Below are 57,671 nucleotides of genomic sequence, written 5' to 3'. Positions count from 1 at the left end.
GAGCCTGCGATAGTTCTTTCCCAGTAAATAACCTGCATATTTACAGGCGCATTGCATATAAAAATGGGGCAATCCGGCAGACATATGGTTGCTGCGCAAATATACCGTCACATCTTTCACCATTCGTTTTCCCTCGGACTCCGAAGGATATGCTGCAAAAATCTCGGGATGCTCTGCCTGCGATACTCCCAGGTCAAAGTTTCTGTGGAACTGCTGCCCGTTGGTATAATTATGAGAATGCACCACCTGCGCATCCGCCGCATAAGCCACAGAGTATCCTGCTTCCACCGCCTTTGCCGCATAGATCATATCTTCATTAAATATCGTATGTCTGACGAACCCGCCCAGTTCCTCATAGATCTCCCGGCGATAGGCCGCACAGACATTGGAGCAGAAAAAGGTCTTGATCCCCAGGCTGTCCAGGTCTGCTGCCGATTTGATCCGGGACTTTGCCGGATAGTTAAATTCTCTGGTATAGCTCTCCACCGGTGTCGAATCCTCTCTGGGCAGCTGTCTCGCATAGGCCACCGCCACTTCCCCCTGCAGGGGTTCCACCAGTTTTTCGATCAGCCTGTCATCTTTCGGCATGGCATCCTGTGTCATCATCACGAAGACATCCGCAGAAGACTTTTTTACTCCCATCCGTCTCGTACCGCCATGATCGAACTCTCTTTTGGATACATGGTATACCTTGATATTCTGATAGGTTTCCAGAAATCTGATTCCGTAGATCAGCTGATCAAAATATTTTTCTTCCGTATTCAGAAGAATCACCTGATGTACCGGTACGCTCTGACTGCCCAGTTTATCCAATAATGTAAATAATTCTTTTCCCGGCTTATACAGGGGAATGATCACATCTATCTCCATGTCAGAGCGCTCCTCACTTTTCCAATCTCTGGTTCATTATACTTTAACTCTTATTGCGGCACAAGCCTTTTCCTACTGTCCAAAAGGCTTATAACCTTCTGGGTAATGCACAAGGGAGCCCCGGCAGATTCCGGAAGACTCCCTTGTATTCCTGTTGCTTTACTCTATACACTGTTTCTTACTTATTCAGATAAGGTGATGTGTCAGATTCAATCTTATTGCTGTATTCCTTCACGTTGCTGGTTACGGAATAGCTGGCATCATCAAACAGGAACTGATGCAGCCATACTACATTGCTTTCGAGATTTACCGGAATAACACAGCTTCCCTTTGCACCGATATTGCCGGTGTCACGCATGGTCTCTTCGGGGAAACCTCCTTCGTCCACTATGCGATAATTTGAAATATTGCTCAGCAGATCCAGGATGTCCTTGGAATCCAGACTGGTGTAAATATCGTCGATGACACTGTTGAATACCTTGGACAATGTTGCATAATCTGCTTTCTTTGCCTGATCTTCGATTGCCTGAATGACTTCACGCTGACGGGCAGCACGCTTAAAGTCGTTACCAGCGGTATAACGGATACGGCAGTAAGCAGTAGCCTGCAGACCATTCAACAGCTGCATACCGGTCTCAGTTACCGGTGTATAATCGCATTTCAAAACTTCTGCAATACCGATCTGATAGTTGTTGATATGCTTGATCTCCTCAGAGTCCACATCAATATAGACACCGCCCAGACCGTCGATCACTTCGCTCAGTCCTTTATAGCCTACGGTCACAAAGTTCGTAATATCCATATCCAGATTCATGTTCAGCATCTTAACCGCCTGCTCTGCTCCGCCATAGGAATAAGCGGAATTACATTTCTGGTAGGAATCCGTACCGATATTCAGGTACGTATCACGATATACGCTGACCAGTTTGATATCACCGGTATCCATGTTGATGCTGGCGATCATGATACTATCGCTTCGGCTGCCCTTGTACAGCTGGCTTTCCTTGGTGGCATCCACACCGAACAGGGCAATGTTCATATAGCCCTTCATAGTTTCATCCTGCTGCACCTCTTCGGGAATCTGAAGTTCTTCTGTCTCCAGAACGGTTACCTTGGGGCCCTCATTGCTGGTATGAGTCATTACCAGATACAATACTGCTACCATGAACAGGATCACTACGATCTCTACGCCAAAGATGATAACCTTTCTTCTCTTCCTGGCTGCACGCTGTTTGGCAGACATTCTCTTCTGTCCGTTCGCAGCTCCGGTTCTCTGTCCACTGCCGGCAGGTCTCTGTCCTGTAGGTCTCTGTGCGCTTCCGGAAGGTTTTCTTCCGCTTCCGGCAGGTCTCTGACTATTGCCGCCATTGTTGTTAGAATTTGTTGCCATCTTGTCTTCTCCTTGTACTAATAAGCATTTTTATTGATAAATCCTGTAAAGAACGTCATAAGAATGATCTTGATATCAAATCCAATGGTCCAGTTCTCAATATAGTAAATATCATATTCGATTCTCTTCTTGATGGAGGAATCACCGCGCAAGCCATTCACCTGTGCCCATCCGGTCAGTCCCGGCCGTACCTGATGTTTTACCATGTAACGGGGAATCTCTTCCTTGAACTTTTCCACAAACTGCGGTCTTTCCGGTCTGGGACCGACCAGACTCATATCTCCTTTTAAGATATTGAACAGCTGGGGAAGTTCATCGATACTGGTACGTCTGAGAACCTTACCGATACCGGTGACTCTGGGGTCATTGCGTACCGTCCATCCCTTTTTCTCTTCCGCCGCCGTCTGCATTGCCATGCTGCGGAATTTGTACATATAAAACGGCTTATTATGAAGTCCTACCCGTTCCTGCTTAAAGATCACCGGTCCCGGGCTTGACAGCTTTACCAGAATTGCTGATATGAGCATGATCGGTGAGGTAATAATGATACCGAAAATGGAACCAACGATATCCATTGCCCGCTTGATCACCATATTGCCTGTGTTCGTCAGCGGTACATACCGGATATTGATCACCGGTAATCCCATCAGATCCTCCGTATATGGTCTGCTGGGGATCAGACTGCTGTAATCCGGAATGAATTTGGTGTGCACCCCGGATTTCTCACAGATATCCACCACACCTTCCAGATAATCATAATCCTTCAGGGAAAGTGTGATCGCGATTTCATCCAGCTTGTTCTCCGGAAGGATGTATTCCAGATTACCAAGCGTTCCCAGTACTTTCACTCCCTTATAGGTCGTGCCGCCCGGGATGTGCTCATCCAGAATACCACACACTACATATCCCCATTGGGGATTGCTGAGGATTCTGTCAATATATTCCTCCGCCGCCCGGGAATAACCTACCAGCAAAATGTGCTTCAGGTTGTACCCCTTTTTCCGTATGGAACGCAATGCCTTGCGCATGATGATACGGAATACGGAAGTCAGAAAAACATTCAGGACATAAAAAATTGCCATGACGGATCGTGAAAAATTGATCTCACGGATGATCATATACAAAATAATGATCAAAGCCGCCAGGCCAATGGTATTCGCCTGCAGGATACTGTATATCTCATGTCTGCGGCGAACCGTACGCTTAGGGGAATACACACTGCACCGGTAATACAGGAACATATAACCGGGTACAATAAAGGGAAGCAGCATATAATAATCCTGCACCGGCAGGACACCGATCCCCGGACCGTCATTTAAGATATAAAATTTGATATAATAGGCAAGGACAAAAGATACTGCTGTGATCAGCGCATCTATTATCACAAGAAGCCTGTTAAAGACTTTCTGGTTGTCTTTTATCATACGGGTCACCCAATCTTTAAGTCCGAAAAGCTTCTTTTCAACGATTTCATTCTACAATAACGGTGGTTTTTTCTCAACTTAAGAATTTATGAAGCAATTTCTTAAGATTTCATAAGAATTCGAAAAACATTCAGGTATAATTGCCACTGAATCTTCACATAATTCCATAGATGGCTCCATTGAAAGTGCACCTTTGCCTGCTTTCCCACAGGACCCACGGTACGTTTCCACCCTTCGGCCAATCCCTTTAAATATAGTTTTCCCATTCTCTTCTTACAAAAAAACAGAAATTTTATGCCAAATCCAAGCAAAAAGAACGGCAGATTCAGGATCCACTGTAGTAGCGGCATATTTTTGCCGATGACATAGATATTATTGGAAGAAGAAAGTTCCGTTTTCCGGGAATTGTAGCGGGATCCCGTAGAAGCACTGCCGTAATGCAGAACGGATGCCGTCGGCTCGTACCGGTTCTCATAGCCGTAGATCCGGGCACGGTAACCGATATCAAGATCTTCCAGATAAGCAAAATGCGCCTCGTCAAAATAGCCGATCTCCTCAAATACCTGACGTCTGTAAATTGCCGCTCCGCCACAGGCTGAGAATATGCTGACATTCTTGTCATAATCCACAGCAGGCCGGCCTTTTCCCCGGGAATATGCCCATCCCAGAACGCAGTAGCGGTCTCCCGCATCATCCAGCAGCTCTGGCTTATCCCACATAAGCATTTTGGCGCTGACGGAAAATATCTTTTCATCCTTCCGAATGGCATCATACAGTCCTTTCACAAATCCAGCTTCTACTCTGGTATCGTTGTTCAACAGGATCACATAGGAGCTTCGTGCCTCCCGGATTCCCAGATTCACCGCATGACAGAAGCCGGTGTTCTCCGGCAGGGCGATCAGACGCACCTGCGGTTTTCCCCCCTCTTCTGCCGGTGCCTCTTTTTTGCGACACCATTCGCTGTCCAGATATTCCACGCTCCCGTCAGCAGAACCATTGTCTATGATCAGCACTTCATATTCCGGTGCATTTTCCTGTCCCTGACACAGGGAGGCCATGCATTCCGGTAAATATTTCATTCCGTTGTAATTGGGTATAACGACGGTTACTTCCTTCATAGTCTCTCCCATTTCTCCGGATACTCCGGCAGATACAGCAGTCTTCCCCGTTTTCGTAATGCGTCCGATAATTGCAGACTTAAAAGCCGGATATCTGCCCCGGCAGGCAGTGTGGAGCTGTCAAATACCGGCTGTTGTTCCGGACCTCTTACTACTTCCGTATAAGGCACTCCCACGATTTTTTCAAACAATTCCCTGTCAGCTGACCGGATCCTGATGCACCGAAGGTCTAACGCTTCTGCATCCTGGGACAGCTCCGCCCGGTGAAGATAACCGCCAAAGTCCTTCGGCAGTCCCTCGTAGAACACCTTTCCGTCCGCAGTCATTCTGCCGCCGGCGATCCTGCCGCGGTTTTTCCCAGACAGCACTCTGCCACCTACGGCAGCCACATCCGGTCTCTCCTGTAATACCTCTGTATATTGTAACCGATAAAATCCTACATGTCTGGTCTCCTCTGCCTTTGCCGGGATCCCACGTTCTGCCGCATGATCCTGCAGTGCACGCAGCCCCGCTTCGTAAGCATATTTCTTGCTGTGGGGATTGGCTGCTGTAGATGCTTCATGGCATCTCCAGTGATACAGCACTCTGGGAATATGAAGAATTCTCTCCTCCCCGGAGCGGCCATCTGCAGCCAGCACCTCTGACACTGCCCGCAGCACCAGATCATAGTCCTGGGCACCGTCGCATTCTGGCCGGAAGGCAAGTTTCTTCATCAGATCTGCATCCATCACCAGAAAATGGCAGATATAGTTATTACTCAGGATTAAATCGTAATTAAAGTCTTCTTTATGGTTGGGATCGTAATATTTTGTCTCATCCCCGTTGCATTTGTCTTCATCCGAATAAGCGAATGCGACTCTGACACCTCTGTCATTTGCTTTGGTAATAGCATCTGCCATCTCATACAGAGCATCCGGTGTCAATACATCATCATGATCCAGCAGGCCGATATATTCTCCCCTTGCATAGGGTAATGCCTGATTGGTATTCGCCGCAATTCCGGCATTTTCCGTAAGGTGTATATAGTGGATCCTTGCATCCGCTGCAATAGTTTCCGCATTTTCCAGGAGCCGTTCTGTCAGGAATCCCTGATTTGTCAACGTCTCCTCCACACTGTGATCCTCTGTGGCATCCGCCAGAATCAGTTCCCAGTGAGGATAGCTCTGTTGCATAACGCTTGTTATCATTCTGTTCAGATAGATTTCCGGGGTGCGGTACAACGGCACCACAATGCTGAGTGTAACCGGATTATCCCATTTTCTGCAACTTTGCCTTTCCAGTTCCTCTTCCGGACAGGGCACATAAAAATAGCGGTCTGTCTCTGTCAGGCGTTCCCTTACAGAGATCCAGGTTTCCCTCAGGCCGTTGCGTTGCAAATAATATAGAGTTTTCTTAAGGTTTGCTATGTTCAGCTTTGCCACGGATACCTCCACTTTTATAAAAGAGCAAATCGCCCTTCCCGGGCGATTCGCTCTTAAAAATAACATTAACTATTCAGAACCCCATTCGCAAAATCGCTCTTCCAGAGCTTTCCTGAATAACATACTTGCATGCTATTTGCTCATGGTGGTTACAGTACAGCCTTTACATCCTCGGTCAGCTTCTCTACCTTGGCCTGTGCATCCTCTATGCTGTTACCTTTAACACCCATGTAGAACTTGATCTTGGGCTCGGTTCCGGAAGGACGGGCGCAGCACCATGCATTGTCGGGAAGTTCAAAATACAGGACATTAGACTTGGGAAGTCCGGTAGTAGTCTTCTCGCCGCTCTCCATGTCGATGACTACATCGTTCAGATAGTCACGGAATTTCTCCACTTTCAGGTCACCGAATGCCTTGGGCGGATTCTTACGAAGCTTATCCATGATCTCGGCGATCTGTCTTGCACCGTCGATACCCTTCATGGTAATGGTGTACTGGGTCTCCTTGAAGTAACCGTATTTCTCATACATGGATACCATCATATCCCACAGAGTCATGTTGTGCTTCTTGCAGTAAGCCGCCACTTCACACAGACACATAACTGCTACAACTGCATCCTTATCTCTTGCATGAGTACCTGCCAGACAGCCGTAGCTCTCTTCCAGACCGAATACATAATTGTTGCTGCCGGTCTGCTCGAAGAACTTGATCTGCTCACCGATGAACTTGAAGCCGGTCAGTACTTCGATCAGCTTTACACCATAAGCTTCGGTGATGGGCTTGGTCATATTGGTGGTAACGATGGTGGTTACCAGTGCTGGATTCTCGGGCATAGCGCCGGTAGCAGTCTTCTCTCTCAGGATATATTCTGCGATCAGCATACCGGACATGTTACCGGTAAATGCCACATACTCGCCGGTCTTGGTATCCTTGGCATACACACCCAGACGGTCTGCATCGGGATCGGTTGCCAGAACGATGTCCGCATCCTTCTCCTTGGCCAGACGCAGTGCGTATGTAAATGCCTTGGGATCCTCAGGGTTCGGGTAATCCAGTGTGGTGAAGTTTGGATCCGGATTCTCCTGTTCGGGAACTACATAGACGTGCTTAAATCCCAGCTCGGACAGGATACGTCTTACCGGCTTGTTACCGGTACCGCATAACGGAGTATATACGATCTTGATGTCATCAGCCATTTCCTGAATAACATCGGGATGAATGATCTGCTTCTTCAGCTCAGCCATGTACTTGTCATCGATCTCTTTACCGATCACCTGATAGAGGCCTGCTTTTTCCGCATCTTCTCTGCTCATGGTCTTCACGGTATGATAATCCTTGATGGCCTGTACTTCGGTGATGATGTCCTTATCAATAGGAGCGGTTACCTGTGCGCCGTCCTCCCAGTATACTTTGTAGCCGTTGTACTCAGGAGGGTTGTGGCTTGCGGTCACTACGATACCTGCGGTACATCCCAGCGTACGAAGGGCAAAGGACAGTTCCGGGGTAGGTCTTAAAGATTCAAAAATGTATGCCTTGATGCCATTGGCTGCCAGACATCTTGCTGCCTCATCGGAAAACTCGGGAGACATGCGGCGGGAGTCAAATGCGATAGCCACACCCTTGCTCTGGGTGCCGCGCTTAATGATATAATTAGCAAGACCCTGAGTTGCCTTACGAACGGTATATACGTTCATGCGGTTGGTTCCTGCACCGATCACGCCACGTAAACCGCCGGTACCGAATTCCAGTTCCTTGTAAAAACGATCTTCCACTTCTGCCTCGTTGTTGCGGATTGCCAGAAGTTCATCCTTGGTCTTCTGGTCAAAATAATCATCATTCAACCAGAAATTCAGTTCGTCCATATAACTCATTTTCCTATCCTCCTGTTTTATCGCTATCTTTATCTTTCTTCAGTAAACGCTCTCCGCCATTATTCTACCATAGATTACCTTTACTGAAAAGAGCAATTTAACGTCCGCTAACCGGATCTCTCAGCGCATAGTCACTGCGATCCAGAGAGAAATTCGGGTTGTAATAGGGGTCTCCTGCTTCCAGCTCTGCCTTCCATTTTTCACGGAAATGCTCGGATTCTTTGTTGTAACGCTCCGCCTTCTCTCCCTGATCATCCAGACCTCTGGAAATAGATTCATAATGATACAGTTCCGCAAAAGGGGTCCATACATTCAGCAGTCCCAGTTTGCGCAGTTTCAGGCAGAAATCCACGTCATTCAGAGAGATCACAAAGCTCTCGTCCAGTCCTCCCACCTGCTCATACAGACTCTTTTTCACCAACAGACATGCTCCGGTCACTGCCGTGGCATCCTGGGTATAACACAGGCGTCCCATGTAGCCGAGGTTCTGTACCGGAATACGATAATGGGTATGTCCTGCGGTGCGATGTGCCCCCAGTCCGATGACTACACCGGCATGCTGGATCGTCTTGTCCGCATAATACAGCTTTGCACCTACGGCACCCACATCTTCCCGCTGTGCATACATCAGCATCTCTTCCATCCAGTTGGCAGTGATCACTTCCGTATCATTGTTCAGCAAAAGGATATAATCTCCGGTGGCATAGGATACTCCCAGATTATTTACAGCAGAATAATTAAAGTCACCATGATAGGTCACCACAGAGATCCGGCCGTCCTCGCTGTGCAGAATCCCGCCGTCATGACCGCAGACGGTATGCAGCTTGCATCTCTCTGCGTAGGAATCATTGCCGGACAATCCCAGCAGCTGGGAATAGTAATCCCGGATTTCCGGTGTGGTGCTGTTGTTCTCCACCACGATGATCTCGTAGTTGCTCCAGGCGCTGTTCTTCTGAATAGAAGTAATACATCTCTTCAGATCTTCCACGTGATCCTTGTTGGCGATCACGATGGAGATCTTCGGATCTCCCAGAATCTGATAGCGGATCCGGAAAATTGTGGCACAGGCTCTGGTACTGGTGATCTGAAAATGTTTGAATCCATGCTTTTTCAGATGATCCGCCACGGCACCCTTTGCCGCCTCGATGGCATAGGGCTTTGCGTCAATACTGGCGGCGGTACTGCCCGCATGGCTTCTCCAGTAATACATCAGTCTGGGCACATGTACGATCTTTTGTGCTCTGTCCGTCAGACGCAGGATCATATCGTGGTCCTGCGCACCGTCAAAAGCCGTACGGAACAGTTCCTCGCCTTCCAGAAGTTTTCTGGAAAAGACGCTGAAATGACAGATATAATTGTTGGCCCGCAGATTATCCGGTGCATAATCCGGCTTAAAATGCATGGTCAGCATTTTATTAATATTGTCCTCCTGGAAGGTGGTCTCATCACAGTACAGATAATCCGCACCCTGTTCATTGATTTCCTTGACATAGGCATACAATACGGAAGGATGCAGAATGTCATCCTGATCGAACAGTCCGATATAGTCTCCGGTGGCCAGCTTGTAACACTCATTGGTGTTGTAGGAAATACCTCCGTTATGGTCCAGGTGCTTATATACAATACGGCCATCTGATTTCGCCGCGTACTCCTTGCAGAGTTCTTCGATGTAAGCATGTTCCGCATCGGAACCGTCCGCCAGACACAGTTCCCAGTTCTGATAGGTCTGGTTCATGACGCAGTCCAGCATCTGTATCTGGAACTCTCTCTTGTTATTCCACAACGGCACGAGAATACTGATCTTCGGCATATAGGGGAATACCGTTTCTTCCTCTTTCTTCCTCTGTTCCGCGTCGGGAAAGCTTCCGGTACCGTAGGATTCCATCAGGCTCTTCTGGTGACTCTTGTTACGGATCTTCCGCAGAATATCTTTGGGACCACCGCAATGAGACAGCCGTTCCTTCTGTCTCTGGGCAAAATGGATCACACTCCTGGCAGGTCCTGTAGCCTTCCAGAATTTATTTTTCTTGATTCGGTCCAGTTTGAACTGCAGATCTTCCTTCTCCGATTCCAGTACTACGATCTTGTCCGCCAGATCCGCACATTTTTCATGCTCTCTCTCGTAGGCTTCCTTATAATTGATCTCGGTGTTGCTCTCTGACATATGTCTCCTCCGTGATGCTTTCACCGCATTTTAGCAGATCATGCATCTGTTTTATTCTTTTGCTGCCGGAAGCTCTACGGTCAGATATTTTCCCGTAGTATTCCAAAGTTTCAGCTTGCTGACACGATTCACCACAAGAACAGCGATCGTATAGTTTCCAGCCGGCAGTTGTTCTCCTTCTCTGAGGACACAAAAGCCGCCCAATGCCACATTTTTCTGATCCGGAAGATTTTCCTCCAGTTCCTGTCGGTAGGCAGGCATCAACTGCATGGACCACACACCCTGTCCTTCTGTTTCCCCACAGGGAATCAGCAACAGATGTTTTTCATAGCAGGCATTATCGTCCCCCAGAATCACACTATATCCCTGGATCCGCTCCGGTCCCGCTGTCTCTACTCTGGCCATCAGGCAGTTATCCCTGCGGATCTTCTGTAATTCCTCTCCGCCAGGAAGTCCCCTTTTCCAGAAAGGCTCCTGTAAAACATTCCGATCTGTCAGATATGCCGGAACCACACGGCTGTCCAGTCCCTCCCGGTTCAGCCCCTTCGGGTAAAAAGGATCCTCTCCCCGGAACTGTGGATGCATCTGGTAGAGCAGTTCTCTCTCCTGTACCAGACGCTGCATTTTCTCAGGACTTTCATCGCTTCCCCGGCTGAGAGATTCATGGTGATATGCAAAGCGGTCGTTCCACACCACATTGTAGTATCCCATTTCCAGAAGCCGGAAGCCCAGTTCCACATCATTATAGGCTACCCGCAACACTTCCCGGAATCCTCCGGCCTCCCGGAACACCTCTGTCCGGATCAGGAGACAGGCTCCCGTCACGGCCACACAATCCTGTGTAAAACGGTTCCGTCCAAAATAGTAGCTTCTGTCATCCTCCATAAACTGTAGCTTATGCACCGGTCCCACCGGCAGATTGACAATGCCGTCATGCTGGATCTTCACGGAATCCGGATAATAAAGTTTCAGTCCCACACTGCCCACATAAGGCTGCAAGGCTCTGGACACCATTTTATCCAGCCAGTCATTCTCACATAATTCAATATCATCATTTAAGAACAGCAGCAGCTTGCCATCTGCCAGTTCTGCGCCACGATTACACATGGTGGAAAAATTGAACTCCGCAGGCTCATATACATACCGGATCGGTGTTCCGGCTGTCCGGATTTCTTCCACCAGCTGTTCTGTTTTTTTCCTGTTTTCCTCGTTACTTCCGTTATCTATCAGCAGGATTTCCACCGGAACACTGCCCTCCGGGCGTTGCGTCAGCGACCGCAGACATTTTCCCAGTACGGAAGGATTATCTTTGGAAGGAATGATCACAGAGACCCTAAGTTCTCCGGCGAACAGTTCTCTGGCTTCCTCTGCCGCTTTGGCCGCCAGTTCCACGGACAGTTTTGCGGATTCCGCTGCCGTCCGGTACTCTTCCCAGGGGTTCTGCTCATCTTCCGCTTTCTCCCGGCTGGTTTCTGCCGGTCCCTGCAGTCCGATTCCCGCAGTACCAAAAGTGCCGTGAAACAGCACTTCTTCCAGATGTCCAATGGTATGACAGCCTCTCTCAAATCCACCGGCCACCAGAAACAGCCGGTCCATCAGGGGACGGATCTCTTCCGCTTTCGAAAATACTATTTCCCTGCCGGTGCTCTCTCCTTCTGTCACAGCCCCGGGCTCCCCCAGTTTCTGCAACAGTCTGCTCCGCACTGCCACGACGCTTCCCACATAGAAGAAAGCCCGGTAGGTATCCGGAGCCCAGCAAGGCTTGAACCATGGGATCATACGCTCTCCGTTCTCTGACAGCAGATCTTCATCTCCATAGACGATCTCTGCCTCCGGATGCTTCACAAAATACGCATTGATCCGCTCCACAGCATTTTCCGCCAGCTCTCCTTTCTGCTGCCTGTAGATCACGAATTCCGCAAGACCGGCTCTTTCCCCGATCTCTGTGACCACTGTTTCCGCAATCTTTTTTTCCTGCTCCACAGCCCATTGCGCGTAGGTCACCCGCAGCTTTGCCAGTTCTGCTTCATACTTTTTATCCTGTTGTCTGACAAGCATCTGCTTTACTGACGTCCGAATGCTCAAGTTTCCTGTCTCCTTAGAAAAATTTTTTCACCGCTCCCGCCATGTCACTTGCCACAGCAAGGGGAATCTGCACGATCTCCATTTTCACAGTCAGGATGTTCTCTGCCTTTCTGTTCAATGCATCCACCCGGATCGTCAGATTCGGATCCTCCGTGGGAAATACCACGCTGGGATGCTCCGCACCGTCTGCGGACTTTAAGATTTTTCCATTGGTGGTAACGATCTTTTTGTCCTGCACAGGAACCGGCTGTCCGTTCATGGTAAGCTCCCGGATTTTACACACGCAGGCGCACATGGCCGGATCCAGCCGTAAATAATGGACATTTCCATCGAAATTCACCGTAAATTCCGCCTGTTTTTCCTCTGCATAGACGTTCTCCGGGAAATAAGAATTTTCTTCGGAAAATCCCTGTCCCTTGTCCTCATAGATCTGTACCCTGAGTTCTCCCTCCGTCTGACGGAACCGTCCGATCCATTCCGTGGGCTTATAAATTTCGCCGCCTAAGAGATTGCGGATCTCACCCATGGACAATTTCTGTCCGGTCACATATTTCTGAAATTCCATCTCCTGCTCTCTGTACTGTCTGGCTTCGTTTTCCGTGATGCCCAGACGATCCAGAATACGATCCAGTTCCAGTGCATTACGTCTTTCATCTTCCAGTACATAACAGTATACAGCCCGGAAGGCCAGAGCTCTGGTCTCTATGGGACGGTCAAAAGTCCATTCATAATCAATCAGTGTCCAGTGGTCACCATCCACCAGAATATTGGCAAAGATCAGATCAAAGTCTGCCACCGGCACATCCTCCCCGTAGCCCACTCTCTCCAGATATTCTGCGAACAGGTTGTGAAATCCCTCCACATCCTGTCTGTCCAGGCATTCGTCCATCAGTTCCGACAGCGGTCTGCCCGGCACGAACTCAAATTCCGCATAAGGTATGCCGTTCTCTTCTCCCAGATGGCAGACATTGACATCCAGACTGCTTCCCGCATACCGTTCCTTCAATTTTTCATAAGCCTCCGGCATATGACGCACATGGGCTTCCGCTTCTTTTGTCAGCGGATATTTTCGGACCGTCTTACAGCCTTCCTTGTCCCGCAGGATCTCGGTGCGGATCCGGAAGCTTTCCGCACGGTCATTGGAATATCTGGCATATTTCAGATCCAGAGGTGCTCCGATCACCGCCATATAGGAATTGGAAAAAACGGAAAACAATCCTTCCTCCACAATTCCGTCAAAAGCACTCTTCTCATCGAACAACAGCATTCTGTCCCGGTCAAAATTCCGCAGATTGTTGGACAGCTCTCCACGTCCTGGAAGATAAGCATCGGAATAGACTGTGGTCATAAATTTATAATCGGGATACGGATAATAAAAACTGCGCTCTCTCACACCGCAGGCATCGAAAATGCGCTCTAGCTTTTTCCGGGAAAACGTGCGTACCACACCGCCCTCCGGATAATTTTCAATGCCGGAAAACCAGCTGCCCAGATGATCTTCCTTGCATCCGGCAAAATATTTCAATCCGTATTTGTTCTCAATGGCAATCACGATCCTGCCGTCCGGTGCCAGATGCTTCTGCAGGATCTTAAGGAAATCCTCGTAAGGCGTCTTGCCGCCTATGTAAGCCTGTCCGTACTCAAAAACACCGATCAGACAGATATAGTCATAGTCTGCGGGAAGTTCCGGTTCCACATCCGTGAAATTGCCCACATGGATCGTCACATTTTCACATTCGCTGTGGCGGTAGGCGTTGATCAGGCTGCGCTTCTTCGAGAGATCCACACAGGTCACTTCCTCGGCTTTTCTTGCCAGTGCACCCGTGATGGCTCCGCATCCACTGCCCACTTCCAGCACTTTCTCTGTTTTCTGTATGGGAAGGAAATCCACGATATTTTCCCGGAGAGCAGACAAATGATACAGGATCGGCCAGCTCTTTCGCTCCGCAATGATCCTGTCATATTCCACCGTACTGTATTTTTTTACAATGTCTAAGATCTCGTCCTCCACACTGCCGTCGCAATAATAATCCTCGCCGGGATATTTATCCAGATTCAGTGTGATCTTCCCGATGGTCTCTGTCATTCCTTACTTCTCCTCCGCATCCCATACTTTTGTTTCGGAATCCATATCATAATATCCTACGGTGTTCTTGTCCGATACCACCGTAATATTCAAGGCATCATACAGTCTGTGATATACCTCGAAGGTATCCTGATTGTAGCCGGTCACTCCCAGAGACAGCAGATACTCACCACCCTGTAAGTTCATCTTCTGGGTAAAAGTCACATTTTTCACCTCTCCCGGCTCCACGCTGTCCAGAAAAGCCTTTTCAATCATGGTATTTGTACCGGTGATCTCCACACCGATGACGTTTTTTACAGAAAATGCAAAAATGGGGGCCGGAATATGATCCATAAAACGAACCCGCATATGGATGGTAAACATACTGCCCTTCAGTATCGCATTGGTGGGAACCCCTCTGTCATCCGTAATGTAAAATTCCTCAATCTGTGCCTGCTTCGTACCGTATTCCAGGGCATTGGGATTCTGCCCCTTGGCCTCCATGGAAGCCTGGGAAGCATCGGTCCCCTTCTCATCTGCTTTTTGGGCAGCTGCTCTCTGCAGGTCTTCATCATCCAGCAGACTGGCAGTCTCTTCTCCCACACTCTCCGGGCCGTCATACTGTCCCACCAATACCCTCTTGTAGGTGTCGATCATAGCCTTGGGACTGCCTTCGCCCAGGATATTTCCCTGATTCAGCAGATATACACGGTCACAATATTTGCTGATGCTGCTCAGATCATGACTGACGAACACAATGGTCTTGCCCATCTTCTTGAATTCTTCGAATTTATGATAACATTTTGCCTGGAAAAATACGTCACCGACACTCAGAGCCTCATCCACGATCAGGATCTCCGGCTCGATATTGATGGCCACCGCAAAGGCCAGCCGGACGAACATACCGCTGGAATAAGTCTTCACCGGCTGATAGACGTAATCTCCGATATCCGCAAAACTTAAGATCTCCGGAAGCTTTGCCTCGATCTCCTTCTCGGAAAATCCCATCATCGTCCCGTTCAGATACACATTTTCAATGCCGTTATATTCCATATTGAATCCGGCACCCAGCTCCAGCAGAGCGGAAATACGGCCATTTACCAGCACTCTTCCCGAAGTGGGATTCAATACACCGGTGATGATCTTCAGGATCGTGGATTTACCGGAACCGTTGGTACCGATAATACCCACCGTTTCTCCCTGATAGATCTTCATGTCCACACCCTTCAGGGCATAGTGAAGCTTATGCTTCGTCTTTTTTCCGAAGCCGAAAGCCTCCTTCATCCGATCTGAGGGCTTATCATATAGTTTATAGATCTTCTGGACATTATCGACTTCAATGGCTAGCTTTTTCTTTTCCTGCATCAATTTTAATCCTCGCTTATCAGCGTTACACTGTCTTTGTCATACCATATGGCCAGAGAACGGTTGGCCTCGTTATTTTCATCCTCCGAGAGGTCTCCCATGCACAAAAACCAGGGCTTGTAGTGATAAGGTTGCAGCTGTACATCATCCTCATCTCCCAATAGCTTCTCCACCCGTTCCAGATATTCCTGATGGAAATTATACGCTTCTCCGGTATGCACATAGTAATAGGCCCCATAAGCCGAATAATGTCCTGCCTGATTGGGTGACACCTGAAAGATCATGATAAATTCCAGACCCATAATCGCATAAAACCACCACACTGCGGCTCCGTTCCAGTTCGCCAGCCATCTTGCCGCGCTGCCTGATGCCTTCTTCTGCAGTCTTTGCTGCAGCCAGCCACACCAGTATATTTCGTTCAGGAACAACAGCAATAAATATGTGATCTTCACCGCATTCAGAGTTCTGGACAATCCGGCATGTCCGAGGGAATACAGGCTTGGGGTGTAACCGGTGGCATACAGGCAGAAGGACCACAGAAGTACGACTCCCGGATACCGGAAACGATACTCCGTCTCCTTAAGTGCCTGCCAGATCAGGGGTAACAGCATCACCATTACCATAAGAACAATAGATCCCGTAAACTCTGGAAGATGTTTTACTCCTTCCAGAAAAGATCTGCCGATGGACTCCAGGGGACTGTATCCCCAGCCGACATAGCTGCGGGCCCGCACGGAATTGCCCGGTGCCGCTACATTCAGCCCAAATCCTATAATGTATACCAGCGTAGCAGGCAACAGCCACAGTCCCTTTTTCCGGTGTTCCACTACCACACTTATAAACAGAATCGTCAACAGCGATAAGAGTCCCTGCAATGCCGTGACAAAATTGCTTCCGGCCGTGATCATGGAAAGCAGTACCGAGGCCGTAAATAGCAGCCCGGTAGCAGTTCTTCCTTCTGCTCTCTCCAGGCAGATTGCCACAGACAACATCAACAATCCAAAGCCGTGCATTCCCACGTAATGAACTCCGCCGTTATACCAGTAGAAGCCACTCTGTGCGGAATAAATAAACATAAAGACTGCCACTGTAATCACTGCCTGTGCTGCCAGGCCGGTCCACTTCTCCATGCCCAGTACTTTCCGCAGGATCACATGGGTAAATGTCATGGTACCCGCCAGCAATAGAAGCAGGATGAACACTGGACCGAGGAAATAATACTGTTCTCCCCAGATTGCTGGCATCAATGCCATAAAGAAAATAGAAGAATAGGTTCCCTGCCACGCATACCACTGCGTTCTGGAGCAATCCAGTGCACCGGAAATGGCAGCCCATTTTGACTGTTCCTGCTCCATGGCAGCTCTGGCAAATCTTCCGAAATTGTAATCATCATAATACGGAACCGCATAGACTGTCAGACGAAACAATGGAATCATCGTCAACAGCAGTAGTCCGCAGCATCCCACGGCCAGCAGGATCTTTCCCGGCTTCCATAACCAAAATTTTCTAAATTTTTCACGAGCACCCTTCAATTACTTTCACCCTTTCTGTTTTCCCCACAACAGTTTTGTAATGCAGCTCCTCCCACAAGGTTCTTCATCTATAAAAGTTTTGCTATGCTCTGTTTTTTATAATACGATTTCTCCGTTCTTCGAACTCTCGAAATCGTAACAATCATTCGTATTATAGAACGTCTGCGAAATGTACCTTCAATCGTTTGAAAATAACGGCTCCCAACCCGAACAGTACTACCGTTACGATCCAGAAATACATGGTGGAAAAGAAATCCTGGAAAAACCATTCCTTCTCATAAATAGCGCTTCGATAACCGTTTACAATATACACCAGCGGATTCAGCTTCAGGATCATGATCCATTTGCCGGACAATGCATCCAGATTCCACAGAATGGGAGTGGCCCACATGCCGATCTGCAATCCGATACTGATGATCTGGGACAGATCCCGGAAAAAAACTACTACTGCACAGGTCGTGTAGCTTAGCGCCAGTACGAAAACAAACAGGCAGAAACTATAATAAATGATCTGTGTAGTATATATGGTAGGATAATATCCGTAGATAGCGGCCACGATCAACAACAGACACACAAAAAATACATGAATAAAGGTGGCTGCAATGATCTTGATGATAGGCAGGATACTGATCTTGAATACTACCTTTTTCACCAGATAATTATATTCCAGCAGTGCATTTGTCCCATTGTTCAATGCCTCACTGAAATAGAACCAGGGCACCAGTCCCGCCGTCAGGAACAATACGAAGGGTACTTCCACACCCTCCCGCAGGGGAGTACTCGTATTACCCATGATCTTATCAAAAACAATGTAATACATAGCCACCGTGACCACCGGCTGCGCCATGGCCCATACCGCACCCAGATAAGATCCCGCATATCTTTTTTTGAAATCATTTTTGGCCAGTTTCCAGATCAGATGACGGTTCTGGAACAGTTCCACCGGCAGTCCGGTGAATTTATCATACCAGTGAATAAAAGCAGCGCATGCCGCCGCGATCACTACGCAGGAAATGATCTTCTTGGCCAGTTCCTGTCCCGGATCTGCCGCAGGTCCCGGATTCTTATGGAATACAATGAGCACCGCCATGATCACTGCCGCTGTCACAAACAGGGTAATACCCGTTTTCTTACTTACCTTCATTCTCTTTTTCCTTCACGTACTGTTCCAGTGTGCCCCACTTGGTATCCTTCTCGGAAAGCGTCAGTTCCATACCTTCGGGAATCGGCCATTTTACACCGATATCCGGTGTATTGTAGGCAATACCGCCCTCATCATCGGGATGATAAAAATCCGTACATTTATAGCAGAATTCCGCATAATCCGACAGTACCAGAAAACCATGTGCAAAATTCTTCGGGATAAAGAACTGCTTCTTGTTCTCTTCAGACAAAAGCACTCCGTACCACTGGCCGAAAGTCCTGGAACCTTCCCGCAGATCCACTGCCACGTCATAGACTTCTCCGCGGATTACGCGCACCAGCTTGTCCTGAGGAAAATGTTTCTGGAAATGCAGTCCACGCAATACACCCTTCTTGGAAGCGGACTGATTGTCCTGTACGAACACCTCAGGAATTCCCGCAGCCTTGAAATCGTTATAATTGTAAGTCTCCATAAAATATCCTCTGGCATCTCCGAATACCGTAGGAGTAATGATCTTTAATCCTTCAATTTCACAGGTTTCTACTGTTATTTTACCCATTTATTTCGTCCTCACTCTTTATTTTTATTGACTATTCGTAGGTGATATTCATGTCCACACGACCTTCGATGCCGTCCACTTTTCCCTTGGAGGTATACTGCCAGGTCTTATAATATCCCTGATATAACGGAACACTGCGATACTCTGCCAGCCAGATATGATAGTTTTCCAGTCTTGCTGTCTGCAGATTATTGTTGTACCAGTTACGGCTGGCATAGACACCCGCCGTGTATCCGGCATTTTCTATGGTCCTGCAGAACGCTTCACATACCAGTGTTCTGGTCTCAGCATCCAGATTGTCCGCACGGCCGTTACCGCCCGCACCTTCGGTATCGATAAATACCGGATAGTTCAGCCGGTAATCCCGGATCAGTTCGATCACCGCGGAAGCCTCTTCCACAGCTTCCTTCTCATCCACAGCCTGGGTGAAAAAGTATACGCCCACCGGAATTCCTGCGGCCTGTGCACCCTTCATGTTCGTCACGAACATGGGATCTTCCACCAGGCTTCCGGTTACCGAACCGCGGTATCCGGCACGGATAATGGCAAACTGCACTCCTGCATTTTTCACCTTATCCCAGTCGATCTCCTTGTTCCATTTGGAGACATCGATACCGACCTTTGCATTACCGGACGTGGTCTGCAGCTTCTGGATCTCTGTCTTGTCCGCATCTGCCAGAGCATCTGCCACGGCGCTGTCCTCGGCTTCTGCATCCACTTCATCCTCCGTCTTGATCAACAGGGAAATATCGTCAATGGCCAGATACTCCACTTTATCCTTGACGTGAACTCTTGTCTCACTGACCGGAACCTTATATCCCTCAATGGGAAGGAGCTCAATATAATAGTCTCCGGAATCCAGATCTCCAATGTAAATGATACCGTCCTGATCCAGATCCTTGTAATCACCCAGGCCATCCAGCCGCACATAGAAGCTTTCACCGGTCACCGGAATTCCTTCGTTATCCACGATCTGGATCCGCAGATCCTTTTCTATGGAGGTGGCTACCAGAGACAGACGGTTGCTGTTATCCTTTGCAGCTTCCAGAATTGGATTTACTTCCTGATCAAAAAACGTATTATCTTTTAAAAATGCCTTCAGATCATTGCCGATCTGACCATCCGGTGAGACCGTCTCTTCTGCCTGAACGCCATTTTCCGCCGGAGATGCACTGTCACCCGCTCCGGCATTCTGAGTGCCGGATGCCGGCGGTCCGGAAGCTGCCGTAAACTGCTCCCTATTGACATACATGACCAGCAGTGCCACCAGCAGGATCACCGCCATGGAGGCCAGAATCGCCATTTTCCGCAGCTTAGAGTCCATTTGCTACCTCTACCAGATATTTTCCGTAGTTCGTCTTAAGCAGCGGCTCTGCAAGAGCAAGCAGCTGCTCTTTGTCAATGAATCCTCGCTTGAAAGCGATCTCTTCAATACAGGAAATGTACAGACCCTGTCTCTTCTGGAAAGCCGCCACAAAATCTGCCGCATCCAGAAGGGCATCATGATTGCCGGTATCCAGCCATGCAAAGCCTCTTCCCAGTGTCTCTACCTGTAAACTGCCTCTGTTCAGGTACTCGTTGTTGATGCTGGTGATCTCGATCTCTCCTCTTGCAGAGGGTTTTACATTCTTTGCGATCTCCACTACAGCATTGTCATAGAAATACAGTCCGGGAACCGCATAATTGCTCTTGGGATGCTCCGGCTTCTCCTCGATGGAAAGTGCCTTGCCGTTCTCATCAAATTCCACTACACCGTATTCTCTGGGATCACGCACATAATAGCCGAAAATAGTTGCGCCCTTTTCTCTGGCAGCTACTCTGCGCAATACTGCGGAAAAGCTCTGTCCGTAGAAAATATTATCTCCCAGTACCAGTGCCACTCTGTCATTACCGATGAAATCCGCACCGATGATAAAGGCATCTGCCAGCCCGCGGGGCTGATCCTGCACCGCATATTCCAGGCGCATGCCCAGCTGGCTGCCGTCTCCCAGCAATTCCTGAAATACCGGAAGGTCTCTTGGGGTGGAGATGATCAATACCTCTCTGATATCTGCCAGCATCAGTGTTGACAGGGGATAATAAATCATGGGTTTATCGTACACCGGCATGATCTGCTTGGAAATCGCTTTTGTCAGGGGATACAGTCTGGTTCCGGAACCTCCCGCCAGTATAATTCCTTTCATTTCGTCCTCCGATCCGCCCTTTTCGGGCTTCTTTTTACTTGTTTTTTAACACACCGAATGGGAACGACGTTCATCGTTCCCATTTAACAGGTATTCTTTACTTTTCTTCGTACATCTCATTGTAGTACTTCTGGTAATCACCGCTGGTCACATTATTCATCCAGTCTTCATGCTCGAAGTACCAGGCGATGGTCTTGCGGATGCCTTCCTTGAACATGGTCTCGGGATACCAGCCGATCTCTGCCTTGATCTTGTCCGGTGCAATGGCATATCTTCTGTCATGTCCCTTACGATCCTCCACGTAAGTGATCAGGTCGTTGTTAATATGCGCCTTGCGGGGATCGGAATCCGGAAGCATCTCCTGCAGAGTCTCAATGATAATGTGGATGATCTCGATATTCTGCTTCTCATTATGTCCGCCCACATTGTAGGTTTCGAACAGTCTTCCCTGTTCCTGTACCATATCGATAGCCTTAGCATGGTCTTCCACATACAGCCAGTCACGGACGTTCTTACCGTCACCGTAGACCGGAAGCTTTTTGCCATGCAATGCATTATTGATGATCAGAGGGATCAGCTTCTCAGGGAACTGGAAAGGGCCGTAATTGTTGGAGCAGTTGGTAATGTTGGCAGGGAAATGATAGGTATCCATATATGCCTTCACCAGCATGTCTGAGCTTGCCTTACTTGCGGAGTAAGGGCTGTGGGGATCATACGGAGTGGTCTCATAGAAGAATGCATTGTCATCATCTGGAAGAGATCCGTAGACCTCATCTGTAGATACATGCAGGAACTTCTTGCCTTCTTTGAAGCTGCCATCGGGAAGCTCCCAGGCTGCCTTGGCACAGTTCAGCATCACTGCAGTACCCAGGACATTGGTCTGTACGAAGATCTCCGGGTTGCGGATACTTCTGTCTACATGGCTTTCTGCCGCAAAATGTACCACACGGTCGATATCATTCTCTGCGAAAATTTTGCTGATGGCATCCTTGTCACAGATATTAGCCTTGACAAAGGTGTAGTTCTCACGCTTCTCCACGTCCTTGAGATTCTCAAGATTGCCTGCATAGGTCAGTGCATCCACGTTGATGATACGGATTTCATTATCGTATTTTTTAAACATGTAATGAATATAGTTGGAACCGATAAAACCGGCCCCTCCTGTTACCAGATAAGTTCTCATTTTTTCTCCGTTCTGCGCACAGCGCACATTTTTTGTTATAGATAGGGGTATTTTACCATAAAACAAGCAGGATATCAACACGGCTCCTTCGCACTTCGTGCTCTCGGATCCGTGACACACATTCGCATTCCGGACTATCGTCATTCTTAGCGCCGGGTATTAACACGGCTCCTCCGCACTTCGTGCTCTCGGACCCGTGACACACATTCGCATTCCGGACTATCGTCCTACATGCTCATGTGTGTTTGATTTGCTAATAAAGTCCCAGCCTCGCCTGCAAGCAGTCGGTCTGGGCTTTATTGCAAATCTTAATATCCCAGGTAGCTGAGGTTCAGATCCACATTGCCGCTGATGCCGCTGACTTTTCCTGTGGATTTGTATTGCCACAGATCATAGCGTCCGGTGTAGGTGGGTGCTGCTGCATACTGGGCCAGCCAGATCTTGTAGCCACTCAGTGCACTTGCATCCATCTTCTGGCTGAGCCAGGTCTTGTTGGCATACACACCTGCGGTGTATCCTGCATTCTGAATGGTATTGCAGAATGCCTTACATACTGCCGTTCTGGTAGCGGAATCGATCTTATCACCTCTTCCGCCGCTTCCTTCCACATCCAGGAATACCGGATAGGAAATCTTGTAACCGCTGATACGGTCCAGTACCATGGAGGCTTCCTGTACTGCCTCGACCTCATCCACTGCCTGGGTAAAGAAGTATACACCCACTTTCAGTCCTGCTGCCGTAGCTCCCTTGATGTTGGTCTTGAAGGTAGGATCATCGATCAGTGCTCCCTGAGAGGAACCGCGATAACCCACACGGATGATCACGTAGCTGACACCGGAATTCTTCACGGCGTTCCAGTCAATTTTTCCATTCCACTTGGACACATCGATTCCCATGGTGCCGGAACCAACTACCAGAGATCCGTCACTGGCAAAATTGTATTTTGCGCCCTGAATGACCTGTTCTCCGGTAACCTTGTTGCCATCCGCTGTAAAGAAATAAAGCTTTCCGTCCAGTGTCTGCCATCCGGTGTATTTCACATCACCTTTGATAAAGAACTTAGAGGCAGTAAAGTAATCCGCATAGACTGCTTCACGATAGCTGTCACCATCCTGTACATACAGCTGTACACCGCTCTTGTCTTTCAGCTTGGTAGTTTTATCTTCTCTCGCATTGGAAGCCTTTACTGTTACTGTGCACTTGGCTTCCACCTTGTTGCTGCCTTCTGTATACGTTACCGTTACCGTAGCACTTCCCGCTTTCACGCCGGTGATAGTAATGGTCTTGCCGCTTACAGCCACAGTTGCTATACCGGTATCACTGGAAGCCGCACTTACGGTTCCACTTCCGCTGACTTTTGCGGTAACTGTATCCGTTGCCTTCGGATAAGTCGTCACTGCCGTTTTATCCAGAGTAATTGTCGCCGCCGGAGTCGCTGTAGGGGTTGCCGTAGGGGTCGCTGTAGGAGTTGCCGTAGGGGCAGCTGTCGGGGTTGCCGTAGGGGCCGCTGTAGGAGTTGCTGTTGCCGTCGGGGTTACTGTCGGAGCCACTGTGGGCTCTGCAGTCGTGGTTACTGTCGGAGCCACTGTGGGCTCTGCAGTCGGGGATACTGTCGGTTCTTTTGTAGGTTCTGCTGTCGGTTCCGCTGTTGGTTCTGCTGTAGGTCCTGCTGTAGGAGACACTTCTGCCATCCGCAGGAACTTACCGCTGTAAGCCACCGTTACGGTCTCCGGATTGGTAATGGTATCCTTGGATACTTCTTTATAAGTATTGGCAGTTGCGGTACTTGCCACCCACTGCACAGTATCCTGCAGTGTGGACTCTACAGTAGTATCCTTGATCTGTGTATCCTCTTTTGCAGCATTGATCTCAGATTCTTTCTTGATCTCATTGGAGACATCGACCTTTTTATAGGCGATATCTTTCTTTACTTCTACTTTCTGTGCTGCTGTCGGCAGAACATAGTCCTTGTATTTATCATCCGTCAGTGCGTTTACCGCTACGGAATAATTCCCCGGCGTAATACCCTTTTTATAGATAATACCGTCCATATCGTCATCAGTCCAGGTCTCGGTCTTGCCGTTGGGATCTGTGATGGTTACGCTGAAGGGTACGTTGGAGATCAGCTTGCCGGTCTTTTTATTGTTGAATTTGATCTTCAGATCCTTCTGTACAGAGACCAGCTCCAGTTCTACCGTACCGCCGTTGGTGTACTCTGCCTCTTCATATTCCTTCTGTTCTTCCGGATCTTCTTCTACCGCATTGGCTGCCGCGATCTTTGCCATCTGTGCGTCTGCCACTGCCAGAAGTCCCTGCTCACCGATCATCTGGATGCCGTCCAGCTGTGTTCCCACGCTGACGAACTCCGATACCTGTCCATCCACTGCCCGGGCACTGGCATAGACACTTCCGGTCACGATAGCCAGAATCAGTACCGCCACTCCGGTAGCTGCCATGATCCGGTCCATGGTACTCAGGTTCAGGAATTTTGTCCAGATTACAGCGATTCCGCCCTGCTTTTTGCCCCCGGTCTTTCTCCTGCCCGTGGGAGCCGGCTCTTCCTCGTAATCCTCGTCGGCATAGTACTCCTCACCGTCTTCTTCTCCGGTGTGCTCTTCCTCATCGGCGTAGTACTCCTCACCGTCGTCTTCTCCGGTGTACTCTTCCTCATCAGCATAGTACTCCTCGCCGTCTTCTTCTCCGGTGTACTCTTCCTCATCAGCATAGTACTCCTCACCGTCGTCTTCTCCGGTGTACTCTTCCTCATCAGCATAGTACTCTTCGCCGTCTTCTTCTCCGGTGTACTCTTCCTCATCGGCATAGTATTCCTCGCCGTCGTCTTCTCCGGTATATTCTTCCTCGTCCCAATCGTAACCATCCTGTACGTCTTCTTCCCAGTTACGGTCCGGACGTTTTGTATGGTTAAATAATTTTTTCATCTGATCTATCCCTTCTGCTCATAATTCTCGGTGTAACAATTCCGTAACATTATAGCATTGTATTTTCCCCACATCAAGGCATTCACCCATTTCTTCAGAATTTCTTAAATCTTTCTAATATTATGGACTTTCTTTTCGTATAATAGTAAAATCAATATAACTCTTTTTACCACTACATTATTGAATTACCTGAAACGGAGAGAATACATGAAACGAAACAATAACAACCATAATATCCACGCATCTTCTGTGAATGACATGCCGGATATTGAGATTGTAGATCTGGAAAACGACACAATGCAAGACACAGATTCTGGTAATTTCCATTCCGGGAATACTCGTTCCGGTTCTGTGCACAATTTCCATACCGATTCCGATGACGACATAGAAGACCTTTACGTAGATGCCGATGAAGAAATCCCTGAGGGCGAAGAGTCTGCGGCCCCTGCCGGTATCCGGCGCTTTCTGAATTTTCACGTACTGTTTGCTCTCGTGCTTCTTATTGTTGTCGGCGTGGTAGGATACCGCGTCACACACTGGGGACAGAGGATCAGCCAGTCCGACATCTTCAAGGACGGACAGGGTTCCTACGACGACAGTTGGGATTCCATCCTTCCCCTGACCGACGAAAACGGTCAGATGATCATTAATGATGCTTCCAATATCGTTGTCTTCGGAAATGCTCCCTTCGCAGATGACAGGGACTCTTCCGACAATCTGGCCAATCTGATCGCCAAAGAGACCGATACCACCGTTTATAACTGTTCCATCAGCGGAAGTTACCTTGCTGCACAGCAGTTAAACTACGACCCCACCGTTGCCCCCATGGATGCTTACTGTCTCTACTGGCTGGTGAACCTGGCCGTTGGGGTTCCTCTGGATGGCTACTACACCGATGCAGCCAATGCTCTGGGCGACAAGACACCGGCCGAAGCAGAGGAAGTAATCAACACACTGAAAACTCTGGATTTCAACACGATCGACACCGTTGCCATTATGTATGATGCTACCGATTATCTGTCCGGCAATGCCATGTACAGTGATGAGAATCCCACGGATCCCACGCAGTTTACCGGCAATCTGGAGGCCAGCATTGAAGTATTGCAGAACTATTACCCCCAGATCCGCATTATCGTTATGTCTCCGACCTATGCATATGCTGTGGATGAGAACGGCGACTATGTAAGCTCCGATATGTATATTTACAACGGCCGTGATGTCTTATCCACTTATGTGATCAAGGAATGTTACTCCGCCAATATCCACAGCGTATCCTTCATGGATAACCTGTACGGCAGCATTACCGAAGACAATGCCGATGAATATCTTGTCGACAATCTGCACCTGAATGTAAAAGGACGTAAGCTCATCGCCAAACGTTTTGAATACTTCCTGAATTACTATTCCAAGGATTATGCATCCCAGGAAAAATAATTCCGGTCAAAAAAGGCTCCCGAAGCAGCCAGTTACTTTGCTGCTCCGGGAGCCACTTGTTTTTCCCTGAAATCTCATTCCTTCATAAAGTAATACAGATCCACTGTGGAATCTTTGTAGATCACATATCCGTGCATTCTTCCGAATTCTTCAAATTCCTGATCCTGCATCTTCCCCACCAGTTTTTTATCTTCCGACAGGATCACATAGGCACAGGCCTCTTCTCTGGCCAGTTCTGCCAGCTCCTGTGCATCAATGACCTCCTGCTCCATAACATCATAAAGATCATTCTGCACCGTCCACTTGCTCACCATAATGTCCCGGCCGTAGGGCATACAAATCACATTGGAATACTGTCTCACATACTGCAGCAGTTCTCCCGGGAATGCCGCCATGACTTCTCTGCCCGGAACCTCAATGGTATCACAGATATCCACAACGCTCTGGGGTACATGATACGCATTTTCCGCCTTCTGAAAATTGGGATTCCTGTAGATCAGACTGCCGGATATCGTAAACAGCACAATAGCCAACGTTATCCCCACATATCTTTTTCTACCGCCGAGTTTTCCACAAAGCTGCACCGTACCGAAAGCAATCACCGGTGTCACAGGCAACAACCACAGGATCCGGTAATAGATTTCCCCATCCGCCATCTGAGAGACGATCTTCGCCACCAGCGGATTAAAAAAGACAAGCAGCAATACTAACGGCACATAAAGAAACATCACCCGGATATATTTTCTTTTCTCTGTGAGCCACAGATACAGCAGACTCACCAGGAACCACAGAACGATCAGTCCGGTCCCCATATATTCCTGAAACAGCTTTAAAGCATCCATTCTTCTCCTCCGGTCCTATCATCCCAACAGCAAATACATTCCGGCATACACAATGCAGGGAATACAACAGCCGATCAATGGCAGTATGAGTTTCCATTTTCTGTAACTGACCGCACCACAGAGCCCGGCCGTTCCCACCAGCATGCATGCCAGCAATGCTCCCATGGTACTGGCCAGACAGCAGGCCGTCATCACAGATCCCAACAGCACCCAGAAACCGACAGTGATCTTCTGTTCTTCCTGTATTTTTCGAAGCAGTGTCAGCAGCAGGAAAAATATCATGGGGATCAGGATACTTCCCAATGCAGCCTTCCCCTGTCTGCTCCTGGCAATCATAAAATTCTCTACAGTATAATAAGAATAATCTCCGAAAAGCACCAACACTTCCGTACAGAGTAAAAATGCAGGCAACGCCCATTTCTTCCGGTATGCGCCCTCTCCTGCGAATAATACCCTGCTTCCCAGAAGATAGAATACTCCGTAAGTCATGGAGATCAGAGCGACCGGCACCAGAGTCTTCGCCACGATCACCGTAGTGATGCCGGTCATCTGGGCCAGCCATGCGATCCAGATGGGAAAAGGTGCCAGCCCGTGTCTCACATCCAGTTCCGTATGCATTCCCGTATAAGGGATCTTCTGATACATCCTGCCGGATTCCTCTGCCGCTGCGGAGATTGCCACATAATAGGCATCGTCACCATCACCGTAGACCATCAGCACTGCCAATACCAGCTGCACCAGCAAAAGCACACCAGCCAACACCCACAAAATAATCTCTGCTTTCTCCGGCTTTGCTTCCCGGACTGCCCGCAGAGTACGGGACTGCCGGAAATACCGGACCGTTGCCGCTGCCAGCAGCACCAGGATGTAGCCGCAATAAGCTACGGTCACCATCCACATACGGCCTTCCAACAGGATCACCGGCACACAGATCACCTGAAATCCCGCCCATAGCAGCATCTGACCGCTAATCCACAGAAATACCGGATTTCTACAGGGTTTATCCACATTTAAAAAACAATTTCCCACCCATGCCGGTATCGCTACCAGCAGAACGGCAAGCCACAGCAAACGAACTGCGATCATGTTTCAACCTCATTTCTGTCTTCTTATCATTTCATTCCTTATCTGGAAAACATATATATCATATCTCCGTGCACGCCTTCCGAAAGCAGAAGTTCCTCCGACGTATAACCATACTTATCCCGGAGCACAGACACTGTTGCTTCTTTATCCACACCCGGTTTGATCAATACGATCACCCGGTCCAGTGCCTCCACGGATTCCGTATCCTTACGTTCCTTCAGTTCCTCTGCCGTTACCAGCAAAGTTTTGGTGTAACGCATAAATTCCGGCAGGTTCTCATAATAGCCCACTCCCGCATAAACGCAGATGCATGGGAACTCCTCATATTCTTCCGCCAATGCTTCCTGTCTGGCATATCCCTGATAGAGGTATTCCCCATCATAGGCCGCAAGCCGCAGCCCCTGTACCACCACGAGCAACAGCACCAGCATGCCTCCCACGATCTGTTCTTTCCATCCGGAGATCTCTGTCAGTTTTTTTCCAAGGAGGCACAATAACAAAGCAAGCAACAATGCCACAAACGGAAACAAAGGCATAATATAGCGGTCCACCAGATACGGTGACATGCGGGATGCCAGCAGAAAATATCCGGCCACCGGCACCATCAGCATCCAGGCCGCATCTCTTCCGGAATTTTCACCTTTCTGTTCCTGTTTCCCGGCCCGGAATCTCAGATACAGCTTTCCCAGAAGCAGGATTGCGCCGGCGGCACATCCGCCGGTCAGAAGAGGCGCTCCCACTGTCCGATCCGCCAGAATTCTGCCAAATGCAGCCAGTCTCTGTCCGTAACCGGCAAATCCGGAGGCCAGATTGCCGAGAGCTTCCGTCCCTCTTCCGCTGGAGAACACATCCGAAATTGCAAAAGGGAACAATACCAGTCCGATCACTGCAGCGATCACCATGGACCGGATATAGCACCATAATTCTTTGTTCCTGTGCCGGTACAGCAGGATCACTGCGGTAACCGCCGCCAGCAGAAGGCAGTAAAACAGGAAAAAATACTGTGTCAGGAAACCCAGCACCGTAATAGCGATAAGACCCTTGTTTTTCTTGTCAAACCCGTTATTCTTCCATTTTTCCACATGGATGGAAAACAGGGCGACACACAGACAGGAAAGCAGCCCATACATACGGATCAGCAGCACCGTACCCAGTGCTCCGGTACTCATTCCATAGAGAAGCACCGCCAGGATTCCCAGCTGTCTTCCCTTTCCTTCCATGGAAAACACATCTGCCAGCTGTCTCCCCAGCCGCAGTAAAAGCCACAATGTAATTCCCAGACAGACCAGATTGATGCTGCATCCAAGCCACGGTGACAATGTTCCCCGAAAGACAGAACTCATGGTATGCAACAGCATAAAATGTACCGGCGGATGATTGTCATCTTTTACATTAAAATAAACCGACAGGTAATCAAAGGCATCTTTCTGATCCACCGTAACATAATCCTGAAACTGTCGGTCCGTGATCCAGACCGGTTCCTCATAGACATCTGCTTTATAAGACAACAGTTTGCTGTTTTCCCGGTTCCTAAGCACATCTGTTACTGTATTTTTCAGATTCTCCAGAGCCTCTCCCGCACTGTCCCCCTCGATCTCTTCGTTCACGAATTTGGCCAGACGCCCTTCCGGCTGGGTAGGTACGATCCAGGGATTATACCTGGCATTTGCCAGTTCAAAGCTCAGAAGTTCGTCCATGTGATAGCCTTCCTTCCGGCTGACTCCCGCACCCATCAATACCAGGCACAATATAACTGCCAGCAGTTCCGGCAGGATTTTTTTCCATTTATCCCGTTTTTCCTGTCCAATCATAGGAATCTTCCCATCTCCGTTATTATTCATTATCCATTACCCGATAGAGATAAATGCGGTAATAGCTGTTCTCTGTCTCAAAGGCCTCCGGCCTCATCAGTTCCAGACCGGTATCCTCACTGTGATCGATATAGGCTGCCGACAACAGATAGCTTCCGCCCAGCTGCCTCAGACTTTCCGCATCGATCGTATAGTCCTGAAAATAAAAGCCGCCTTTTTCGATCGTATAATAGCCGGGGCATTCCGCGCTGAACAAATAGCAACGATTCCCCCAATGGTCAAAGCTGTCTTCCAGATATTCACTCTTGTCCAGCTCCGGTGCAATGATCTCCCGGAAACGGTGCTTGTACTCCAGAGAATAGTTATTTGAATAGCCGTCCAGACAGTAAAATCCATGATACAATGCCGCAGCGGGATCGATCCCCAGACTTACGACCCGGTAATCCTGTGGTTCTTCCCCGGTATTCTCCCGCAGGTACTCCTGTACCTGATCCAGCACATCCACGGCATAATAATCCCGGAAGCTCATGGCTGCATAATTCCGGTTCACCAGTTTTTGCAGATTGGGCTTCAGATTGCTCTCCAGCAAAATCTTCCCGGCTGTTGCCACGGTAAGAAGCATTGCGGCCATTACGATGATCCCCGGGATCACACCGTTCCTGCGTCCGTTCCCTGTTTTCTCCACTCCTGTGTCTCTTTCCGGGAGCTGTTCCGTCAGCAATAACAGGCTGCACCCCAGAATAAAATACCACAGGCAGGGACTCAGCCACAGGACTCTGTTGGCCTGAAAGCCCTTCAGAGCACCCAGACTGGAACGGATAGCGATTCCGATACTGCTGTCCCACAGTGCGGCCACTGCCGCAAAGCCTGCAATAACGGCCAGTGACAGGCCCACGGCTTTCCATAACCGTTTTTCTCCGCCCTCAGGTACATTCTTTTTATCCGCTATGTCCTTCTTCGTTGCCCGATTTAGAAAAAATAAAACAACTGTTGTCATCAACAGCACCACGAGGATCAGTCCATGATAATCCACACTGTGCTGTCCTCCCTGCAGGAGGTTTGTTTTCAACTGACTGAAAAAGTCCACCGGGCTGAGCAGATATTCCGATTTGTGAGAAATCTCTTCTCCCTGTCCCCCGGACAGCTGAAGCAATAACGAACCGTTCTCAACGATATACGTAAGCAGCAAAATCCCCCAGGCTGCAGCCTGTCCGGCGGAGAACTGTTTCCTTTTGTCCACCAGTGTGACGATCTCCCATACCGCCCAGATTCCCAGCACAGCAAAACCGGATAACACCAGGGAAGAATTACATCCGAAAAGCAGTACATAAAAATAACAGAGAATCCGAAAATTCTTCGGTCTGTCCTTTTCCCCCAGTCGCAGTACACAATACATTAACAGCGGCAATCCATACTGGGACAGCCCGTACACCGGCAAAAACGGCAGATACGCATACATACATCCGGTCAGCATGGCTATGAAACCGACAAGTCCTTTTCTTCTCCGCAGTGTTTCCGATGTTTCTCCGGCCCATCCAAGCAGGCAGAACATTCCCAGATATCCGGCAAAGCTGCCAGCCACCTGCATACAGGCCAGTGCCAGTTCCGCAGGCAGCCACCGGTATAACAGCACACAGGCGGGGGCCGGCATGGTAAGCGCTGTTTTTGCTGCACCGTTCATGAATTCCGGCAATACACCGCTGCCATCCCACAGATGTCTTGCCTGCAGAAGATAGGCGATCACCTCACCGTCCAGCTGATCGTGATACACGAACACAGAGTCCTTCCCTAATACAAGATACGGAACTCCCATAAAAAATACTGCCAACGCTCCCAGAAAGAACCAGACTTTTTCTGATTTCTGCGTTTTCACTTTTGTTGTCATCTTCGTCATGGTTCCTCCTTCCCACGTTTCTGCTGTCACAACTCTATTATTTCTCCGGGTTGTCTTCTGTATCTCCGGCGCTTATGGTCCTATCGGTCCAGAGGATCATTCCCACAAGCCACAGAGAACCCGGCAGCAATCCGTTCTTGTAATCCAGGCATCCGGCATCCCGCATGGTATACCACAGGATCATGCCTGCCGCAGTGATCACACAGACTCCTGAGATCTTCCAGAACAGGCTTCTGTCCGGTACTGTTTTTTCTTTTTTCTGTCGGAGCATGGCAATGATCCCGCATATCATGCCGCTCACGACCACAACAGCGATTCCCGACAGGAACCACCAGCTGCTGTATTTTAGCAAAAGCTCTGTCAGCCTTGGATCTCCCGTCATCATAATGTCTACATTTCTGCCAGAGAAGGAGTCATATCCCCTGCCGTCCAACAGCAGCTGCAACAGTACCGTAGGCATGGCATATCCGAGGCAATCCCAGGCGATCTGATGGATATTGTCTGAAGTATACGTCTTCAGATGATACTCGGCATACTCTCTGAATATCTTCTGTGCTTCCGCCTTGCCGAAACGATCCTCCAGCGTCTTTTGTATGCCGGACTCCATGGTTCCCGCATAATACCCGGCATTCCTCATCTCTTTCCAGGTCATCCAGGTACGTAGCTGTTCCGGCCATTCATCGTATTCTTCTTCCTCTCTCATATGCGTCCAGCTGAACCGGCGCATCATGGCGGCGCTCACCGTATTCTCCGCCTTCCCATAGCTGCCCGGTGTCTGCCACATGGGCACCAGCGTGAATAAAATTCCCGCCATTGCCAGAAGGAGCAAAAGTTCCCGGCCTACTCTCTTTTTCTCCGTCTTTCTGCTCCGTAGCTGCCACAGATGTATCAGCCACAGAACAATAAGCGGTACCAGCCCCAGATACAGATTCTCCACCACACACAGTGTACTGAGCGCCCACCAGATTCCGGCTTCGAACAGACCATGTAACGGTCTGGCCGGCGCTGTCGTCTCACCATCCTCCGCCACAGCATCCTGCCGCAGGATCCGGATCACCGCCGACAGTTCCAGCAGTAAAAAGGAATATCCCGGAGAATTCGGCAATACGGCCAGATGACTTTGCATGGCACTGGGAAAGGTCAGAAGCGCCAGGCTTCCCCAGCACAAAAATATCTTTTTCCCTGTCACTCCGCATGCCCGTAAAAATACTACACCGGCATAAAATGCAATCAGGATCTGTACCGTATATACAAAAAAAGTATAAGGGATAGAACTTATGGATTCTATCCCTTTTACAAGCATCAGAAAAAGAGGGTAGCCGATCCCCATGTAGTCATCACACACAAGTGTCTCTGACGCTTTCAGCCATGTGTAGCTATCGCCGAATTCCGGAAAAATTCCAAAGGATCTGACGCCCCAGCAGATTCCCAGAAGAATCTGCACGGAGACACCCAGGAACAGAAATCTGCCTGCAACCTGTGCAGACGCTCTGCCAATTTTTTGCATGTTACTGCTCCTCTAATTCAAAAAAGTTTTTCACCAGTCCACAGATGAAATCCACCTGATCCAGTGTCAGCCCATAGTACATGGGAAGTCTTACCAGGCGCTCGCTCTCTCTGGTAGTATAACGGTCCTCGCCGTGGAACCGGCCGAACTTCTGTCCTGCGGGAGAAGTATGCAGCGGGATATAATGGAATACCGTAAGCACACCGTTCTCCTTCATATAGCTGATAAATCTTGTTCTCTGTTCCAGATCTCTTGCCTTGATGTAGAACATATGCGCATTATGCACACAGCCTTCCGGTACGGTGGGCAGGTCGATCTTTCCCGCTTTCTTTAAGGGAAGCAGCTGCTCATAATAGCGGTTCCAACAGGCAAGTCTTGCCTCATTGATCTCATCAGCGATCTCCAGCTGTGCATAGAGATAAGCCGCATTCATATCACTGGGAAGATAGGAAGATCCGTAATTTACCCAGGTATATTTATCGATCTGGCCCCGGAAGAACTTGCTGCGGTTGGTTCCCTTCTCCCTAATGATCTCCGCTTCTTCCACGTCCTTCTTATCACGGATCAGCAGTGCTCCGCCCTCACCCATGCTGTAGTTTTTGGTCTCATGGAAGCTGTAGGCACCGAAGTCACCGATGGTTCCCAGTGCTTTTCCCTTGTAAGATGCCAGTACACCCTGTGCGGCATCCTCTACTACCTTTAAGTTATGTCTTTTTGCGATGTCCATAATGGTGTCCATCTCGCAGGCCACACCGGCATAATGCACCGGAACGATGGCTTTCGTCTTCTCCGTGATGGCATCCTCGATCAGTGTCTCGTCAATGTTCATGGTATCCGGGCGGATATCCACGAACACAGGAACCGCACCGCGCAGTACAAAGGCATCTGCGGTGGATACGAAGGTGTAAGCAGGCATGATCACTTCGTCCCCGGGCCGAATGTTACACAAAAGTGCTGCCAGTTCTGTCGCATGGGTGCAGGAGGTCGTCAACAGACATTTTCCGGCTCCGGTCCTCTCCTCGATCCAGGCATTACATTTTTTCGTATATTCTCCATCTCCGCAGATCTTCTGATTTTTTACACATTCCTGAATGTAATCTGCGGCTTTATCCACATAAGGCGGTACGTTAAACTTAATATCAATCTCTCTCATAACACATCCTCTTTTCTACTGTCTTTTAGCTTTCTCTATGTTCCCGCTTCCAGCTTCCTACGGCTGTCCCAGGCACATTTTCCGTCACATGACTGATAATATATTTCGGTCTTCCCTTGACTTCTTCATAGATTCTGGCAATATAATGGCCAATCACACCAAGGCTTAACATAATAAATCCGCCAATAATGAGGATCAGCAGGATCACCGTGGTAAAACCTTCCACCGCCGTTCCCATCAGATAGCGCACCAGGGTCTGAATCGCCAGGATCACACTGAACAGGATGGATACCCCGCCCATGATCGTCACCAGCTGCAATGGCAGTGTGCTGAAAGAAGTGGCATTGGTAATGGCATATTTCATCAGACTCCAGAAGGACCACTTGCTCTGTCCGTATTTCCGCTCCTGTACTTCATATTCCACAGTCTCCGTACGGAACCCTGCCCAGAAGGTCAACGCCCGGAAAAAGGTATTGCGTTCCGGCAGTTCCAACAGGACCTGTACTACTTTTCTGTCCAGAAGTTTGAAATCGGAAGAAGCATTCATGTCCATCTTGATCAGTTTGCTCATGATCTTGTAAAAAAGTCCGGCAGACAACTTATATCCCAGACTCTCCTTACCGCGGTCGGCCTTGATACCTTCCACGATCTCGGCACCCTGCTGCCATTTTTCCCACATCTGTGGAATCACCTCAGGCGGATGCTGCAGATCACAGTCCATAACGATCACCGCATCCCCCGTAGTCAGCTCCAGGCCTGCAAAAATTCCGGCTTCCTTTCCGAAATTCCGGGAAAACTCCGCTCCCCGTACTCTCGGATTCTTGGCCGATTCTTCCTTAATACGTTCAAAGGTTCCGTCCTTCGAACCATCACTGATAAATACCAGCTCATAATCGATCCCGTGCTGTTCCAGCAGTTCCCCCAGTACTTTTGCGGTATTGGCAATATTCTGTTCTTCGTTATATGCCGGTAAAACAATCGATAATAATGACATCCTCTAATCCCTTCCGCAGTTCTCGGTCTTGACATACAGGATTCCATCCACAACCCTGGTGGAATTCGCTCCCGGAAAAGTATCCATGTCAATGTATTCCTGCGTCATATAAATCTCACCCACAGTATCCGGATCCAGAAAATTCAGGGTTGCGCCCAGATAGTTCTGCATAAATGCCTGATAATCCGCTCCCTTATAGATCAGATAGTCTCCGCTGAGACCGATCATACCGTCCGTGACTTTTCCGGTAATATCCGTAGTGGGGAATTCATCATACCCGATGACACCCACCAATGCAATGGGAATTCCCTGATAGTACCCTTCCGTCTGCTCGATCCTGTCCAGCAGACGTACACAGTACGCATAGGTCTTCTCGTATTTTTTCTCCAGATTGGAATATCCGATATTATCCGATACTCCATAATTGAATACCAGGATTCCGGCCGCCAGTAATGCCACCCACTGGATCCCGATATCTGTTTTCCCGTCCTCCGACGCATATCTGTCCACAAATGCCAGCATCAGGATCAGATATAATACCCACTGATACCGCATCAGCAAATGATAGGTCAGATTCGGAGAAATCACCAGAATCACATTGGTCAAAAGCGGAAGTCCCGCCGCCAACAGAATTATTATAACGAAAAATGCCGGATTCTTCCACCATTTTCTTCGCAGCATGCTTCTCACCAGCAGATAAGCCACCAGAAGCACCAGTGCCGCACAGGCCGTAAAAGAGAAAATATTGTTCACCAGCACATTTCCATGCACCGTAAATGCCAGAAAATCAACATACATTCCCCGGATCGTTGCAAACAGCCCCAGACCGGAACCTCCCTGCTCCATGGAATTGATCCCCTGATAGGTATCCAGCACCTTTCCCTGTAATTTCAACAGAATCTGCAGGATTACGTAATACAATGCGGCTCCGGCAACTCCCATGCCCAGGTAACGAAGTACATAGAACGCTTTCGTTTTCCAGCCCTTCTCTTCCATAAAAAAGAGCAGGATCACATATACGCACAGCAGAATGGCAAAGGGCAGATATGCCTGATAGATCCCCATACTGAACGCAAGACATACCGCCCCGGCCAGCCAGCCTTTTTTCTGTTTTTTCGTAAAAAGTACTGCCAGAATTGCGAGGAACAGTGCCATCATATAGCCATCCATGGTAAACACATAGGCAAAAGTGGATGCCAGTGCCGGAAAAGAAACCAGCAATCCGCTCACTGCCATGATTACCAACGGGTCTGCAAGTTCCAGCAGTTCCGTCAATGCCACCGCCGTCAGCGCCAGCCAGAGCAGACCGATCAGACCAATGATCCACGGAATGGTAAAATACGAAGAAAAGCCGCATGCCACAGACAGAAACCACCGTCCGGAAGTGATCATATTCTGATCAAAATACATACTGCTCAGGCCGTCATGATTCGGAATATCTGAAAGCATCACCGGCAGATGGATCAGAATTCCCAGTACAAACGCTGAGAGAAAGGCGATCTTCCATGTATTTTTTATTTTTGTTCTACTAGATTGAAAAAAATCCCACGGGGTCTTCATCCGTCTGTCACTCCTTATTTAGTCTTTCTGCGATCGTCTGTGCGATCTTCTCTCTGCCGGCCTCATTGGGATGCAGGCCGTCATCGGTATAGAGATACAGATCATCCCAGGTGTCATGTGGATAATAGTCATGATAGATGTCTATGACTTCTACATTCAAAGCCTCACACAATCCGATCTCCGCATTGACATAATCCTCCAGCACACCACCGCCCAGATCATATTCCTCACAGGTCAGTTCCGGATCCGTATACCAGGTATAGGGCGGGGTGATGAAGATAATTCGCAGCTCCGGATAGGCTTCCCGCAACTCCTTCACAATACTGCGGATAGCTCCACAGTAGGTATATTCATCATACGGGTCTGCTGTGGATTCGATGGGAGTGCCGGAGTGATAATCATTCAGTCCGGAACCGATAAACAGGATCTTCACCTGATCAAAATCGATCTGTCCCAGATCTCCCAAAGTATCCTCAAAATAATCCGTGGCTGCTTCTCGGATGTGCACGGTCCTCTGGACACCGAAATCCTTCACCACAAAGGAACGTACCAGTCCGGCCGCAGAAATGGAATCCTTGGTATATCCCAGCCTTCTCTCCGCATCCGCTCTGCCAAGAACCGTTCCTCCCAGCCCACCGTTGTAGCATTTTAAACCTGTCTTCTCCTGAAGCTTTGCTGCGATGGATGTCTCATCACGGCACAGACCATATACACTGTCTCCCAGAAACACTACATCATAAGGAATCCTCTGATATTCCCGGTCCCCCGGAAAAAACAGTACCAAAAGCAGCACGAACAAAACAGCTGCTGTCACACTATATAAAATTTTTTTCTTCCAGCTGCCGTTTTTCTTCATAAACCTCAGATATTATCCTTCTATTCTTCTATTCCCGCCGTCTGCAGGATCTCTGCGATCCGGGCAGCTCCCTGCCCGTCGATCAGAATTCTCTCCGCTTCATAGGTTCTCTGCCGCAGTTCCCTGTTCTCACAGACATTCCGACACCATCTGCCGATGGCTTTCCTTGTCTCTTCCGGTGTGTAATGCCATTTTCCGGCATATCCAGCAATTTCCTGCTTTCCCAGCCATTCCGTCAGCCCTTCCTGGTTCTCTGCGTAAGAAAAACAGACAAAAGGCACTCCCAGAACTGACAATTCATAGATTGTCGTTCCACCGGCAGTCACCGCCAGCTGACAGGCCGTCATCAGTCCCGCCATGTCTTTCACATCGCAATGCAGAACCACGTTGTTGTGCTCCGATGCATATTGCTCCAATTTTTCCCGGTTCGGATTAAACCTTCCCACCACCAGATGATACCTTATATTTTTTCCCGCCAGACTGTGCTCACACAGTTCCCGCAGGATTTCTCCCGCAATGTTGTCTTTGTCTCCACCACCGGTGGTGATCAGGATATCCGTTACATCATCCTGCAAAATATACTGTGCTGCCGCCTCACAGAACTGCTGCCGCACCGGCACATAAGCAGCTCCGAGATACTGTCCGGTACTGCTGCCATACAGTTCCCGATACTTTTCCCGGGAAGCAAACAGATTGTAATTGATCACACCGTCCACCGGAAATGCATGCTGCTGCATATCATCCAGCAGATACACCCTGCCAAACCGGTGCAATGCCTGCAAATAAGCATCCGTCACTGCATAGCTGTCCACCAGAAAAACATGCCCGCTTCCCCGGATCAGTCCTTCCAGCGCCGAAAGCTCTCCTTCCAGGTCAGCAGGATCCGTCCCAAGGATCTTCACCGGCATGTTCCAGCTCTGCAACAGTTCCGCAGATGCCTGCTCCGCGCACAAAAAGCAGAGTTCTTCCGGATGCTCTATTCTTTTTTGTAATTCCTGTGCCACCGTGAGGCAACGCATCAGATGCCCTGCCCCCGTAACAGCACTGCCGTCCGCACGAAAATAATACATTTCCGCTCCTTACTGCTGTTCCTTCTCTGTGAAATCCACAAGAGACCAGTCCATAGGGGTTCCCAGCCTGGCATCTCTGGTGATCCGTTTGCCCAACAGTTCCTCATAATATCTGGTATGCAGTCCGCAGGAAGGTCTCACAGACCGCAGATTCTCCGGAGTAAACACATCCCCGGCCTTCATATCCTGTGCCACGAACAGGGAACGGGAATGTTCTCTGCTCTTTTTCTGCTTCGGTGTCAGATCGTAGGTCACCTTTCCTACTGCTTTCTCGATCATGCGGATGTGATCCACCATCTCTTTAAATTCTTCCGGTTCCATGGAGAATGCCGCATCCGCACCGCCGTCTGCTCTGCGCAGTGTCAGATGTTTCTCCACCACCTTGGCTCCCAGCGCCACGCCGGCACCTGCCACGGCACAGCCCATGGTATGATCAGAAAGACCTACCACACAGTCAAAGACTTCCTTCATGGAAGGAATCGTCTTCAGATTAATATCCTCATAGGGTGCCGGATAAGCGGAGGTACATTTCAACAGGATCACATTCTCGTTGCCCTCTTCCTTACAGGTACGCAGTGCCAGCTCGATATCCGCCAGATAGGCAATTCCGGTAGACATGATAATCGGCTTGCCGGTACGGGCGATCTTGCGGATGAAAGGAATGTCGTTAATCTCGAAGGATGCCACCTTGTATACCGGTACCTCCATCTCTTCCAGAAAATCAATGCTGGTCAGATCAAAGGGAGAAGAAAAGAATACCAGTCCCATCTCCTCTGCGATCTTTTTCAGCTTTGGCTGCCACTCCCAGGGAGTATAGGCGGTCTCATACAACTTGTGCAGTGTGGTTCCGTCCCAGATGGTTCCCTGTGTGATCTGGAAGCAGGGATCATCACAGTCCAGTGTGATGGTATCCGGGGTGTAAGTCTGTATTTTAATGGCATCCGCACCGGCATCCTTTGCCGCCTGCATGATAGCCACTGCTCTGTCAAAATCCATCAGATGATTCGCAGACATCTCTGCAATTACAAAAGTGGGAGAATCTTCACTGATTTTATGATTCCCGATCATGATCTCTTTGTTCATAATAGTGCCTCCTTAAGGAAATACAATATGTTCGTACTTCTTGCTGTCCCGGATCCCTTTCCAGTGTTCCGCTGTCATGCGCATATATGTCACGTCATAAGCAGCTCCGTTTTTCACCACGTGGGCTTTTTTCTCTTCCACGACTTCACAGCCGCAGATCTTATGGAGCTGGATGACTCCCTGATTCAGGGTAAATACATCACTGTATACCGCATTTTTCCCAAGATCCAGAAACGCATGGTCATACATACTCATCTCCAGCGCCAGTGCCGTCTGGATGCTGCGCAGTTTTTTCTCGCCCACGTAATAGGCCCATCCCAGATCTCCTGTGGGATTCGTCAGCCCTGTGTAATTGATGACGCCGGCTGCTGTACCGTCGATCTCAATGATCCAGTAGCTCACATCCGGATCCTGCTGCACTTTGGCAAACCATTTCTTCTGCCCTTCCAGAGTCAGCTTCGGATCCGTATTCATATAGCGGGTAATCTCCGGATCCATGCGCCAGCGCATGATCTGTTCCAGATCTCCCTCTGTCACTTTTCTTAATGTAACACTCATTCGCAACCCGCCTTTTCCAACAGTTCACGCATTCCTTTTAACTCAATGGCTTCGTCTAAGGGAATGCTGACACCAAGCTCTTCCTCCAACTGTCCGATGATCATGACATGCGCCAGGGAATCCCACTGCTCCACATCTTCGATCATGGTATCCTCGGTGATGGTTCCCGCCGGAACCTTTAATACATCTTCAATCAGCTTTATGATCTTCTCTTTCATATGGTTATCCTCTGCTTATCCTCATTTTTTCTAACATTTACCACTGTCCGGTCTTCCGTCCGGCAGCCGTCACCCAGCCCCAGGTCAATCGTATAAAGTCTCCTTCAGCCAGTAGGCCCTCTCCGGTCTCTCTGCCAGTGTGATCTCATAGCAGGTACCGCCCTCCTGTGTACTTTCCGTCCTGTGGTAACCCAGCTTTTCATACAGAGCTTCCACCGGCTTATTCCTGGCTGTCGGGATATATCTGCCGCGGAGTCCGGTATATCCTTCCTCCTGCATCTGCTCCTCGATACGGTCGATCACCGCATTCTCGATATTCCGTCCCATGACACGACAGCTCATGACCAGATCCGTGATCTCCGGCAGTTCTCCGGCAGTATCTACGATGGCTGCTGCCACGATTCCGTTGTCTCCAAACGCATCCGTCACCTGATACAGAAATACTCTCTTTCCGGCATCTTCCACGATCTGCTGCATCTGCTCTCTGGTGTAGCGTCTGGTGGTCAGGTTGAACTGGTTTGTTTTATTCAAAAGCTGTGTCAGCCGGTCCAGATGTTCCTTCGGATCCACCGGGATCAGACAGATCTCCAGCTTTTTCACATAGTCTTCAAAGCTCACCGCCTGCTCTGCCATGGCATTTCTGCCGGCATTGGCCCGGTACTGTGCGGTCTTCTCCCGGTCCTCTTTCGTGATCACTGCCCGGGCAAAATATTCTTCATAAATCTTTGCCATGCAGGGCGCCAGTTCCTCCGGTCTTGCCGGGAAATCGGGCACAGTCACCTCCGGCAGCATCTGCCGTACCATTTCCCGTTCCGCTTCGCTGTCATCAAAAAAGACAAAGGAATCCGTTCCCAGATTCAGTTCTTCCGCCATCTTACGGATATTGTCCGGCTTCGGGTCCCAGTTGATCCTGCGGGCTGCGAAATCTTCCGGCCCAAGCAGCATATGGGGATGATGTTCCAAGATCTCCATGGCATCCTCTTCATTATTTTTGGATGCTATGGCTAACAGCACACCCTGTTCCTGCATCAGCCTTATGACCCGTTGCAGATTTTTATAAGCCAGACCGCTGTGGTCTTCCGACAAAAGCACCGGTGTGTGATCCGTCTCTCCGGCCAGACCGCCCCACAGGGTATTGTCCAGATCCAGAACCAGCACCTTTTTAGGGGTGCGTTCCTCCAGTTCCGCCTGCTGTACTATTTTTTCCGCCAGAAGAGACTGGGTCTCCATCCCCAGCAATACTTTTCCCATATACCACATTTTCAGGGAAAACGCCCTCTCCTCGCCCTGATGCTCTATGATCCAGCGATAAGGAAATATCCGCACATTGGAATGTTTCTCCGTCAGCTGCTGCAGTGCAGCACTCCACAAACTCTCCAGCTGCTGTTTGCGTTCCGGATCCGCCAGCACAGCCAGTTCCACCGCCCACAGATATGCATCGGAGACATAGAACACACCATGCTCCGGCAGACAGCCTTCCAGCGTCTGAAACCAGTTTCCGATCCGCTCTTTTGCTGTCTGCGGATCATAGTCATGTTCCAGCAGTTCTGCCAGATCCATGATCAGAAAGGTAATGTCCGGCTGAAACGCATGATAGGAGGAAGCCGGGTTCAGCAAAGCTCCCAGTTCATTTCCATAGCCTTCCGCATCGTAGACTTCCGCCTGTTTCTGTAACATACGGATCACCATATTCATATTTACATTGGACAATACTGCCAGTCTGCCTGTTGCCATAGTCTCAGATTCCTCCGGGATTATTTTTCCTCCGTCATCAGACGGTATTTCATCTCTGCGATCTTCCAGTCCGTCAGATTATCGATATCCTGCACTTCCAGTTCCGATACGATCAGGGGCAGAATATTTCCCACCATCAGCTTCTTATTCACTGCAAAGCGGTCCGTACGGAAGACATAGAACTGTCCCACATCATGATAATGGGGCTGCAGGTCCTGGGATCTGCTGTCCAGATATTCGGGATATTTAAATACCAACCGTTCCTGCTCCACTACCATGGCCCGCTGGGGCGGGTAGGAAAAGCTGACCACCGGAATCAGGGTGTCCGCATCGCTTGCTTCCAGCTGTTCTACCGCTGCTTTCAGTTTTTCCGCTGTCACAAAAGGCGCTGTGGGATAGATGCAGCATGCCACATCAAAATGCATGTCACGCTTCTCATATTCCGCCAACACTTCCGCCAGCACATCATTGGTGGTGGCAAAGTCTCCGGAAGTCGCCTCACTGCGGAAAAACGGCACCTCTGCACCGTACTTTTTCGCAATCTCCGCAATCTCCGTATCGTCCGTGGATACCATCACATGGTCAAAAAGTCTGCTGGACAATGCCGCCTCGATGGAATATGCCAGAATCGGTTTTCCACAAAAATCTCTGATATTTTTCTTCGGGATCCGCTTGCTCCCACCTCTGGCGGTGATAATCGCTAATCTGCTCATTTTCCTAACCTCATCTTTCTCATGCCCCATGGCCGCCCTTCAGGCCCGTAGCTTCCATACAAACTGCCGGATCCTGTAATAGAGATAGAACCGCAGATCGCTCTTTTTCTGCATGGCGATGAATTTGCGTTCCTCCGGCCCGGTATATTCCAGATAATATTTGTTCCTGTCGAACTCCGGAAAATGTCGTTCTGTCCCCTCCCGTAGTTCTTTTACAAAAGACAGCTTCGGCTTCTCCACTCCCGACAGATAGGAGAATAAAGTGATCACATAATACAGCTCCGTAAAACGGTATTCGATCTGCTCCCGGTATTCCGCAAGGAACCCTCTGTTCTCGCATTCCGTGTACAAAAGTTCTGCTGCTTTCATACGATCACGGCATTTTTCCTCCGTGATGTGATGTACCGTGGACACCGCATGCTGGTAATAATAATACAGCGGTTCCTCCACTCTCTCAAAACGTCGAAAGTACAGGCTCCACAAGGGGCCTGCACAGTTGTCTTCATAGAAAATATGCTCCGGAAAATCCAGATGATTCTCCCGGATCACACTATGTTTGTAAATTTTCAGCACCATACTGCCGGGACGCATGAACAGTCTCTCATGCTTTTCCTTCGTCAGATCCCCGGTCTGATCCGGTGTATTGTTGACGATGACCTTCCCGACCTCAAAGGTATGATGATCCACCAGACTGTAATCGCAGCCCACCAGATCCGCTCCGGTTGCTTCCGCTTTTTTCAGAAGCTTCTCGTAATAGTCCGGTGACACCCAGTCATCACTGTCGATGAAACCGATCCATTCCCCCTGCGCCACCCGCAGTCCGGCATTTTTGGCACCGCCCTGTCTTAAGTTCACAGGGTTCGGAATGACACAGACCAGCTCCGGATAACGCTTCTGATAATCCAGCAGGATCTCCAGAGAATCGTCTGTAGAAGCATCATCCACGCAGAGGATCTCATAATCGTACAGTCCCCGGATGGTCTGTCCCACCAGGCTGTCCAGACAATAATTCAGTTTTCCCTCCGTCGCCATATTATAGACGGGCACGATGATGCTCAGTTTTTTACTCATAGGCGTTACAGATTTCCCCGTTCTATTTTTGCTCTGCCGTCTTCTACCCGATAGACAATGTCACATTTTTCAATGGTCTGCAATCTGTGGGCGATAATGATCAAGGTCTTGCGGCCGTGCAGTCGGTTGATAGACTCCATGATGGCTGCTTCCGTATCATTATCCAGTGCGGAAGTGGCCTCATCCAGGATCAGTACCTCCGGATCATTATACAGCGCTCTGGCAATACCGATACGCTGTCTCTGTCCTCCGGAGAGGCGGATACCCCGCTCGCCGATGCCAGTCTCCAGACCTTCCGGCAGAGTCTTGATAAATTCATCCAGCTGTGCCTCTTTCAATACTTCCCACAGTCTGTCCTCATCAATCTTGTCCTCCGGCACACCGAAGGCTACATTTTTACGGATGGTGTCATCCAGCATGAAGATCATCTGGGGGATGTAGCCGATATTCTTCAGCCATTTCCGGTAATTGCCCGCATCCTTTACATCCACGCTGTCTGCATAGATATGTCCCGTACTGGGCTCCAGCAGTCCCAACAGAATATCCACCACGGTACTCTTGCCCGCACCGGAAGTACCCACGATACCTACCGATGCACCCACCGGGATCTTCAGATCCGCATGGTCGAAGATCAGACGCTCCGTATTGGGATAGGCATAAGTAATATCTTTCATCTCGATGCTTTCTTTTACATCCAGCTTTTCATCCTCATCGGTAGCAAAGGACATGTCGATATTCTGTCCGTTGATCTCATCCTGTAAATTATCGCTGACACCCATGAAGAAAGGTTCAAAATAGGCGATGGAATTGATCTGGTTGTTGATACGGTTCACGCAGGGCAACAGTACCAGTGCCGCTGCCGCCAGAGTTCCGAACACTGTCAGCATATTTTCTGTAGGCACACCGGTGGCCACCAGAAAGATCATGTATCCTACCATAGTGGCAACGCAGGCTGTCTCGATCAGCAGCTTCGGCACCTGATTGTACAGGCTGTAACGCTGTACGGCATCCACGTAGCCTTTTCCGCATTTGCGGTACTCGGATACGAAATACTGCTCCTTGCCGGAAATCTTTACTTCCTTGATACCCTGTACCGTCTGGGAGATCCATTTGAACAGACTGCTGTAATAGTCCTGATTGTCCTTACCGGCCTTGTACATGATGGGCTTCAGCACTCTCTTGATCAGCCACATCAACAGAAGCAATACCACCGCCATCAGGATCGTCATGGTACCGCTGGAAATAAAGCAATAACTGATGACAAACAGGGAAACCACGCTGTCGGATAACAGCTGTAACAGTGCCAGGATCAGTGCATACATATTGTTGACATCGGAAGTGATACTGCGCTGTACCACAGCGGTATCCGCATTCAGATAAAATTCATAACCTCTGCGCAGGTAATTACGCATCATGCGCTCGGAAGTGCGGAACTGGTTCGTATAGACAAAGGATAAAGTCAGCTTCTGCTGTACATAAGTAAACAGGTTCTTCACCACAAATACCAGAATCAGCAGCACCATGACAATAATGGAGAACGTACGATAGCTCTCCACACCCATGATCTCATAGCAGGCTTCCGCCACCCGGCTGTGTTGTACCGCTTCGGGATCAATGACGATCTGCATGACCTCCACCAGCATTCCCACACCGGCAGTCTGCAAAAAGGCACTGATCACCATGAGGATAATGAGTCCCACCATGGTTCTTTTCTGTTTTTTGTCCAGCAGGACACGTAATTTCTTGATGATCTGTATCATTGACGGTCTCCAAACTTATATCTGTTCATTCTGTCTGTGGATCAGTGGATCCTCATAGGCATCCATAAAATCAGGTCCGAGGCGTACCGCTTCATCCGCAAAAGGAAGTCCCTTTACCTCCGTAAATATGGTTACCACCTTTTTAAAACGCAGATTCGGGAAAAAGTTCAGCATCTCCATGGGCATGGATGCATCGAACTGGGGATATTCCGCAAAAAGCTTCTGGTAATCCAGCAGGTCTCTGGGATGGGGCTTTAAAAATATGGTGCCCTCTTTTTCATACATTTTGATAATATCCCGGAAAATCTGTTCTCTCACATCCAGTGCACATACCGGATCCGTGAGGATCAATATTTTATCTCCCACCTTATTGCTCTCTTCGATCTGGTGTTCCAGTTCGTCTTTATTTCTCACGAATGCCTGCAGGAGCAGCTGCTTATCCTCCGCTGTCAGCCGGTCTTCCAGCGGCTTTCTGGGAAGTTCAATATATCGGGGACAGGGATAGCGGATGGCGGAAATGTCATTTACTTCCATATCCATGCAGTATTTTCCGTAGCCGTTCTGAACAAAGATCAGGTTCAGATACATGGACAGGAATGCCTTGATCTTAAAATGTCCACGGTTGTCATATCGCGCTGCGTCAAAATTCTTGAGACAGTTCAGGCCGTCTTCCACGGCATGATAGCGGATATGGTTCTGATTCAGGTAGTAGCCGATGGGATCGGAATCGCAGTAGACATAAATGTCCTTGTAAGTCCGAAGATCTACCGGCACATAAGAAGCCTCGAGTCTGGCGTACTCCTTCGTAAAGCGGATCCGGTTCTTCAGATTCCCCAGAAAGCTTCCGGTGTCCTCCCGGTATTTTTCCAGTTCCGGGAAGAAATCTTCACGCTTCTCATCGAATTCCAGTACCTCTTCGAACAGTCCCGTGCTCTCCACTCGGGATTTCAGGTTCTCAAAATTATTGGACATTTTGGACAGCACTAAAGTAGCAGCCCCTGCTTTCTTCGCAGGATCTGCCTCCGCCCTTAATTTCAGTTCTTTTAAAAAAGTCACATATACATGATAGTATGTGTGACAGATATAGATTCTGTCTTTCATATATAATCTCTATTATTGCTTATTGCTGTATAATTTAGTAACTATTCACTTCCCATCCGCAGAATCGCTGCAATGCGGATTCCATGAATAGTTACACTATAGCACACTTTTCTCTTCCAGTAAAAAATCTTATGAAATTTTAAGAAAGTTGGGGCAACGATTCTGTCATTCTATGAGCAGAACGCAAGGCCAACGAAATAAAAGATGAGCCGCGATGCGGCGCCGGCTGCGAAGCAGACGCTTTTATGAATTAGCCTTGCGCTGAACTGTTGCAACGGCTGCACCTTTACAATCTATACACCCAGATCCCCCAGTAAGAGTCTTCTGTTTCAAAGTATCCCACAAGTTCCATGCCCATCCTGTCGGCATCGCCGATCTCAGCTCCGGAGAACAGGTACTCACATCCCAGTTCCCGCAATGCCTCCATGTCAAATTCCAGGCCTTCATAGACCAGTGTGTTTTCCTTTTGCAGGCGCATGTAATTGCCGGTAATGCTGTTGAACAGATAACAGCGGTTCCCCCACGTATCAAAGTATACCCGCACTTCTTCGTTTTTCTCAATCTCCGGTGCAATAACTTCCCGGAATCTGTGCTTGTACTCCAGAGGATAATTGTTGGAATATCCGTCCACCGTATAAAAACCATGCATCAGTGCCGGTGCCGGACTGATCCCCAGATGCGCCACACGATAGGTGCTCTTGTCCCGGCCAATCGCATCATCGATCTCCTGCATCAGATCCTCTGAAAACCAGCTTTCCCAGGAGATATATCCCGTGATTCCAGATCCGTTATTGATCTGGTTCACATTGAGATACATTCCGGAATTCACTTTCAACAGCTGAAGCGTCGGCAACAGACACACTGCCAGGATCACCAGTTTTCCCGGCAGCATCCTGCTGTCGGTATGCGGCACTTTCGTTCTCCACAATATCGCTGCCGCCAGTGCGAACTCCAGATACCAGTCCGCAGGATACAGCCAATAGAAGCGGTGGATCTGAAAATAGTGTAAAAATCCCGTGACGCTGTTTTTGAAATCAACGACCACCGTCATATGACAAAATGCATAAAACAATGCGATGCCGATCAGGAATAAAAAATTGATAACTGCCGCCTTGTATATCATTCTGTCCGTTTCTTCCTTTTTGCAAAATGCTCCCAGAAGCAGGAATATGACAATCGGCAGGATCAGATATTTATGTAAGGACGGTGCGTGTTGTGCGCTGTTCCGGAAGAGGCTCCAAAAAGACTCAAAAAAGGGAGTCGCGGAAGACACCATTTCTTCCCGGTGGCTGACATAACTGCTGTCTCCCAGCAGAATCTCCAGGATCAGTGACCAGTTGACAATGACATAAGTCACCAGCAATTCTGCAAATCCCAGAACCGGCCATTTATTCTTTCTTTTTTGAAAGAAGGTAGCAAGAAGTGCCAAAAGCCACAATCCCAGCACCACATAACCGGTATACACCAGGTGGCTGGTCAGGCCGAACAGTAACGTACACATCAATGCGGGAAGGATTCTTTTCCGTTTCCACAGGCACAGAAAGGCATATGCCACCAAAGGAATGCCGAATTCTGAAAGACCGTAGACCGGATATAAGGGCAGCACACAGAAACATGCCCCGGCTATCACCGCCAGAATACTGCTCTCCGTGCTCTCCTTTACCAACAGATACATTCCCAGAAACGCCAGCACAAAGCAGATCATGTATTGTGTAAGAAACGCCACCCTGGCAGAAAACAGACAATACAGCGGCAGGAATAGAATGGCCGACGGCTGCATACCGCTGGCATTGACCCCTCCCAGCATCTCCGGATATACCGTACTGCCGTCCCATAAATGTCTGGCGGGAAGCATATAATTCATAATGCTTTCATCCAGCTGGTCGTTGATCTCAAAGATGCAGCCATCCCCCAGAATAAAATAGGGGGAAAAAAATACAACCACGATCAAAATTCCGGTCCACCAGAGAGGGATCCTGTCCAGCCACAGGAGGAACCGGTTGATCTGTCTGCCTATTGCAGGTTTTTCATCAGAAGTGAACAATAATATAGTCCCCCTTATCTACAATATATCCCTCCTGCGGATATTCCGGCAGATCCAGAGACTCTTCTTCCGCTGCCGCATAGAGGCTGATGTCCTCCAGAGCCACCAGCTGATGCCCGTGCATTTCAAAAAATTTCACCAGCTCCGCATCGGAATCAAAGGCATAGCGTCCCCAGTCGATAACAGACAGTGCCGGTGTCTGTGCCACCCACACTCCTCTGGATCCACGATTGTATTTATCCAGCAGATCCGGGTCCACCAGATCCGCCAATCGTTTCATCTTATAATAAACAGGGCTGCTGTAGCTCACATAGGCACCCTGAACTATGCTATAGGGAATATCATAATTTCCCGTGAAGATCACCGGTTTTGAAGTATCAAAGTCCCGTTCCAGATCCATTGCAATCTGATCCACGGTCTTCACTGCCGCATCATATTTTTTCTTGTCAATATAGAACCATCTGGTCATATCCATACACTGGTTCCAGAGGATCACCGCCAGCACCAGAACTGCAAGTGCCCTCACACCAGCAGAGATTTTTCTGCCAGCCGTATTCTTCGCTTTTGGGGACAAAGTTCCCGTCAGCTGCCAGATCCCATACACAAAAAGCAGCGCTCCGTATCCACAGAAGACCGGCAGGAACTGTGCCGAACGGTACAATGTGGCTTTTCCTTCAATGAACAGAAGAGAAAATGCTGCCAAATAAGCGGCAGGCAACAACAGAAGTGCCCACAGATCTCTGCCGCGGATCACCCGCACCAGCGTCACCACAAGGATCACAGCCGCTGATAATATAAAAATCCGGATCGGCAGATAAGCATAGGCAAATACCCCATACAGCACAAAGGTCCTCTTGAGGATCATGGCAAGCTCCCCGAAAGCCCCCGGCTGCAGCATCCAGCCCAGCATTTCCGTCACGGAACGCTGTACCGCCTCTCCCCGCAGATATTCCAGGTGAAATGCTTTCGTCACTACCACGATCATCACACTACGCAGCACAATGGCCACAAGCGCCGCCACCGCACCGGCCACCAGTGTGGCAAATATGTCCTTCTCCTGACGTCCCCGTGCGATCCGCTCCGTCAGCAGCAAGAGCATCAGCCCCGCCAGCCACAGGATCATAAAGGACTCGTAACATCCCATGGCGATCCATAAAAAGACTGCCGCCGTCAGGATCTTAGCCACTGCCAGGCATCCCAGTTTCTGCCGGATACCGGATCCTTTTTGCATTTTCCGGGTACTGCTCTGCCATTCCCTGACACAGCACAGGCTGATGCCACAGCACAGATAGCCAATGGCGATACCGTTATGCAGGAAATAAGTAAAGACTTCACTGATCAGGGGACTGGAGAGAAAGACAGCACCGAAGAAAGCATAGCCTGCCGTCGGAACCTTCTCTCCCAATACAGAATAAAACAATGCAGACCAGACGACCGCTGCCAGCACCAGTATCACAACTGCCGCAAAATCCGTCACGAAGGGAACAAACTCTGCCAGCGATACCACCTTATTCAGCAAAAACAGAACCCACCGCCCCACAATGGCGATCAGTCCTTCTTCAAAATAATATAAGGATGGCGTATCATCGATGCCGATGGTTGCATTTGTCACCTTATAGCCGTAGGCACACACCGCTGTCAGTAACAGGATTCCCATATACAGGCGGTTCTGCTGGAAGTGTTTCCCGTAGCTCTTCCATTTCTGCATCACTTTTTCCATGCTTTTCATCCATTCCTTTTTCTTATTTATCCATTACTGTGCTACTCTTCCTCCAGCTTCTCCAGGCGGAAGATTGCAAAATCATAATACATATAATGAAATTCCAATACCTGTTCATAGCTGTACTCATCTTCCATTTCATTGGGGTAGCCCCCCTGGAAGCAGATATACCACAGATTATCATAAGTGTCCAGCTGACTGTAACTGCTCAGTGCTTCCGTATTCACAAAAGGAAGACTGTACAGCTTATATGCGATCGTGTAGTAATGCAGTTCAGGATGATACACATTCAAAAAGATCGTATGCGTATACGGTCCGATGATCGCATCATTCTCCGTCATGTATTCCTCCACGAAATTCTCGTAGGTTGCCAGACCGTCATCATATTCCAGCCTGATCTCGGAGGTATACTGTAACAGGAAGCAGAGACCTGCCGTTCCCAGAAGGCCTGCAGCCCATATTTTCCTGCTTTTGCCTTTTGTGTTCTCCGTGATCTGTGCAAATCCCACGGCATACCACAGCATGACAAAGCCCATGCCCGGGAACGCATAACGGCCCATAAAACAGTTATTGACCGTAGCGGAGATCATGCCTCCCACGATACCCGTCAGGGCAAATGTGCCAAACGCGATGGCCGGTGCAATATTATGATTCTGTCTCACCCAGTCCACGGCTCCGTAACTGAGTACCAGACATAATGCCATTCCCAACAGTACGACAATGCCGATGGGAGTCTCCACCGCTGAGAACCATTCCTTACAATAATCCATCACGGAATACAGCGTTGCCAGTTCCGCAGTGGAACCGTCATCGTAGCGCATCCGCAGGACAAATTGCCGGATCGTCACCGCCAGCCAGGGAGAAAACACCAGCGCCACCGTAAATCCGGAGATAAAATACCCCTTGATCAGCTCCTTCTTATGGCAGATCAGGATCACTGTGAAAAACAGCAGATAGAATAAGAACGTCTGGATCAATGCAAAGGTATGACAATATACCGTGCCGATACTGGCGATGCAGAATACGATCCATTTTTTCCGGGCCGGCTCTCTGAAAATGTCATAGGCAGACAGTCCCGTCAACGTCAGAAAGAACAGGGCCACCGCATACATTCTCACATTTCCCGCCTGTACACTGAAGATCGGCATCAGCAGGGAAAACAGCATAAAATACACCGAAATCTTACGATCAAACAATTTTGCCACATAATATTTTCCCAGCAGCATATATCCCAGCATGAACAGCACGGACATCAGCTTCAGTGCCCAGAAATGGGTTTCTCCCCCACACAGATGATAGAAGCTTTTTAACAGCACATAGTAAAACGGTGAGTGATCATCCGTGGCTGTAATATAGATCAGCCGCTTCCAGGGCAGGGATACCATGGATGCCGAATAAGCCTCATCATACCAGAGGCTGTTGGTAATGCAGAAGGCTCCCCAGAGAAGCAATGCCGCCACCGGCAGTCCATGCCACAGCAGTGCCCACATATTGTTCTCTGTGAAATTATGCTGTTTTCTTCTCTGTGTCTCCATTACGTCTATAGTTCCTTCCCGTTCTGTCTTTTTCCACATATCAGATTTCAAAATCTTTTTCCATATCTTTCGATCTTTTATCAGTATCTCCGGTACAGCACCATATCCGCATCCCTGCCGAGCTCTTCATACCCTGCCGTCCGGCACATTTCATCGATGGCTCCACCGCTCACCGTTGCCAGATAACGACTCTGCAGCTCTGTCAGATGCTCCGTAATATATTCCCGTTCACAGCAGCTGATGCCAAAGCCCTTCGGTGCACTGTACAAAAGCTGCCATTTCAGATTCTGATGGCCTTCCGGGGTCTCATCTCCGAAGGTCCAGATCACTACATTCTCATAATTCGGCACCTGTTCTGTGTCCATGGCCAGTTTTTCCGAGAAGATTTCCCGCCAGTACTCCACCTGTGCCTGCCGTTCCTCTGTCACATAGGGAATCTGATAGTCATAGGGCTCCACCGCCTTGAAGCTGTACAGATACAGGAAAGCCGCTCCCAGAAGCACCGCTTTCTTATAATATCTGGTCTCCAGCATACTGACGATGAAAATGCCTGCTGCGATAAAGGTCAGGAAATGTTTGCTGCCTTCCACCATTTTGTACATGAGCAAATGTGCGAACAGCATGGCGATGAGGCTCAGGGCAAAATGCACTTCAATAACCAGCTGGTTGTGCAGTTCCCGTTTTCTGTCCTCTGTCAGTGTGTACGGTCCGAACAACGCCTCCCGTACCTTCTTATCCTCCGGCTCCATCGCGATCCGTTCCACCCGCTTCGCCCGGCGCAGTGTGCGGATGTCCAGAAAACTCTGCACCAACAGGATCAGCAGCACCAACAGATAACCGTCAAAAAAGGCTCCGGAAGCCAGACCATTCCGTCCCCCTTCGATACAATGTCTGTAGAATTCCAGTCCTTTCCAGTAAAGTGTTCCGAAAAGGTTGCGGAAGCCCGCGCCGATCCCATCAGTGAAAAAGGTAGTGATCCAGTCCGTATAAAACAGCGGTGTAAAATATTCCGCTCCCAGATAATGTTTGATCAGGGCATAGGTAATTCCCGTTGCCGCCACTATCAGAATCGATCCGATCCACCCTGCCTTTTTATTACGGCAGATCCAGAAATAGCAGGCCAGAGCCAGAAACAGCAGCATATAAGGCCGCATCAGGGTCAGCAGTACCGAGATCACGAACATGGCGATCAGTTTCCCGCGGCTCTCCTTTTTCAGATAGCTCATGGCCAGTCCGTAGAACAGGATCAGCAGGCTGAAGCAGATCACCTCCGGCATACCGGACAGCATATATCTGACAAACAGGGAATACAGGCTGAACAATACCGTCAGGATCCCCAGCTGTTTCCAGGTGGGCTTCACCAACCAGACAAATACAAACATGGTGATTGTCAGCAGCACGATATTGCAGATCACCGGAGACAGCAGATTCCAGCCGAATAACAGTCCCCACAGGATCCAGGGAAATACCAGCACCGGACTCCATGCTGCAAAGGACAACTGCAACGCATGACTTTCGTTAAAACCGAAATATCCACGGGGAAAACCGTAATTTACGATTCCCTCCACCTGCTTGAAATAGAATAATTCGTCGTTCCATTCCGAAGAGGGAAGATACACCTGTCCGATGCTTCTTCCTTCCGCTGCCGTCCGTACCAGACAGCAGAGCAGGGGAAGCAGTGCCATCAGTACCGCTTTCAGCAGTGTCATATAACGTTTGTCCTGTTTCCACCAATCCACAAAACGTTCTTTCTTCATCCGTTTTCCTGTTACCCTTCTGTTTTATTTCGATTTACCAGTCTTCCTCACCCAGATGGATCTTTTCCCGGATCACATACTGGGGAGAATTATTCATGCTGATGTAAATACGTCCCACATATTCCCCGATCAGTCCCAGCATGATCATGATCATGCCGCCGAAAAATACCACGGCTGCCATCAGGGCACTAAAGCCCATGGGCACATTAGGATTCACCAGACGCTTGATAATGGTATAGATTCCATAGAGGAAGCCCATACCGGCACATCCCACACCCAGTGTAGTGGCAATCCGCAGCGGTTTCACCGAGAATGCGGTAAATCCGTTGAACCATAAGCCCAGCAGCTTTTTCAATGTATATCCGGAACTGCCTTCCTCTCTTTCCCTGTGACACACCGCCACATTGGTAATGTTTTTGGTGGCCCGGAGCACCAGTCCAATGACATAGGGGTAGGAATTCTCATAGCGGATCATATCCTCCACCACGAATCTCTTCACTGCAAAATAGCTGGAAATATACAGATCCGCCGGTTTATCCAGCATCATCCGGGTCATCAGCTCATTGACCTTGCTTCCCATATTCCGGAATGTGGAATGCTGTTTATGTTCGTAGCTGGCGTAAACGGCATCGAAACCCTCTTCCAGCTTGCCCAGCAGCTTGTCCACTTCATCCGCCGGTGTCTGTCCGTCATCATCCAGACACACCACGTAATCGCCGTCGGAATGACGAAGTCCCGCCATCAGTGCCGCATGCTGTCCGAAATTCCGGGCAAAGCCGATTCCCTTGATATTGTCATATTTATCACACAGATCCCTTATGGTTCCCATGGTATTGTCCGGGGAAGCATCGTTCACCAGAAAAATATCGTATTCATACTGCGTGAGTTCCTGCATTTTTTCCCGGATCTCCTTCACCACATGGGGTAAGGTATGTTCCGAGCGATAACAGGGGATTACAAAACTTACTTTTTTCATAATTGTGTTCTATTCCTCGTTTTCCTGATCATTTCCGGAATTCACTGCTGCCATCCAGACGATATCCCGGTAGTCGCCTTCAATACACACATCGTCCCGCAACAGGCCCTCTCTGCGAAATCCCGCTTTTTCATAGCTGCGGATCGCCTGCCCGTTCTCCGACAGAGCCCGCAAATACACTCTGTGCAGCTGTTCTTCCTCGAAGCAGTACCGGAGCATCAGCTTTGCCGCTGCCGTACCGGCACCTCTGCCTCTGGCATCGGCCTCTCCGATGAAAATACCGTATTCCGCCTTGTTATGATGTCTGTCAATATCCCGGATATAGACGGATCCCAGTGGCTTGTCGTTTGCCAGATCACAGATGATCATCTGCACCACATCGCCGGTCTCCACATGGGTCCGGATCCAGTTCTCATGGGACTCTCTGGTAAAAAGAGCCTGATAGATAAAATTTTTCCGCACGGCATCACTGTTGCGCCATGCCACGATCCGGTCGGTATCCTCACGGGTCATCAGCCGTAAATAGATTCCTGCTCCGGTATCCCGGTAAACTCCGGGAATCCGTTCCGGCGCTATCCGCTTTTTTATTTCTGTCCGCATGGTATCCTGCATAATATTCACTCCTTATGCCTGTCTGTAGGCATTGCACAGATCGATCACTCTGGCGATCTCATCCTCCCGCATCTCCGGGAACAGCGGCAGGGTCACGCAGTGTGCGGCCAGATATTCCGCATTGGGACAGTCTCCCGGCTGATAGCCCAGATTGGCATAAGCCTTCTGTAAATGGCAGGGTACCGGATAATGCATGTTACATTCCACATCATTTGCTGCCATATACCGGATAAAGTCCTCATGATCCGGCACCGTGATGACAAACAGATGGAAAACCGGAGTGGTGTTCTCCGGATGTCTCTGCATGGTGATCAACGGATTTGTGATCTCCTTCAGATAACGATGTCCGATCTTCTGCCGTCTCTTCGTCCACTCCGGCAGATATTTCAGGCTGACACTCAACACTGCCCCCTGCAGACCTTCCAGCCGGTAGTTGTAACCGATCTCATCATGATAATACCGCACGTCACAGCCTTGATTCTTCAGACGGTCGATATGCTTATAATATTTTTCTTCCTGACAGGTAACACTGCCGCCCTCACCAAAGGCGTAGAGGTTCTTGCCCGGGTAGAAGCTGAAGCAGGCCAGGTCTCCCAGCGTTCCCACATTTCTGTCCTCAAACTTTGCTCCGTGAGCCTGGGCACAATCCTCCACCACAAACAATCCGTGACGGTCTGCGATCTTGCGGACTCCCGCATAGTCAAAAGGCTGACCGTAGAGGTGAACACCGATAATGCCTTTCGTCTTTTCCGTGATCTTAGCCTCCAGTACGGAAGGATCGATCTCCCAGGTATCCGGCGTACAGTCTGCGAACACCGGTGTGGCTCCTGTATAGCTTACCCCCCATGCAGTTGCTATATAAGTATTGGCCGGAACGATCACTTCATCCCCGGGGCCTACGCCCAATGCCAGCATTGCCAGATGCAAAGCGGAGGTACCGTTGTTGACACCACTGGCAAATTTGCTTCCCACATAGGCGGCAAACTCTTTGTCAAAGGCATCTGCATATTTTCCGCCGGAAAAAGCGGTCTCTTTACATACGTTCTCAATGGCTTTCCGGTAGGCTTCCGCATGCGCCTCCACATCTCTTGTCAGATCGATTCTTTTAATATGTGCCATGGTATTATCCTTCTTTCTTCCGTTTCCGGGGCAAAAGCCCTCAACCTTGATGCCTACGGATTGTTCCGTGCTACGCACTTATGAGCGAGTTCATGTGGGCTTAGACCTTTTTCCCCTGGCATCTTATATATGCTTCTTAATATAAAACTC

At 49.1% G+C, this 57,671-nt stretch carries 44 protein-coding genes (2 of these 44 cut by a window edge); 1 reads left to right on the top strand and 43 read right to left on the bottom strand.

Features of this window, described 5'->3' with window-relative positions; translation table 11 throughout:
* The 17 genes from DWZ61_RS07360 to DWZ61_RS07280 all read right to left on the bottom strand — a co-directional run.
* A protein-coding gene (locus tag DWZ61_RS07360; RefSeq protein WP_117467071.1) for a glycosyltransferase family 2 protein crosses the window boundary here: on the bottom strand, positions 1-870 show its 5' portion. Its footprint begins 69 nt before the window's first position; the window shows 870 of its 939 coding nt (coding positions 1-870); it begins with the start codon at positions 868-870; the stop codon falls past the left edge of the window.
* 178 nt (positions 871-1,048) lie between these two features.
* On the bottom strand, positions 1,049-2,260 hold the full coding sequence (locus tag DWZ61_RS07355) for an LCP family protein (protein ID WP_117467074.1): 1,212 nt from the start codon (positions 2,258-2,260) through the stop codon (positions 1,049-1,051).
* Positions 2,261-2,277: 17 nt separating this feature from the next.
* Positions 2,278-3,684: an undecaprenyl-phosphate glucose phosphotransferase gene (locus tag DWZ61_RS07350; RefSeq protein ID WP_022313596.1), complete on the bottom strand. Its 1,407-nt coding sequence runs from the start codon at positions 3,682-3,684 to the stop codon at positions 2,278-2,280.
* Between the two features lie 101 nt (positions 3,685-3,785).
* Complete coding sequence (locus DWZ61_RS07345; protein ID WP_117467078.1) at positions 3,786-4,802, bottom strand: glycosyltransferase family 2 protein; 1,017 nt, start codon at positions 4,800-4,802, stop codon at positions 3,786-3,788.
* Positions 4,799-6,223 (bottom strand): glycosyltransferase, encoded by a 1,425-nt coding sequence (locus DWZ61_RS07340; RefSeq protein WP_182427027.1) that lies wholly within the window; start codon positions 6,221-6,223, stop codon positions 4,799-4,801. Before DWZ61_RS07340 ends, DWZ61_RS07345 begins: the two co-directional genes overlap by 4 nt.
* A 149-nt stretch (positions 6,224-6,372) precedes the next feature.
* Positions 6,373-8,094 carry a phospho-sugar mutase gene (locus DWZ61_RS07335; protein WP_117467082.1) on the bottom strand — a complete coding sequence of 574 codons (1,722 nt, stop codon included), beginning with the start codon at positions 8,092-8,094 and terminating at the stop codon, positions 6,373-6,375.
* A 97-nt stretch (positions 8,095-8,191) separates the two neighbouring features.
* Positions 8,192-10,258: a glycosyltransferase family 2 protein gene (locus DWZ61_RS07330; protein WP_118537929.1), complete on the bottom strand. Its 2,067-nt coding sequence runs from the start codon at positions 10,256-10,258 to the stop codon at positions 8,192-8,194.
* Between the two features lie 51 nt (positions 10,259-10,309).
* Entirely contained in the window at positions 10,310-12,343 is a 2,034-nt protein-coding gene (locus tag DWZ61_RS07325; protein ID WP_118537928.1) for a glycosyltransferase, read from the bottom strand.
* A 13-nt stretch (positions 12,344-12,356) separates the two neighbouring features.
* On the bottom strand, positions 12,357-14,429 hold the full coding sequence (locus DWZ61_RS07320) for a class I SAM-dependent methyltransferase (protein ID WP_118537927.1): 2,073 nt from the start codon (positions 14,427-14,429) through the stop codon (positions 12,357-12,359).
* Positions 14,430-14,432: 3 nt separating this feature from the next.
* Positions 14,433-15,773 carry an ABC transporter ATP-binding protein gene (locus tag DWZ61_RS07315; protein ID WP_022313585.1) on the bottom strand — a complete coding sequence of 447 codons (1,341 nt, stop codon included), beginning with the start codon at positions 15,771-15,773 and terminating at the stop codon, positions 14,433-14,435.
* Positions 15,774-15,778: 5 nt separating this feature from the next.
* On the bottom strand, positions 15,779-17,305 hold the full coding sequence (locus DWZ61_RS07310; protein WP_118537926.1) for a hypothetical protein: 1,527 nt from the start codon (positions 17,303-17,305) through the stop codon (positions 15,779-15,781).
* 151 nt (positions 17,306-17,456) lie between these two features.
* Positions 17,457-18,449 (bottom strand): ABC transporter permease, encoded by a 993-nt coding sequence (locus DWZ61_RS07305; protein WP_118502331.1) that lies wholly within the window; start codon positions 18,447-18,449, stop codon positions 17,457-17,459.
* Positions 18,436-19,008, bottom strand: a complete 573-nt coding sequence (gene rfbC / locus DWZ61_RS07300) for a dTDP-4-dehydrorhamnose 3,5-epimerase (protein ID WP_117467090.1) — start codon at positions 19,006-19,008, stop codon at positions 18,436-18,438. The genes DWZ61_RS07305 and rfbC overlap by 14 nt, the downstream gene beginning before the upstream one ends.
* 31 nt (positions 19,009-19,039) lie before the next feature.
* A complete protein-coding gene (locus DWZ61_RS07295) occupies positions 19,040-20,332 on the bottom strand; it encodes a glycoside hydrolase family 25 protein (RefSeq protein WP_118537925.1) in 1,293 nt (430 codons plus the stop codon).
* Positions 20,322-21,191 (bottom strand): glucose-1-phosphate thymidylyltransferase RfbA, encoded by an 870-nt coding sequence (rfbA, locus tag DWZ61_RS07290; RefSeq protein ID WP_118502335.1) that lies wholly within the window; start codon positions 21,189-21,191, stop codon positions 20,322-20,324. The genes DWZ61_RS07295 and rfbA overlap by 11 nt, the downstream gene beginning before the upstream one ends.
* A gap of 97 nt (positions 21,192-21,288) precedes the next feature.
* Positions 21,289-22,374, bottom strand: a complete 1,086-nt coding sequence (rfbB, locus tag DWZ61_RS07285) for a dTDP-glucose 4,6-dehydratase (RefSeq protein WP_118502337.1) — start codon at positions 22,372-22,374, stop codon at positions 21,289-21,291.
* Between the two features lie 308 nt (positions 22,375-22,682).
* Positions 22,683-25,313: a GH25 family lysozyme gene (locus tag DWZ61_RS07280; RefSeq protein WP_118537924.1), complete on the bottom strand. Its 2,631-nt coding sequence runs from the start codon at positions 25,311-25,313 to the stop codon at positions 22,683-22,685.
* A 207-nt stretch (positions 25,314-25,520) separates the two neighbouring features.
* Here DWZ61_RS07280 and DWZ61_RS07275 point away from each other — a divergent pair, with 207 nt between their 5' ends.
* On the top strand, positions 25,521-26,747 hold the full coding sequence (locus DWZ61_RS07275; RefSeq protein ID WP_022312210.1) for an SGNH/GDSL hydrolase family protein: 1,227 nt from the start codon (positions 25,521-25,523) through the stop codon (positions 26,745-26,747).
* Positions 26,748-26,821: 74 nt separating this feature from the next.
* Here the strand turns inward: DWZ61_RS07275 and DWZ61_RS07270 are convergent, their stop codons facing one another.
* From DWZ61_RS07270 to DWZ61_RS07145, 26 genes are all read right to left on the bottom strand, one after another.
* On the bottom strand, positions 26,822-27,589 hold the full coding sequence (locus DWZ61_RS07270) for a hypothetical protein (RefSeq protein WP_118537923.1): 768 nt from the start codon (positions 27,587-27,589) through the stop codon (positions 26,822-26,824).
* Between the two features lie 18 nt (positions 27,590-27,607).
* Positions 27,608-28,675: a DUF6077 domain-containing protein gene (locus tag DWZ61_RS07265; protein WP_118537922.1), complete on the bottom strand. Its 1,068-nt coding sequence runs from the start codon at positions 28,673-28,675 to the stop codon at positions 27,608-27,610.
* A 38-nt stretch (positions 28,676-28,713) separates the two neighbouring features.
* A complete protein-coding gene (locus DWZ61_RS07260; protein WP_118537921.1) occupies positions 28,714-30,486 on the bottom strand; it encodes a hypothetical protein in 1,773 nt (590 codons plus the stop codon).
* Positions 30,487-30,508: 22 nt separating this feature from the next.
* On the bottom strand, positions 30,509-32,380 hold the full coding sequence (locus DWZ61_RS07255; protein ID WP_118537920.1) for a DUF6044 family protein: 1,872 nt from the start codon (positions 32,378-32,380) through the stop codon (positions 30,509-30,511).
* A 37-nt stretch (positions 32,381-32,417) separates the two neighbouring features.
* Positions 32,418-33,887 carry a hypothetical protein gene (locus DWZ61_RS07250; RefSeq protein ID WP_118537919.1) on the bottom strand — a complete coding sequence of 490 codons (1,470 nt, stop codon included), beginning with the start codon at positions 33,885-33,887 and terminating at the stop codon, positions 32,418-32,420.
* Position 33,888: 1 nt separating this feature from the next.
* Positions 33,889-35,040: a dTDP-4-amino-4,6-dideoxygalactose transaminase gene (gene rffA / locus DWZ61_RS07245; RefSeq protein WP_117466148.1), complete on the bottom strand. Its 1,152-nt coding sequence runs from the start codon at positions 35,038-35,040 to the stop codon at positions 33,889-33,891.
* Between the two features lie 25 nt (positions 35,041-35,065).
* Complete coding sequence (locus DWZ61_RS07240; RefSeq protein WP_022312217.1) at positions 35,066-36,034, bottom strand: glycosyltransferase family 2 protein; 969 nt, start codon at positions 36,032-36,034, stop codon at positions 35,066-35,068.
* A gap of 3 nt (positions 36,035-36,037) precedes the next feature.
* Positions 36,038-37,594, bottom strand: coding sequence for a glucosyltransferase domain-containing protein (locus DWZ61_RS07235; RefSeq protein ID WP_118537918.1), 1,557 nt, complete (start codon positions 37,592-37,594; stop codon positions 36,038-36,040).
* A gap of 7 nt (positions 37,595-37,601) precedes the next feature.
* The gene (locus DWZ61_RS07230) at positions 37,602-38,450 is read right to left on the bottom strand and encodes an SGNH/GDSL hydrolase family protein (RefSeq protein ID WP_022312219.1); all 849 of its coding nucleotides are present in this window, start codon (positions 38,448-38,450) and stop codon (positions 37,602-37,604) included.
* 20 nt (positions 38,451-38,470) lie between these two features.
* Complete coding sequence (gene pseG, locus DWZ61_RS07225; protein ID WP_118537917.1) at positions 38,471-39,520, bottom strand: UDP-2,4-diacetamido-2,4,6-trideoxy-beta-L-altropyranose hydrolase; 1,050 nt, start codon at positions 39,518-39,520, stop codon at positions 38,471-38,473.
* Positions 39,521-39,529: 9 nt separating this feature from the next.
* Entirely contained in the window at positions 39,530-40,603 is a 1,074-nt protein-coding gene (pseI, locus tag DWZ61_RS07220) for a pseudaminic acid synthase (RefSeq protein ID WP_022312221.1), read from the bottom strand.
* 12 nt (positions 40,604-40,615) lie between these two features.
* Entirely contained in the window at positions 40,616-41,161 is a 546-nt protein-coding gene (locus DWZ61_RS07215) for a GNAT family N-acetyltransferase (RefSeq protein WP_022312222.1), read from the bottom strand.
* Positions 41,158-41,379, bottom strand: a complete 222-nt coding sequence (locus DWZ61_RS07210) for an acyl carrier protein (protein ID WP_118502361.1) — start codon at positions 41,377-41,379, stop codon at positions 41,158-41,160. Before DWZ61_RS07210 ends, DWZ61_RS07215 begins: the two co-directional genes overlap by 4 nt.
* Before the next feature lie 84 nt (positions 41,380-41,463).
* On the bottom strand, positions 41,464-43,113 hold the full coding sequence (locus DWZ61_RS07205) for an HAD-IIIC family phosphatase (RefSeq protein WP_118537916.1): 1,650 nt from the start codon (positions 43,111-43,113) through the stop codon (positions 41,464-41,466).
* A gap of 20 nt (positions 43,114-43,133) precedes the next feature.
* On the bottom strand, positions 43,134-43,826 hold the full coding sequence (pseF, locus tag DWZ61_RS07200; protein ID WP_022312225.1) for a pseudaminic acid cytidylyltransferase: 693 nt from the start codon (positions 43,824-43,826) through the stop codon (positions 43,134-43,136).
* Positions 43,827-43,865: 39 nt separating this feature from the next.
* Positions 43,866-44,897: a glycosyltransferase family 2 protein gene (locus tag DWZ61_RS07195; protein ID WP_022312226.1), complete on the bottom strand. Its 1,032-nt coding sequence runs from the start codon at positions 44,895-44,897 to the stop codon at positions 43,866-43,868.
* 5 nt (positions 44,898-44,902) lie between these two features.
* Positions 44,903-46,657, bottom strand: coding sequence for an ABC transporter ATP-binding protein (locus DWZ61_RS07190; RefSeq protein WP_118502367.1), 1,755 nt, complete (start codon positions 46,655-46,657; stop codon positions 44,903-44,905).
* Positions 46,658-46,672: 15 nt separating this feature from the next.
* Positions 46,673-47,758: a glycosyltransferase family 52 gene (locus DWZ61_RS07185; RefSeq protein ID WP_022312305.1), complete on the bottom strand. Its 1,086-nt coding sequence runs from the start codon at positions 47,756-47,758 to the stop codon at positions 46,673-46,675.
* Between the two features lie 286 nt (positions 47,759-48,044).
* Complete coding sequence (locus tag DWZ61_RS07180) at positions 48,045-49,802, bottom strand: DUF6044 family protein (RefSeq protein WP_118537915.1); 1,758 nt, start codon at positions 49,800-49,802, stop codon at positions 48,045-48,047.
* Positions 49,789-51,531 (bottom strand): glucosyltransferase domain-containing protein, encoded by a 1,743-nt coding sequence (locus DWZ61_RS07175; RefSeq protein ID WP_118537914.1) that lies wholly within the window; start codon positions 51,529-51,531, stop codon positions 49,789-49,791. The genes DWZ61_RS07180 and DWZ61_RS07175 overlap by 14 nt, the downstream gene beginning before the upstream one ends.
* A 32-nt stretch (positions 51,532-51,563) precedes the next feature.
* Positions 51,564-53,057, bottom strand: a complete 1,494-nt coding sequence (locus DWZ61_RS07170) for a glycosyltransferase family 39 protein (RefSeq protein WP_182427026.1) — start codon at positions 53,055-53,057, stop codon at positions 51,564-51,566.
* Between the two features lie 80 nt (positions 53,058-53,137).
* Complete coding sequence (locus tag DWZ61_RS07165) at positions 53,138-54,814, bottom strand: hypothetical protein (RefSeq protein ID WP_118537912.1); 1,677 nt, start codon at positions 54,812-54,814, stop codon at positions 53,138-53,140.
* 34 nt (positions 54,815-54,848) lie between these two features.
* Positions 54,849-55,790 carry a glycosyltransferase family 2 protein gene (locus tag DWZ61_RS07160; RefSeq protein WP_118537911.1) on the bottom strand — a complete coding sequence of 314 codons (942 nt, stop codon included), beginning with the start codon at positions 55,788-55,790 and terminating at the stop codon, positions 54,849-54,851.
* Between the two features lie 9 nt (positions 55,791-55,799).
* Entirely contained in the window at positions 55,800-56,402 is a 603-nt protein-coding gene (locus DWZ61_RS07155; protein WP_022312311.1) for a GNAT family protein, read from the bottom strand.
* Between the two features lie 12 nt (positions 56,403-56,414).
* On the bottom strand, positions 56,415-57,521 hold the full coding sequence (locus DWZ61_RS07150; protein WP_118537933.1) for a DegT/DnrJ/EryC1/StrS family aminotransferase: 1,107 nt from the start codon (positions 57,519-57,521) through the stop codon (positions 56,415-56,417).
* A gap of 123 nt (positions 57,522-57,644) precedes the next feature.
* Positions 57,645-57,671 carry the 3' portion of a glycosyltransferase gene (locus tag DWZ61_RS07145; RefSeq protein WP_118537910.1) on the bottom strand. It continues 699 nt past the right edge of the window, so 27 of the gene's 726 nt are visible here — the last part of the coding sequence; its start codon lies beyond the right edge, outside the window — the gene reads right to left on this strand; it ends in the stop codon at positions 57,645-57,647.

This window comes from Clostridium sp. AF34-10BH (genome assembly GCF_003478095.1).
GTDB classification, from domain to species: Bacteria; Bacillota; Clostridia; order Lachnospirales; family Lachnospiraceae; genus Acetatifactor; species Acetatifactor acetigignens.
Note: the sequence above shows the minus strand (reverse complement) of the source record. Positions and strands in the feature narration are given on the sequence as shown.

What these genes read in the sequence shown, in the direction of transcription:
- DWZ61_RS07355 (WP_117467074.1), bottom strand. Translation starts at nt 2,260, where the DNA reads ATGGCAACAAATTCTAACAACAATGGCGGCAATAGTCAGAGACCTGCC.
- DWZ61_RS07350 (WP_022313596.1), bottom strand. Translation starts at nt 3,684, where the DNA reads ATGATAAAAGACAACCAGAAAGTCTTTAACAGGCTTCTTGTGATAATA.
- DWZ61_RS07345 (WP_117467078.1), bottom strand. Translation starts at nt 4,802, where the DNA reads ATGAAGGAAGTAACCGTCGTTATACCCAATTACAACGGAATGAAATAT.
- DWZ61_RS07335 (WP_117467082.1), bottom strand. Translation starts at nt 8,094, where the DNA reads ATGAGTTATATGGACGAACTGAATTTCTGGTTGAATGATGATTATTTT.
- DWZ61_RS07330 (WP_118537929.1), bottom strand. Translation starts at nt 10,258, where the DNA reads ATGTCAGAGAGCAACACCGAGATCAATTATAAGGAAGCCTACGAGAGA.
- DWZ61_RS07320 (WP_118537927.1), bottom strand. Translation starts at nt 14,429, where the DNA reads ATGACAGAGACCATCGGGAAGATCACACTGAATCTGGATAAATATCCC.
- DWZ61_RS07315 (WP_022313585.1), bottom strand. Translation starts at nt 15,773, where the DNA reads ATGCAGGAAAAGAAAAAGCTAGCCATTGAAGTCGATAATGTCCAGAAG.
- DWZ61_RS07305 (WP_118502331.1), bottom strand. Translation starts at nt 18,449, where the DNA reads ATGAAGGTAAGTAAGAAAACGGGTATTACCCTGTTTGTGACAGCGGCA.
- rfbC (WP_117467090.1), bottom strand. Translation starts at nt 19,008, where the DNA reads ATGGGTAAAATAACAGTAGAAACCTGTGAAATTGAAGGATTAAAGATC.
- DWZ61_RS07295 (WP_118537925.1), bottom strand. Translation starts at nt 20,332, where the DNA reads ATGGACTCTAAGCTGCGGAAAATGGCGATTCTGGCCTCCATGGCGGTG.
- rfbA (WP_118502335.1), bottom strand. Translation starts at nt 21,191, where the DNA reads ATGAAAGGAATTATACTGGCGGGAGGTTCCGGAACCAGACTGTATCCC.
- rfbB (WP_118502337.1), bottom strand. Translation starts at nt 22,374, where the DNA reads ATGAGAACTTATCTGGTAACAGGAGGGGCCGGTTTTATCGGTTCCAAC.
- DWZ61_RS07280 (WP_118537924.1), bottom strand. Translation starts at nt 25,313, where the DNA reads ATGAAAAAATTATTTAACCATACAAAACGTCCGGACCGTAACTGGGAA.
- DWZ61_RS07275 (WP_022312210.1), top strand. Translation starts at nt 25,521, where the DNA reads ATGAAACGAAACAATAACAACCATAATATCCACGCATCTTCTGTGAAT.
- DWZ61_RS07270 (WP_118537923.1), bottom strand. Translation starts at nt 27,589, where the DNA reads ATGGATGCTTTAAAGCTGTTTCAGGAATATATGGGGACCGGACTGATC.
- DWZ61_RS07265 (WP_118537922.1), bottom strand. Translation starts at nt 28,675, where the DNA reads ATGATCGCAGTTCGTTTGCTGTGGCTTGCCGTTCTGCTGGTAGCGATA.
- DWZ61_RS07260 (WP_118537921.1), bottom strand. Translation starts at nt 30,486, where the DNA reads ATGATTGGACAGGAAAAACGGGATAAATGGAAAAAAATCCTGCCGGAA.
- DWZ61_RS07255 (WP_118537920.1), bottom strand. Translation starts at nt 32,380, where the DNA reads ATGACGAAGATGACAACAAAAGTGAAAACGCAGAAATCAGAAAAAGTC.
- DWZ61_RS07250 (WP_118537919.1), bottom strand. Translation starts at nt 33,887, where the DNA reads ATGCAAAAAATTGGCAGAGCGTCTGCACAGGTTGCAGGCAGATTTCTG.
- rffA (WP_117466148.1), bottom strand. Translation starts at nt 35,040, where the DNA reads ATGAGAGAGATTGATATTAAGTTTAACGTACCGCCTTATGTGGATAAA.
- DWZ61_RS07240 (WP_022312217.1), bottom strand. Translation starts at nt 36,034, where the DNA reads ATGTCATTATTATCGATTGTTTTACCGGCATATAACGAAGAACAGAAT.
- DWZ61_RS07235 (WP_118537918.1), bottom strand. Translation starts at nt 37,594, where the DNA reads ATGAAGACCCCGTGGGATTTTTTTCAATCTAGTAGAACAAAAATAAAA.
- DWZ61_RS07230 (WP_022312219.1), bottom strand. Translation starts at nt 38,450, where the DNA reads ATGAAGAAAAACGGCAGCTGGAAGAAAAAAATTTTATATAGTGTGACA.
- pseG (WP_118537917.1), bottom strand. Translation starts at nt 39,520, where the DNA reads ATGTATTATTTTCGTGCGGACGGCAGTGCTGTTACGGGGGCAGGGCAT.
- pseI (WP_022312221.1), bottom strand. Translation starts at nt 40,603, where the DNA reads ATGAACAAAGAGATCATGATCGGGAATCATAAAATCAGTGAAGATTCT.
- DWZ61_RS07215 (WP_022312222.1), bottom strand. Translation starts at nt 41,161, where the DNA reads ATGAGTGTTACATTAAGAAAAGTGACAGAGGGAGATCTGGAACAGATC.
- DWZ61_RS07210 (WP_118502361.1), bottom strand. Translation starts at nt 41,379, where the DNA reads ATGAAAGAGAAGATCATAAAGCTGATTGAAGATGTATTAAAGGTTCCG.
- DWZ61_RS07205 (WP_118537916.1), bottom strand. Translation starts at nt 43,113, where the DNA reads ATGGCAACAGGCAGACTGGCAGTATTGTCCAATGTAAATATGAATATG.
- pseF (WP_022312225.1), bottom strand. Translation starts at nt 43,826, where the DNA reads ATGAGCAGATTAGCGATTATCACCGCCAGAGGTGGGAGCAAGCGGATC.
- DWZ61_RS07195 (WP_022312226.1), bottom strand. Translation starts at nt 44,897, where the DNA reads ATGAGTAAAAAACTGAGCATCATCGTGCCCGTCTATAATATGGCGACG.
- DWZ61_RS07190 (WP_118502367.1), bottom strand. Translation starts at nt 46,657, where the DNA reads ATGATACAGATCATCAAGAAATTACGTGTCCTGCTGGACAAAAAACAG.
- DWZ61_RS07185 (WP_022312305.1), bottom strand. Translation starts at nt 47,758, where the DNA reads ATGAAAGACAGAATCTATATCTGTCACACATACTATCATGTATATGTG.
- DWZ61_RS07175 (WP_118537914.1), bottom strand. Translation starts at nt 51,531, where the DNA reads ATGAAAAGCATGGAAAAAGTGATGCAGAAATGGAAGAGCTACGGGAAA.
- DWZ61_RS07170 (WP_182427026.1), bottom strand. Translation starts at nt 53,057, where the DNA reads ATGGAGACACAGAGAAGAAAACAGCATAATTTCACAGAGAACAATATG.
- DWZ61_RS07165 (WP_118537912.1), bottom strand. Translation starts at nt 54,814, where the DNA reads ATGAAGAAAGAACGTTTTGTGGATTGGTGGAAACAGGACAAACGTTAT.
- DWZ61_RS07160 (WP_118537911.1), bottom strand. Translation starts at nt 55,790, where the DNA reads ATGAAAAAAGTAAGTTTTGTAATCCCCTGTTATCGCTCGGAACATACC.
- DWZ61_RS07155 (WP_022312311.1), bottom strand. Translation starts at nt 56,402, where the DNA reads ATGCAGGATACCATGCGGACAGAAATAAAAAAGCGGATAGCGCCGGAA.
- DWZ61_RS07150 (WP_118537933.1), bottom strand. Translation starts at nt 57,521, where the DNA reads ATGGCACATATTAAAAGAATCGATCTGACAAGAGATGTGGAGGCGCAT.